The organism is Selenomonas oralis, from assembly GCF_051603425.1.
In the GTDB taxonomy this organism is placed as follows: domain Bacteria; phylum Bacillota; class Negativicutes; order Selenomonadales; family Selenomonadaceae; genus Selenomonas; species Selenomonas sputigena_A.
In genome coordinates, this window is sequence record NZ_CP194411.1 from 190,001 (window position 1) to 247,671 (window position 57,671).

46 protein-coding genes, 6 tRNA genes, 2 rRNA genes, 1 CRISPR repeat array and 1 other annotated feature (2 of these 56 running past the window's edge) are annotated in these 57,671 nt (G+C 55.0%); of the genes, 2 read left to right on the forward strand and 52 right to left on the reverse strand.

The window, feature by feature from the left end; genetic code table 11:
* The 9 genes from ACRTGH_RS00995 to ACRTGH_RS01035 all read right to left on the reverse strand — a co-directional run.
* Window positions 1-1,110, reverse strand: a 23S ribosomal RNA gene (locus tag ACRTGH_RS00995); it reaches 1,808 nt to the left of the window's first position.
* A gap of 155 nt (window positions 1,111-1,265) precedes the next feature.
* Window positions 1,266-1,342, reverse strand: a tRNA-Ile gene (locus ACRTGH_RS01000).
* Between the two features lie 10 nt (window positions 1,343-1,352).
* A tRNA-Ala gene (locus tag ACRTGH_RS01005) sits at window positions 1,353-1,428 on the reverse strand.
* A gap of 216 nt (window positions 1,429-1,644) precedes the next feature.
* Window positions 1,645-3,199: ribosomal RNA gene (locus ACRTGH_RS01010) — 16S ribosomal RNA — on the reverse strand.
* Together the 16S and 23S rRNA genes with 2 tRNA genes alongside form the textbook arrangement of a ribosomal RNA operon.
* A 616-nt stretch (window positions 3,200-3,815) precedes the next feature.
* Window positions 3,816-3,893, reverse strand: a tRNA-Arg gene (locus tag ACRTGH_RS01015).
* A gap of 63 nt (window positions 3,894-3,956) precedes the next feature.
* Window positions 3,957-4,033 (reverse strand) — tRNA-Ile (locus ACRTGH_RS01020).
* 96 nt (window positions 4,034-4,129) lie between these two features.
* Window positions 4,130-4,204, reverse strand: a tRNA-Gly gene (locus ACRTGH_RS01025).
* A 6-nt stretch (window positions 4,205-4,210) separates the two neighbouring features.
* A tRNA-Gly gene (locus ACRTGH_RS01030) sits at window positions 4,211-4,285 on the reverse strand.
* A gap of 79 nt (window positions 4,286-4,364) precedes the next feature.
* Window positions 4,365-4,931, reverse strand: coding sequence for a phosphoribosyltransferase family protein (locus ACRTGH_RS01035; protein WP_368847320.1), 567 nt, complete (start codon window positions 4,929-4,931; stop codon window positions 4,365-4,367).
* A 179-nt stretch (window positions 4,932-5,110) separates the two neighbouring features.
* Between ACRTGH_RS01035 and larA the strand changes: the two genes are divergently transcribed.
* Window positions 5,111-6,382, forward strand: coding sequence for a nickel-dependent lactate racemase (gene larA, locus ACRTGH_RS01040; RefSeq protein ID WP_368847319.1), 1,272 nt, complete (start codon window positions 5,111-5,113; stop codon window positions 6,380-6,382).
* A 457-nt stretch (window positions 6,383-6,839) separates the two neighbouring features.
* On the opposite strand, the gene ACRTGH_RS01045 is transcribed toward larA, so the two are convergent.
* The 27 genes from ACRTGH_RS01045 to ACRTGH_RS01175 all read right to left on the reverse strand — a co-directional run bounded on the left by ACRTGH_RS01045 (window position 6,840) and on the right by ACRTGH_RS01175 (window position 38,751).
* Window positions 6,840-8,714 carry an AbiA family abortive infection protein gene (locus ACRTGH_RS01045; protein WP_368847318.1) on the reverse strand — a complete coding sequence of 625 codons (1,875 nt, stop codon included), beginning with the start codon at window positions 8,712-8,714 and terminating at the stop codon, window positions 6,840-6,842.
* Window positions 8,715-8,744: 30 nt separating this feature from the next.
* Window positions 8,745-9,491: a TRM11 family SAM-dependent methyltransferase gene (locus ACRTGH_RS01050; RefSeq protein WP_368847317.1), complete on the reverse strand. Its 747-nt coding sequence runs from the start codon at window positions 9,489-9,491 to the stop codon at window positions 8,745-8,747.
* On the reverse strand, window positions 9,491-10,372 hold the full coding sequence (locus ACRTGH_RS01055) for a type II restriction endonuclease (RefSeq protein WP_368847316.1): 882 nt from the start codon (window positions 10,370-10,372) through the stop codon (window positions 9,491-9,493). Before ACRTGH_RS01055 ends, ACRTGH_RS01050 begins: the two co-directional genes overlap by 1 nt.
* Window positions 10,373-10,497: 125 nt before the next feature.
* On the reverse strand, window positions 10,498-11,646 hold the full coding sequence (locus ACRTGH_RS01060) for a DNA adenine methylase (protein ID WP_368847315.1): 1,149 nt from the start codon (window positions 11,644-11,646) through the stop codon (window positions 10,498-10,500).
* A 242-nt stretch (window positions 11,647-11,888) separates the two neighbouring features.
* Window positions 11,889-12,644: a CRISPR system precrRNA processing endoribonuclease RAMP protein Cas6 gene (gene cas6, locus ACRTGH_RS01065; protein WP_368847314.1), complete on the reverse strand. Its 756-nt coding sequence runs from the start codon at window positions 12,642-12,644 to the stop codon at window positions 11,889-11,891.
* A gap of 184 nt (window positions 12,645-12,828) precedes the next feature.
* Window positions 12,829-13,182 (reverse strand): hypothetical protein, encoded by a 354-nt coding sequence (locus ACRTGH_RS01070; RefSeq protein WP_368847313.1) that lies wholly within the window; start codon window positions 13,180-13,182, stop codon window positions 12,829-12,831.
* A 128-nt stretch (window positions 13,183-13,310) separates the two neighbouring features.
* A complete protein-coding gene (gene cas2 / locus ACRTGH_RS01075; RefSeq protein WP_368847312.1) occupies window positions 13,311-13,634 on the reverse strand; it encodes a CRISPR-associated endonuclease Cas2 in 324 nt (107 codons plus the stop codon).
* An 11-nt stretch (window positions 13,635-13,645) separates the two neighbouring features.
* Window positions 13,646-14,644: a CRISPR-associated endonuclease Cas1 gene (cas1, locus tag ACRTGH_RS01080; RefSeq protein WP_368847311.1), complete on the reverse strand. Its 999-nt coding sequence runs from the start codon at window positions 14,642-14,644 to the stop codon at window positions 13,646-13,648.
* A 73-nt stretch (window positions 14,645-14,717) separates the two neighbouring features.
* Window positions 14,718-15,859: a CRISPR direct-repeat array (repeat unit 35 nt; unit sequence GTTTCCGTCCCCTTACGGGGATGTTTGTTTGAAAT).
* Between the two features lie 237 nt (window positions 15,860-16,096).
* Window positions 16,097-16,486, reverse strand: a complete 390-nt coding sequence (locus ACRTGH_RS01085) for a biotin/lipoyl-containing protein (protein ID WP_368847310.1) — start codon at window positions 16,484-16,486, stop codon at window positions 16,097-16,099.
* A gap of 72 nt (window positions 16,487-16,558) precedes the next feature.
* A complete protein-coding gene (locus ACRTGH_RS01090; protein ID WP_368847309.1) occupies window positions 16,559-16,702 on the reverse strand; it encodes a hypothetical protein in 144 nt (47 codons plus the stop codon).
* 15 nt (window positions 16,703-16,717) lie between these two features.
* Window positions 16,718-18,247 carry a methylmalonyl-CoA decarboxylase subunit alpha gene (mmdA, locus tag ACRTGH_RS01095; RefSeq protein WP_368847308.1) on the reverse strand — a complete coding sequence of 510 codons (1,530 nt, stop codon included), beginning with the start codon at window positions 18,245-18,247 and terminating at the stop codon, window positions 16,718-16,720.
* Window positions 18,248-18,641: 394 nt separating this feature from the next.
* Window positions 18,642-19,064 (reverse strand): methylmalonyl-CoA epimerase, encoded by a 423-nt coding sequence (gene mce / locus ACRTGH_RS01100; protein WP_314618654.1) that lies wholly within the window; start codon window positions 19,062-19,064, stop codon window positions 18,642-18,644.
* Between the two features lie 33 nt (window positions 19,065-19,097).
* Entirely contained in the window at window positions 19,098-20,036 is a 939-nt protein-coding gene (meaB, locus tag ACRTGH_RS01105) for a methylmalonyl Co-A mutase-associated GTPase MeaB (protein ID WP_368847307.1), read from the reverse strand.
* A 131-nt stretch (window positions 20,037-20,167) separates the two neighbouring features.
* Window positions 20,168-20,560, reverse strand: a complete 393-nt coding sequence (locus ACRTGH_RS01110) for a cobalamin B12-binding domain-containing protein (RefSeq protein ID WP_368847306.1) — start codon at window positions 20,558-20,560, stop codon at window positions 20,168-20,170.
* A 94-nt stretch (window positions 20,561-20,654) separates the two neighbouring features.
* The gene (locus ACRTGH_RS01115) at window positions 20,655-22,304 is read right to left on the reverse strand and encodes an acyl-CoA mutase large subunit family protein (protein ID WP_368847305.1); all 1,650 of its coding nucleotides are present in this window, start codon (window positions 22,302-22,304) and stop codon (window positions 20,655-20,657) included.
* A 142-nt stretch (window positions 22,305-22,446) separates the two neighbouring features.
* Window positions 22,447-23,946: a succinyl-CoA:acetate CoA-transferase ScpC gene (gene scpC / locus ACRTGH_RS01120; RefSeq protein ID WP_368847304.1), complete on the reverse strand. Its 1,500-nt coding sequence runs from the start codon at window positions 23,944-23,946 to the stop codon at window positions 22,447-22,449.
* A 260-nt stretch (window positions 23,947-24,206) separates the two neighbouring features.
* Window positions 24,207-25,553 carry an O-antigen ligase family protein gene (locus ACRTGH_RS01125; protein ID WP_368847303.1) on the reverse strand — a complete coding sequence of 449 codons (1,347 nt, stop codon included), beginning with the start codon at window positions 25,551-25,553 and terminating at the stop codon, window positions 24,207-24,209.
* A 1-nt stretch (window position 25,554) separates the two neighbouring features.
* Window positions 25,555-26,859, reverse strand: coding sequence for a bifunctional folylpolyglutamate synthase/dihydrofolate synthase (locus ACRTGH_RS01130; RefSeq protein WP_368847302.1), 1,305 nt, complete (start codon window positions 26,857-26,859; stop codon window positions 25,555-25,557).
* A 13-nt stretch (window positions 26,860-26,872) separates the two neighbouring features.
* On the reverse strand, window positions 26,873-29,533 hold the full coding sequence (locus ACRTGH_RS01135) for a valine--tRNA ligase (protein WP_368847301.1): 2,661 nt from the start codon (window positions 29,531-29,533) through the stop codon (window positions 26,873-26,875).
* Window positions 29,534-29,638: 105 nt separating this feature from the next.
* Window positions 29,639-29,889, reverse strand: a binding site (T-box leader).
* Between the two features lie 148 nt (window positions 29,890-30,037).
* Window positions 30,038-31,411 carry a DUF1254 domain-containing protein gene (locus ACRTGH_RS01140; RefSeq protein WP_368847300.1) on the reverse strand — a complete coding sequence of 458 codons (1,374 nt, stop codon included), beginning with the start codon at window positions 31,409-31,411 and terminating at the stop codon, window positions 30,038-30,040.
* Between the two features lie 28 nt (window positions 31,412-31,439).
* Window positions 31,440-31,949, reverse strand: a complete 510-nt coding sequence (locus ACRTGH_RS01145; protein WP_368847299.1) for a hypothetical protein — start codon at window positions 31,947-31,949, stop codon at window positions 31,440-31,442.
* A gap of 166 nt (window positions 31,950-32,115) precedes the next feature.
* On the reverse strand, window positions 32,116-33,006 hold the full coding sequence (gene hslO / locus ACRTGH_RS01150; RefSeq protein WP_368847298.1) for an Hsp33 family molecular chaperone HslO: 891 nt from the start codon (window positions 33,004-33,006) through the stop codon (window positions 32,116-32,118).
* A 60-nt stretch (window positions 33,007-33,066) separates the two neighbouring features.
* Window positions 33,067-33,618 carry a hypothetical protein gene (locus ACRTGH_RS01155; protein ID WP_368847297.1) on the reverse strand — a complete coding sequence of 184 codons (552 nt, stop codon included), beginning with the start codon at window positions 33,616-33,618 and terminating at the stop codon, window positions 33,067-33,069.
* Between the two features lie 172 nt (window positions 33,619-33,790).
* Entirely contained in the window at window positions 33,791-35,101 is a 1,311-nt protein-coding gene (locus tag ACRTGH_RS01160) for a dicarboxylate/amino acid:cation symporter (RefSeq protein WP_368847296.1), read from the reverse strand.
* A gap of 245 nt (window positions 35,102-35,346) precedes the next feature.
* Complete coding sequence (locus tag ACRTGH_RS01165; protein ID WP_368847295.1) at window positions 35,347-36,102, reverse strand: DUF6339 family protein; 756 nt, start codon at window positions 36,100-36,102, stop codon at window positions 35,347-35,349.
* On the reverse strand, window positions 36,093-36,956 hold the full coding sequence (locus tag ACRTGH_RS01170; RefSeq protein ID WP_368847294.1) for a hypothetical protein: 864 nt from the start codon (window positions 36,954-36,956) through the stop codon (window positions 36,093-36,095). The genes ACRTGH_RS01165 and ACRTGH_RS01170 overlap by 10 nt, the downstream gene beginning before the upstream one ends.
* Window positions 36,904-38,751: a hypothetical protein gene (locus ACRTGH_RS01175; protein WP_368847293.1), complete on the reverse strand. Its 1,848-nt coding sequence runs from the start codon at window positions 38,749-38,751 to the stop codon at window positions 36,904-36,906. Before ACRTGH_RS01175 ends, ACRTGH_RS01170 begins: the two co-directional genes overlap by 53 nt.
* Window positions 38,752-39,557: 806 nt before the next feature.
* On the opposite strand from ACRTGH_RS01175, the gene ACRTGH_RS01180 reads away from it, so the two are divergent.
* Complete coding sequence (locus tag ACRTGH_RS01180) at window positions 39,558-39,905, forward strand: hypothetical protein (RefSeq protein ID WP_368847292.1); 348 nt, start codon at window positions 39,558-39,560, stop codon at window positions 39,903-39,905.
* Window positions 39,906-39,987: 82 nt separating this feature from the next.
* On the opposite strand, the gene ACRTGH_RS01185 is transcribed toward ACRTGH_RS01180, so the two are convergent.
* The 16 genes from ACRTGH_RS01185 to ACRTGH_RS01260 form a co-directional block, all read right to left on the reverse strand.
* Entirely contained in the window at window positions 39,988-40,668 is a 681-nt protein-coding gene (locus tag ACRTGH_RS01185) for a hypothetical protein (RefSeq protein WP_368847291.1), read from the reverse strand.
* Window positions 40,669-40,810: 142 nt separating this feature from the next.
* Window positions 40,811-41,191 (reverse strand): universal stress protein, encoded by a 381-nt coding sequence (locus ACRTGH_RS01190; RefSeq protein WP_368847290.1) that lies wholly within the window; start codon window positions 41,189-41,191, stop codon window positions 40,811-40,813.
* Between the two features lie 114 nt (window positions 41,192-41,305).
* Window positions 41,306-42,433, reverse strand: a complete 1,128-nt coding sequence (gene csaB / locus ACRTGH_RS01195; RefSeq protein WP_368847289.1) for a polysaccharide pyruvyl transferase CsaB — start codon at window positions 42,431-42,433, stop codon at window positions 41,306-41,308.
* Complete coding sequence (locus ACRTGH_RS01200; protein ID WP_368847288.1) at window positions 42,430-44,484, reverse strand: DUF5693 family protein; 2,055 nt, start codon at window positions 44,482-44,484, stop codon at window positions 42,430-42,432. Before ACRTGH_RS01200 ends, csaB begins: the two co-directional genes overlap by 4 nt.
* Before the next feature lie 62 nt (window positions 44,485-44,546).
* A complete protein-coding gene (locus tag ACRTGH_RS01205) occupies window positions 44,547-45,239 on the reverse strand; it encodes an LmeA family phospholipid-binding protein (protein ID WP_368847287.1) in 693 nt (230 codons plus the stop codon).
* A gap of 9 nt (window positions 45,240-45,248) precedes the next feature.
* Window positions 45,249-46,356 (reverse strand): peptide chain release factor 2 gene (gene prfB / locus ACRTGH_RS01210; protein WP_368847286.1). Its coding sequence is split into 2 segments (ribosomal slippage): window positions 45,249-46,286 and window positions 46,288-46,356, totalling 1,107 coding nucleotides; the frame shifts between segments, so codons are not numbered across the junction.
* A 14-nt stretch (window positions 46,357-46,370) separates the two neighbouring features.
* Window positions 46,371-48,899 carry a preprotein translocase subunit SecA gene (secA, locus tag ACRTGH_RS01215; protein ID WP_368847285.1) on the reverse strand — a complete coding sequence of 843 codons (2,529 nt, stop codon included), beginning with the start codon at window positions 48,897-48,899 and terminating at the stop codon, window positions 46,371-46,373.
* A 257-nt stretch (window positions 48,900-49,156) separates the two neighbouring features.
* Window positions 49,157-49,657, reverse strand: coding sequence for a YbjN domain-containing protein (locus ACRTGH_RS01220; protein WP_368847284.1), 501 nt, complete (start codon window positions 49,655-49,657; stop codon window positions 49,157-49,159).
* A 164-nt stretch (window positions 49,658-49,821) separates the two neighbouring features.
* On the reverse strand, window positions 49,822-50,382 hold the full coding sequence (locus tag ACRTGH_RS01225; RefSeq protein WP_368847283.1) for a 3'-5' exonuclease: 561 nt from the start codon (window positions 50,380-50,382) through the stop codon (window positions 49,822-49,824).
* Between the two features lie 103 nt (window positions 50,383-50,485).
* Window positions 50,486-51,892: an NADPH-dependent glutamate synthase gene (gene gltA, locus ACRTGH_RS01230; RefSeq protein ID WP_368847282.1), complete on the reverse strand. Its 1,407-nt coding sequence runs from the start codon at window positions 51,890-51,892 to the stop codon at window positions 50,486-50,488.
* Between the two features lies 1 nt (window position 51,893).
* Window positions 51,894-52,736 carry a sulfide/dihydroorotate dehydrogenase-like FAD/NAD-binding protein gene (locus ACRTGH_RS01235; RefSeq protein WP_368847281.1) on the reverse strand — a complete coding sequence of 281 codons (843 nt, stop codon included), beginning with the start codon at window positions 52,734-52,736 and terminating at the stop codon, window positions 51,894-51,896.
* 100 nt (window positions 52,737-52,836) lie between these two features.
* Entirely contained in the window at window positions 52,837-53,577 is a 741-nt protein-coding gene (locus ACRTGH_RS01240) for a methylenetetrahydrofolate reductase (protein WP_368847280.1), read from the reverse strand.
* A 67-nt stretch (window positions 53,578-53,644) separates the two neighbouring features.
* Window positions 53,645-55,312, reverse strand: coding sequence for a formate--tetrahydrofolate ligase (locus tag ACRTGH_RS01245; RefSeq protein WP_368847279.1), 1,668 nt, complete (start codon window positions 55,310-55,312; stop codon window positions 53,645-53,647).
* Window positions 55,313-55,357: 45 nt separating this feature from the next.
* Window positions 55,358-56,239 (reverse strand): bifunctional methylenetetrahydrofolate dehydrogenase/methenyltetrahydrofolate cyclohydrolase FolD, encoded by an 882-nt coding sequence (gene folD / locus ACRTGH_RS01250; protein ID WP_368847278.1) that lies wholly within the window; start codon window positions 56,237-56,239, stop codon window positions 55,358-55,360.
* Window positions 56,240-56,260: 21 nt separating this feature from the next.
* A complete protein-coding gene (locus ACRTGH_RS01255; RefSeq protein WP_368847277.1) occupies window positions 56,261-57,109 on the reverse strand; it encodes a 4-hydroxybenzoate octaprenyltransferase in 849 nt (282 codons plus the stop codon).
* Window positions 57,102-57,671: the final stretch of a menaquinone biosynthesis decarboxylase gene (locus ACRTGH_RS01260; protein WP_368847276.1), read on the reverse strand. Its footprint extends 891 nt past the window's final position; the window shows 570 of its 1,461 coding nt (coding positions 892-1,461); the start codon falls outside the window, past its right edge; its stop codon occupies window positions 57,102-57,104. Before ACRTGH_RS01260 ends, ACRTGH_RS01255 begins: the two co-directional genes overlap by 8 nt.

Below are 57,671 nucleotides of genomic sequence, written 5' to 3' on the forward strand. Positions count from 1 at the left end.
CGCACTCTTTAAATGGTGGCTGCTTCTGAGCCAACATCCTGGTTGTTTTCGAATTCCTACATCCTTTTCCACTTAGTACAGCATTGGGGACCTTAGCTGGCGGTCTGGGCTGTTTCCCTCTTGCGTACGGGTCTTATCACTCGCACGCTGACTCCCGGGCTTGCCATGCAGCCATTCGCAGTTTGACTGGGGTCGGTAGGCTTTACGCCCCCTTGCCCGATCAGTGCTCTACCGTCTGCATGCATCGCCCGAGGCTAGCCCTAAAGCTATTTCGGGGAGAACCAGCTATCTCCACGTTCGATTGGCATTTCACCCCTATGCACAGCTCATCCCAAAGTTTTTCAACACTCACGGGTTCGGCCCTCCGCCCAATTTTACCTGGGTTTCAGCCTGGCCATGCATAGATCACTGTGGTTTCGGGTCTGCCCCGTCGAACTCTTCGCCCTCTTAAGACTCGCTTTCGCTTCGGCTCCGCGTCTTCCGCTTAACCTTGCTCGACAGGACAACTCGCCGGTTCATTCTTCAATAGGCACGCCGTCGCGCATATAAAGCGCTTCGACTGCTTGTGGACATACGGTTTCAGGTTCTATTTCACTCCGCTCCCGCGGTTCTTTTCGCCTTTCCCTCACGGTACTTTCCTCTATCGGTCGTCAGGTAGTATTTTGCCTTGGATGGTGGTCCACCCGGCTTCCCACAGGGTTCCTCGTGTCCCGTGGTACTCTGGATTCCAGCCCGTTCTTCAGCCTTTCGTGTACGAGGGTTTCACTCTCTTCGCCCGGCCTTCCCATGCCGTTCCACTAGACTGCTTTCCCTTTCTGCTGGTCCTCAACCCCGAAAGCCCGAAAGCTTTCGGTTTGGGCTCTTCCCGCTTCGCTCGCCGCTACTGAGGGAATCTCGTTTGATTACTTTTCCTCCGGCTACTTAGATGTTTCAGTTCACCGGGTTTGTCTCCCTTTCGGGTAGTGCGACATGACTCGCACTGGGTTGCCCCATTCGGATATCCGTGGATCGAGGCCTATTTGCGGCTCCCCACGGCTTTTCGCAGCTGATCGCGTCCTTCTTCGACTCCTGACGCCAAGGCATCCACCGTATGCCTTTCGTAGCTTGACTTTTCCACGATTTTCATCGTGTGTTTCGCCTTCAAGGCATCATTTCTGATGTTCTTGGTTTGTGATCCTAAAATGTTCGGAAAATCTTTGCTGTATTGCTACAGCCTTCGATGATTTTCTTTCATTTTGTCTTCTGTGTAGTTTTCAAGGTACAAATGGTGGGCCTAAGTAGACTTGAACTACTGACCTCACGCTTATCAGGCGTGCGCTCTAACCAGCTGAGCTATAGGCCCATATGATGTATGGTGGAGACGAGGAGAATCGAACTCCTGACCCCCTGCTTGCAAGGCAGGTGCTCTCCCAGCTGAGCTACGCCCCCATAGAGGGGTATTCCCTCAAAACTAGACAATGCAGAAAGGCTTATGCCAGCCCTATGCCTCGACTTAAGATCAAGCTGCAACGGCTCGGCGCGGTCAACGTCTCCCAATCGCGCTTCGCCTTTCGGCTCGCGTTCTTGGGACGTTTTCGCGTACGAGCTGTTTCCGAATCCGCTGCGCCCTTCGGGCTTGCTTCTTCGACAGCTCTGTAACCTTAGAAAGGAGGTGATCCAGCCGCACCTTCCGATACGGCTACCTTGTTACGACTTCACCCCAGTCATCGCCCCCGCCTTAGACGGCTGCCTCCTTGCGGTTGGCCCGCCGGCTTCGGGCGTGAATGACTTCCGTGGTGTGACGGGCGGTGTGTACAAGGCCCGGGAACGTATTCACCGCAGTATGCTGACCTGCGATTACTAGCGATTCCGACTTCATGCAGGCGGGTTGCAGCCTGCAATCCGAACTGGGGGACGGTTTCTGGGATCCGCTCCGGCTCGCGCCCTCGCTTCCCTCTGTCCATCCCATTGTAGTACGTGTGTAGCCCAGGACATAAGGGGCATGATGACTTGACGTCATCCCCGCCTTCCTCCGCGTTCTCCACGGCAGTCTCCCTTGAGTTCCCACCTTTACGTGCTGGCAACAAGGAACAGGGGTTGCGCTCGTTGCGGGACTTAACCCAACATCTCACGACACGAGCTGACGACAGCCATGCACCACCTGTTTTCGTGTCCCCGAAGGGAGGCGTGTATCTCTACACGTTTCACTCAATGTCAAGCCCTGGTAAGGTTCTTCGCGTTGCGTCGAATTAAACCACATACTCCACCGCTTGTGCGGGCCCCCGTCAATTCCTTTGAGTTTCAGTCTTGCGACCGTACTCCCCAGGCGGAATGCTTATTGCGTTAACTCCGGCACAGGAGGGGTCGATACCTCCTACACCTAGCATTCATCGTTTACGGCCAGGACTACCGGGGTATCTAATCCCGTTCGCTCCCCTGGCTTTCGAGCCTCAGCGTCAGTTACAGTCCAGAAAGCCGCCTTCGCCACTGGTGTTCCTCCCAATATCTACGCATTTCACCGCTACACTGGGAATTCCGCTTTCCTCTCCTGCACTCAAGACTGCCAGTTTCCATCCCCTCACGGGGTTGAGCCCCGCACTTTTAAGATGGACTTGGCAGCCCGCCTGCGCTCCCTTTACGCCCAATAATTCCGGACAACGCTCGCCACCTACGTATTACCGCGGCTGCTGGCACGTAGTTAGCCGTGGCTTCCTCGCAAGGTACCGTCACCCAGGCTCAATGTTCTCAAACCCGGTTTTCGTCCCCTGCAACAGAGCTTTACGATCCGAAGACCTTCTTCACTCACGCGGCGTTGCTCCATCAGGCTTTCGCCCATTGTGGAAGATTCCCCACTGCTGCCTCCCGTAGGAGTCTGGGCCGTGTCTCAGTCCCAATGTGGCCGTTCATCCTCTCAGACCGGCTACTGATCGTCGCTTTGGTGGGCCGTTACCCCGCCAACTGGCTAATCAGACGCAGGCCCATCGACAGGTGATAGCATGTTCAGAGGCTATCTTTCATCGGAGGAAGATGCCTTCCCTCGACTTCATTCGGTATTAGCATTCCTTTCGGAATGTTGTCCCCATCCTGTCGGCAGGTTGCCTACGTGTTACTCACCCGTTTGCCACTCTCACCCTTACCGAAATAAAGGTTCCCGTTCGACTTGCATGTGTTAAGCACGCCGCCAGCGTTCGTCCTGAGCCAGGATCAAACTCTCCGAAAAAAACTTGATCTTTTTCCGCTATGCTTCGTTGCAGCTTCGCGCCGCGTCCTCAGCGTACACGAGTACGCTTGCGGGTCGTCGCTTCGCTGCGCCTTGCCTAGCGAAAAAATCTCTGCGTTTTTTTCTCCGCTTCGAACTGTAGGACAGTCGTGGTGGAGAAAATTACTTTTTTAGCAGAGAGCCATGATTGGCTCTTTTTTATCTTTGGATACGATTCTTTCGAACCGCATAAAGAAATTGTCGATTGCTTTTACAATTTGTAGTTCACAATCGATGTTTCATCAAGATCTCTCTTGATGGACATCTGGCTTGAATCATATAGATGATTCATTTCTGCATTGTTTAGTTTTCAAGGAACACCGCCGAATTGCTCCGGCTTCCCCAGCCAATCCTCTCGAATTAGCTTTGTCATTGTATCACATCGACTACCTTGCGTCAAGCACTTTTTATCTTCCCTCGCCTGTTCGCCAGAACATGGACTACCGACGGGAAATCCATCGCACCTGCGCAGCATCTCTGCGTGCCGCCTCTCAGCGACTTGTACAATGATACAAGATTTGCCCTTCCTTGTCAACACCCATTTGAAACTTTTTTGAAATTTTTAGGTGACGACAAATGGTGTCCCGGGAGGGACTCGAACCCCCGACCCTTTGATTCGTAGTCAAATACTCTAATCCAGCTGAGCTACCGAGACATATTGCAGACTGTCCTTCCCCGTACAAGCACACCGCCCGGCTCCTTGTCATCCACAGTAAACTGGTGGGCCCACCAGGACTCGAACCTGGGACCGGCCGGTTATGAGCCGGCTGCTCTAACCAACTGAGCTATAGGCCCAGTATGCCATTTCGACAAGCCGCACCCAAAAGAATGCGCCCTTTCAGGAAAGAAATTCTCGCAACCTGCAAAAGCGCTGCGAGAAATACAATCATATGGAGCGGAAAACGAGGCTCGAACTCGCGACCCCCACCTTGGCAAGGTGGTGCTCTACCACTGAGCTACTTCCGCATGATATGGAGCGGAAAACGAGGCTCGAACTCGCGACCCCCACCTTGGCAAGGTGGTGCTCTACCACTGAGCTACTTCCGCTTGATCTGTCCCCCAGCGCTGTACACGCTGGCTGACAGAGTATATTTTAACCGTTAAGAAAAGTCTTGTCAACCCTTTTTCATAAATCTCCTTGCCGCGCCGCCTCAAAAAGCGGCAAAGCCTCCAAAAAAATGATATCGCTGCGCTCTGCTGCCGCCCCTTCCGCCAGCACGCAGGCCTCGCCCACAACCCTTCCGCCGGCTTTTTCTGCCAGCTCCGTCAGAGCCTTCATCGAACCGCCCGTCGACACCACGTCATCCAACAAAAGCACATTTCTGCCGCGGATCCGCTCTATATCCACCCCATCGAGACAAAGCTGCTGCACGCCTTTCGTCGTGATCGAGCGATCCTCGACCCAGACGGCATTTTCCATATACGCCTTGACCGACTTCCGCGCCACAACGTAACGCTTCATGCCCAAACAGCGGGCAAGCTCTGCCGCGAGCGGGATCCCCTTCGTCTCCGCCGTCAAAATGATATCGGTTTCTTTCGGGACGCGCGCAGCAAGCGCCCTTGCGCAGGCATCCGTAAGCTCGACATCGCCGAGCATGATGAAGCCCGCAATCGCCAGTTTATCCGTAACATCAAGGATGGGGAGCTCCCTTTGGACGCCCGCCACCTTCAGCATATAAGTCCTCTCTGCCATTTCCCTCAGTCTCCTTCATCCAAACTCCAGGCATCGGCGCATATTCCAAACCGCCTACACTTCAATTATAGGAGAAATTCCCGTCAAAAGCAACGCAGTCGTTGCTTGAATAATTCTTACTATGATATAATAGATGCGATGTATTTTTAGCGATACCAACAATAAAGGAGCGTGGAATAATGCAGTTGAAAATTCCCTACAGCAAAGGCAAGATGGAAATCAACATTCCAGACGAAAACTTCCTTGGCATACTTGAGTCGCACCCCGAAGGCAAAGAGCAGCCGGGCACGCAGGAGGAAATCGTCGAACGCGCGCTTGACAACGCCATCGGCAGCCCCAAACTCGAAGAACTTGTCAAGGGCAAGAAGCGCATGGTCATCATCACGAGCGATCACACGCGCCCTGTGCCGAGCCGCGTAACAATGCCGATTCTTTTGCGCCGCATCCGCGAGGCGAACCCTTCGATCGACATCTCGATCCTCATCGCAACGGGCTTCCACCGCGCGACGACGCATGAAGAGCTCGTCGACCGCTTCGGCGAAGACATCGTCAAGAACGAGAAGATCATCATCCACGATTCACAGGACGACGCGGCCATGGCAGACCTCGGCCTGCTGCCGTCGGGCGGCAAGCTGCTCATCAACCGCGCTGCCATCGACACCGACCTCCTCATCGCCGAAGGCTTCATCGAGTCGCACTTCTTCGCCGGCTTCTCGGGCGGCCGCAAAGCGATCCTGCCCGGCATCGCTTCTGCCAAAACGGTCATGGCGAACCACTGCAGCAAATTCATCAAGAGCGACAAGGCCCGCACGGGCATCCTAGAAGGCAACCCGATTCATCGCGACATGCTCCACGCGGCGAAAGAAGCGAAGCTCGCCTTTATCCTGAACGTCGTCATCAATGCGGAAAAAGAAGTCATCGCCGCGTTTGCCGGCGACAGCCAGGAAGCCCACATCACGGGCTGCGACTATGTGCGCACACTCGCCGAAATCAAGCGCAACCCGTCCGACATCGTCGTCTCGACGAACGGCGGCTACCCGCTCGACCAGAACATATATCAAGCGGTCAAGGGCATGACGGCGGCCGAAGCCAACTGCAACGAAGGCGGCGTCATCATCATGGTCGCAGCCTGCAACGACGGCCACGGCGGCGAATCCTTCTACAAGACCCTGAAGGCAGCCAAAACGCCGCGCGAACTGCTCGACCAAATCGAAACAACGCCGCAGGAAGACACGCTGCCTGACCAGTGGGAGATGCAAATCCTCGCACGCATCCTCGACCGCTTCACAGTCATCATGGTTACGGATCTCTGCGACCCGCAGATGATCCGCGACATGCATATGGAACATGCCCTGACCTTCGACGAGGCCCTGAAGCGCGCCTTCGAAATCAAGGGCAAAGACGCAAAAGTCACCGTCATCCCCGACGGCGTTTCCGTCATCGTCCGCTAAGAAGAAAACCCATTCGTCTCACACAAGGAGGCCGCACATGGAACCAAACGGTTCCATGTGCGGCCTCCTTGTCTTATATCTCTGCAGTATGAAAGATCTTACCGGAACAAATGCTTGAAGAGCATCATAGCGCATGGATAAACCAGAAACGGCTTTATTGCATTGCACCAAAAAACTTAAACTTTTTATAGAAGTCTCCTACGTCTTTGTATACTGTGCGTCCAAATTCTCGCATCTGTATATTTCCGATACACAGCTGCCCGTTTTGGGCGCTTCACAGCATAATCGAATCATTCTCACTCGCTTCCATCAAACCTATTCTAAACAAGTTTGCTTATGGAATTAACCATGGAATTCAGCTCAGTTTATTTACAATGTTTTCATTATTCAGATAGTACGGTCTATCTGATTTTTTGTTGCCACAGAATGCTTACATCATTCCGTTTTTAAATTGAACTCAAGTTTGCTCTTTATGCTTAGATATATATCCATATATCAACTTTGAAAGAGCCTTCATGGATTTACACAAGTTTTCTGATGTGTTGTTGCTATCAAGCAATTCAGACGATGCATGTGATAACGGATTTGCATTTCTTAATTTATGGGCATCTTTGATAACAGTTTCGCTATTCTCAATACCAGCGTAGAAGTTTATAAGTTCACGCTCTTTATAAAAACCTTTGTAATTGGGCTTTTTGAGCCTTGAGTCATTACTGTATGCAAAATCCAAATCTGCTGTTACTCGATCAAAATAATTCTTGTAGTAAGCGAAAGCTACCATATAGTTTGCGCGTTTCTTCTCACATAAGTACATAAAGTAAAGATAGTGAGCTTTGCTATCTTGGGCAATAATTTCGACTAACCGATTTACCTCCCAAAGATTAACGCAGCAGATTGTACTATTTTTGCAATGATGAAAATAATAACTATAAAGAGCTGGATGCCGATTAGAAAGAATGTCTAACAAATCCCTATGCCTAAATTTTCTCTGTATTAAGTAAGAAATCGCTATGGTTGTATCATAGAAATTCCACTTACCTGAACGGTTTTTCCTGAAAAGTTGATTCAAAAAACCTTTAATAGCCGTATCACTTTTAGTTTTCACAATCATTACTGTAAGCCGCTTAGGATCAAGGCTAATAAATGATATGCTTTTCTCAACAAGTTCAACGATTTTTTTAGCCACCGGCTCTGACTGCAATTCATTCTCATCTTCATACACAAAATAATTAAAAACCTCACTCGGAGTAAATTCTATATCGTCCGAAGAAAATTGCTCATTGATCAGTTCATTGTATCTTTCTATATCAATACTGTCCGAAAGCAATTTGCTAGCCAAAGCATTCAAAAAACGGCACAGTGCACCAGAGAACAATTCCTCGATATCATGTCTTTTCCCGTTAAAGTATTCATCGTATAATGATTTTTTAAGTTCTTGATTGATTTCCCTAGACTCTTTCAAACAGCATTTTTTAGCGTTTAATGCTAAGCCGAATTTTTTGAGAATTGATGAATACTCGTTTCTTATTTCATTGTAAGCCTCATGCAAATATCCAACAGGTTTATCTGTTGAAATAAGTATGTACATATCATCAACATAACGAACCATATGGAAAGAAGAGAACGCCTTCATATTAGTCGAAATATATTCGTGAAGAGCCTTGTCTATAGCATCAAGATAGACAACTGTTGCAAGAAATGATGAGCCAACACTGTTTTCAATCAGTGGGAATCTACCATTACCACAATATATAAGCAGTTCTTTGAACAATTGCAACTGTGTTTGAGAGAACACTACGGCTCCAGCGTTACAAATTTTATCTACTTGTGCAATCAACTTATCAACACTTATATTTGCAAAGAAATTGGTAATGTCTGTTTTGATAAAATATTGATACTCATCAACAGAGGCATTTATCTCTTTGAAAAAATCATCATAGTCCTGTTTATATTTAGGGCGTAAATGCTCATAGTTGCCAGCATAATAAACGGATATATCGGACGGTCTGATGGGCGAATAGTGATTGTGTATTTCCAATCCTATCGCCTGCAAAAACAAAAACAGAACAGGTGCAATAAGCGATGAATCGCGAAAACTACCATCTCCTTTTTGCAAATAATTTTCTGACTGATGCATAGCAGAAGAAAAAAACATAAACGAAGCCATTTTGATATATCTGTTATAAAAATCTTCTCCAGAAATTGTTTCTTTCTCGGCAGAGGAAAGCTTTCCGAAAGGAAACCATTGCAGATACGCGTTTTGTGAGCCTGCATTTAATGAAAAATACATATCGCAGACACTTTTCCAAGTATCATACGAAATTTCAAACAAATACACCGCCTCCTCTCAAAATTCATGCCTTTACTTTCTAAACACGAACAGATACTCATGCGCTATCAACAGAAAGTTATATTTTACGCTGTTTGTTTTCCAATATCCTGTAGCCTTGCAGTTGTGCTGTTCCTTGATTATCAACTCTTTTAGCTTAAAACCAGCATCCTCAAAAACACGCATAACCTCAAAAGACATTGGGATCATATGCCCTTTTTGGCGCGTGTCACCCATTAAAACAGCGCAGAACTTGTCTCTCTTCAATACACGATAGCTTTCGGCAGCCACAGATTTCATCTCTTCCAGGAAATCTTTGACCTTCAAATGAGACAAATCTCCCTCGACATTTTCACTGTATTGAATAATATTAGCATACGGCGGATGTGTACAGATAAGGTCAATGCTGTTATCCAGCACAAAATCCAAATGACGGGCATCTCCTTTATGTATATAAACCTTGCCATCAGCACCCTCATGTTCAAAGTCCACCTTTTCTTTACAGCGCGCAAGCGCAACATCGTTGACATCAATGCCGATTATGTTGCGATTAAGCAATTTGGCTTCAACAAGCGTTGTGCCACCGCCTACGAACGAATCGAGAACCAAGTCTCCCTCTTGGGAATATCGGAGAAGAATATTTCGCGGAATATACGGCGACCAATTTCCACGCCATTTTGCATCATGGGTAGCCCAATCGCCGCGCTTGGGAAAAGACCAATGCGTTGTCATTTCCAACTCAAAATCTTCCGGTTCCCATTTTGTGATTTTTTTTGCCATTATCGGAAAACCTCCGTGATGACACCGCTCTCCAGATCTTTGATATTATAGATGTGATCCATCACATCAAAAGTTTCTTCAAGGTTGTTTCGGGCACTTGTCCATCCCTTGCCGTCTGTAAACCAAACGAAAGTAAAATCGTTCATCGTATCCGTTTCCAACGCAAGCACTTTATAGCTACGGGCAGTTTCATTGAGCTTGCTTCCGCCGCTGCCATAGAAATTCGTTTCAATGCCATAAATCATGGCAGACGTTTTCACAACGAAATCAAAACGCTTTTCCATCTTTCCTTGATTGGAGATCGCAGAAAGGTCAATGCCCCATTTTGCAGTAATCTGATGAATATACATTTCCTTGAAATAGGTTTTATCCTTTACAAAACCAGCTTTCTTGATGAACCCTTCAACCAGATTCTCCATCAAATGACCGCCGCGATTCTTACGACCGTTAGAATCAAGGCCAGTCTCAACGCCTGTTACATAGTCAACAAGATTGTTGATAATATGGTTTTCAAGCAAATCGAAAAGCCCCGTATGCTTCATAAAATATGCGTAGCGTTCATAGTGAACATAACTATTAAGCGGATATTTACCAAAGTCAAACCGATACAGATAACCGCCATTTTCGTCCTGGCAGTATATTTCATTGGCTCTGACGGCAATAAGAAGCGGAATACATTTCAGCGTCTCGGGATATTTCTTGACTAATGCTTTGAAATCCTCTTCGATTTTTTTAGAGCCGATAAGTGAATTGAGGATATTAAGCTCAATCTTGATGGCCTCCACATTGCGATGGACTTTTTCAAAATCTATGTAGTACCCATAATCCGCGATACTGTCACGAAAACCAGACAGCCACGCGCTAAAATTTCTCTTTGCCATATGAATCCTTTCTTGCTTCGAAGCCTGCTATTGACACAACTTTAGGAATCACTGACAAAACGAAGTCACCCAGATGTGTGAAGATGGGTGACTAAATTCATCCGCGATTCCTATATTCGTTCCCTTTAAAAGTTTGAAATAAGCAGTTCTTTTATTTTTCCTCTTGCTTCGCTGTTGCAATTAATCATACGGGTTGCTTCAACACGTTTGATTTTATGGGAGGAATAGATGCTATCAAAGAAATCGTCTTCCGCATTAGAGTTCTTGGGGTCGGAATTGCTAACAACAACCTTTGCCCCTCTTCTATGCAAATCATCAGCGAATTTTGCAAGCTTAATCTGTTCATCATCATCGAAAAGATTCTTCGTGTATGCAGTAAAATTTGCTGTGTCCGTAATGGGACGATACGGGGGATCGAAATAAACAAACGTACGGTCATCAATGAAATCAGCAGATTCTCTGTAATCTCCGCACACAATAGTTACATTTTGAAGTTTTTCAGAAACAGCTCGCAGATTCTCCTCATCACATATCATAGGATTCTTGTAAGAGCCCATAGGCACATTGAATAAGCCTTTTTTATTTACACGGAACAATCCATTAAAGCACGTCTTGTTAAGGAAAATCATAAGAGCCGCTTTTTCGATGTCACTGCTTTCCTTACCGTTTACCTTCAAATCATTGAAACGCTCTCTTTTTAGCAAATAGTATGTTTTCCGATTATCCGTGCCCATTGGCACAAATTCATCCCGTATAGCCATCAGCAGTTCAATCAATTCGTCAATATCATCTCGGATAGCGCCGTATGTATTGATGAGTTCAGCGTTAATATCGCTGATATATACGGCTTCAAGCTCATATTTGCTCAGTATATCAAAAAGCACCGCACCGCTGCCAACAAAAGGCTCGGCGTATTTCGTGATTTTTTTATTTTCAAACGGATAGTATTTTTCTATCTCAAAAAGCAACTGCCCTTTGCCGCCGGCCCACTTCAAAAAAGGTTTTACTTTTTTTTCATCGCTCTTTGTATAATGAGATCTCCTTGCATCAATGGGCTTTTCGGCAATCGTAGGAATAATCCACATATTGCCAACCATTGTTGCATTGTCAATCCTATTTTCAGAGCAGAGAACAGCGACTCGCCTTTGCGAAATCCCCCACTTATCAGCAGCTTCTCTGGCAGACATAAAATCCATAACAGCACCTCCATATTCAATGATAGCATTATATTCTAGAACGCGAATATTAGCAATACCACCTGCTTTCTTCTGCAAGATTTTTACTACATAGAAACATCGCCCACAGGAGCTTGTTTTCTCCTATGGGCGATTACGTGTTACAGACGGATATTCCTCGGCTTTTTCTAATATTTCCAGATACTCATCCATCTCCTGCATATGAAAAGGCTCGCTCGCTTCGGCTTATAATGACGGACAATATGCAGACAGGCGCCATCGTAACAGCCACGCACAGGATCTGCATCGCCCGCAGGCGAGAATAATATCCTTTCCACCCTTCAATCCTTCCGAATCCTTGCCTCCACCGCACCCATGCCGAGCGCCGTCTTGATGCCTACGCCGGCGAACGGTGCGAAGGTGAAGAGCATCCCAAGGATGCGCCGTACCGCATCCGTACCAAAAAAGCGCAGCCCCATCTCGCCCCGGAAGCCGCGGATCGTCTTCCCCTCCAAAGAAAACGGTGCAGAACGCAGCATATATTGCCAGAGCCGACAGGAAGAAGCAAGCTTCTGCACCAGCTCATCCTCCTCCAGGCGGATTTCCTCTGAAAAACGATTCCAACGCATGAGAAGGCTTTGGCAGATCAACCCGACTTCCGGCAGCATCACATACTGTCCGTCCCGCTTGAAACTTGCAGGCGAGCGAAAGGAAAGCTCCACGCCCTTAGGCGCCTCTTCCGCGAGAAAAAACTCGTCCGCGACATCCTCATAGGAACGCTCTTCCAAAAAACGAACCTTCCTCAGGACGACCTCGTAACCCTTCTGCCGCAGAAAAAATCCCTGCACCTGATCGAGCACCTCTGCAATTGCCAGTCCCGTGACCTCTTCCAGGACGCCGATCCGCCAGAGCGCAGCGCCCCGCTCCTTGTCCCAAACGATGCTCTGGCTGTAAGGGCGCATGTCCTGCTTATGCAGCGCCTCCACAAGCCAGTCGGGCAGAAATTCCATCAACGCCCCATGCAGGATAGAGCCCATAGAGTTTACCGTGCGCTCGCCCGCAGGCAGCACGAGTTCCGCTTCAAAAAGACGCAGCATTACCCAATCTCCTCCATGCGACAAAGGCCATGACAAACCACACGCACAAAAACATCCACGTCGCATACATTGTGCGTGCAGCTTGCACCAATCCGACAAACTTCATTTATCAACGATTCTTAAAACGGATAGCAATCATGGCGTGCAAATAAGGCATATATCCCTTCATTTTTTATCTCTTGTTTCAGCGATATTTGAACAAAAAGTTGAGGACAGCTTGTGCTGACGGAGAATCATCTACCGACACAGGATTGCCTCTTTCAGGCTTAACGTACCATATTCCGTTATCGTAAAAGAACTTTTCATAATGTATCTTAGTTTTGGCTGTATTATATACATTTCTTGATGCGGTCTTGATCTGGGCTTCACAATATAGACCATCTTCACGCCACCGGATTGTCTCATCCATCACAAACCAGTTTGTAGTTTCGTTGTTATACACCCAGCAATCAGCAGCATTTGCGTCCTTAACACTCGTCGCCTGCAGTCCTAGCGTGAGTGCAAATAGGATAAAAAGATATGCTAAAATACGTTTCATGTTTTGATCTCCTTAGAAATATTCTTTTCTCTAAGATACATCATACGATGTTTTATTGCAAGCAAAAACCGCCCTAAACTGCAAGTGCAAGTTGAACAAAATATTTAAGAAAATTTTCTGCCGGTTTCTTAAAAAATGATAACGTCTTCCACATGGCGATCTCCCACACCCCAGGAACGAACCGAAGTATGGTTTGCCAGCAAATAAATACGCAAGGAATCCGTCTCCACATCAATCAAGCGGCTCGTCTCCTCGACAAGCCGCTCGTACTTTTTCTCGTCTAAAAATGCCTCAAAAGCAGATTTCTGCACACGAACACCATAGCGCTCCACGCACTTGACCATACGGCTGCGCCTTTTGTCATCCGTGATGTCATAAATCACGAGCACGATATAGCGCCGCACATCCTCAGCAATAAACTCGCTCTCCTCATACTCCATCTCCCAGTTCATGTCAGACCACCTCACCGCAATGAAATCGGCTCATAGATCCCTTCGTTTTCTGCCATCAGAGCCTGTGCATATTGACCGGCCTGATAAGCAAGGCTGCGGCGATAGGAATGTTTTCCCTCAATATATTGATTCACTGTCTTGAGCTTCTTCTCATAAGCCCGCAGGAAAATCACACGCCCTTCTCGCGTCAGGAATATGCCTAGACGGCCATCCTTTGCCGCTGTAAAATGCTCCATTTTAATCTCATGATGATGCACGAGAGCAAGCACCATAGAATCCACAAGAACCGCCCTCCACTCCTCCATGAGGTCAGAAGCCAATGCGGGATGACGATTCTTCAAGGCATGAAGAAAACCAAAATAAGGATGCAGACCCTCATTGTTCAAAACGGTATAAATATCATACATAAGGAGCGTATAGCCAAAACTCAGCATCGAATTAAAAGCATCAAGAGGCGGCTGTTTGCTGCGCCGTGAAAAGGAAAACTCCTGCGGTACAAGCATACCCAACGCCTGAAAATAAATCCTGGCGATAATGCCTTCGTATCCCATAAGCTGTTCGCTCGTATCACATTGGAAGATATGCTTGCGCAAAGAAAGAATTTCCTCAATTCTCTTCCGAATCTCAGGCATTTCTGCCTGACGGTTCAGACGACGCAGCAAGGTCAGCTGGTTATGCACCTTTGCTGCAATGACCTTTCGCCCCAACGCGAGACAAAAAGGTGACCCTTTTAATAAAATCTGTTTTTCCTGTCGAAAAACATTGACATGACGCGTCGATTCCAGCCGCCCAAAAAAGGAGCCTGTACCGGAAAGCCAAGTAACAGGAACACCGAGGCGCAAAAGTTCCACCATCGCTTTCGAAGAAACCTGCACGCTGTCGATCAGCGTCAGCCCTTCCAAAACCTCCTCGGGAATCTCCATCACACACTCACGGTTGCGTCCCACAACAAAATTCCCGCCGCGCTTCTGAATATACGCGCCCTCTTCCGTGATATAAACAAAGCTCATTTCCCCACCTCCAAAAGCCATCGTCCCATGCAGATGTGTCTTTGAAATCATGGGAAAACCGTGCGCCTGTCGCATTTCCGTCCCCTTACGGGGATGTGTGTTTAAAATTTGAGCCGGAGGAGGCGGAGTCGATTGAAGAAGCCTTCAAGTTTCCGTCCCCTTACGGGGATGTTTGTTTGAAATCCGCAGGGCCCGACGATGTACGCCGCGCCTTGCCTTGGTTTCCGTCCCCTTACGGGGATGTTTGTTTGAAATAACCCGTTTTACCTCGACGAGAACGGCGTGGCCCATTTAGAGTTTCCGTCCCCTTACGGGGATGTTTGTTTGAAATTTGCCGCGGCTTCCGCGCTCTTGTTGGAGCGCAAGCAGACAGTTTCCGTCCCCTTACGGGGATGTTTGTTTGAAATTGTAGAAATTCGCGATTGGAGTATGGGTGTTTATTCGTTTCCGTCCCCTTACGGGGATGTTTGTTTGAAATATCCGTGCACATCGAGATTTATCGGCAGAAAGATGACGCAGTTTCCGTCCCCTTACGGGGATGTTTGTTTGAAATAAAATGAAAACAGTATTTGCTTCCAATGTTATTCTGTCGCAGTTTCCGTCCCCTTACGGGGATGTTTGTTTGAAATTCGGGGATGGTCTTGCCCTTTCAACAGGTTATGCTCCTTGTTTCCGTCCCCTTACGGGGATGTTTGTTTGAAATATCTCGTTGGTCTACTCGCTTAGTCGGTAGGGGAAAGGGCGGTTTCCGTCCCCTTACGGGGATGTTTGTTTGAAATCAATCTGAACTTTATGAGGAACATATTGTCTCTTGTCTCGTTTCCGTCCCCTTACGGGGATGTTTGTTTGAAATTTTATTCTTAGCTTTCTCTTTGTTTTCTTCTTTCTTCGTTTCCGTCCCCTTACGGGGATGTTTGTTTGAAATAGGATAAACAGAAAGAGTTTGAGATAGAGTTCCCTGTAGTTTCCGTCCCCTTACGGGGATGTTTGTTTGAAATATGAAAATGACACTCAACGATATGAGAGTATTTAATCAAGTTTCCGTCCCCTTACGGGGATGTTTGTTTGAAATTCAGAGTAGTCATTTGTTTGCATCTTCTTTATAAGTTTCCGTCCCCTTACGGGGATGTTTGTTTGAAATCGGAAGTACCGCTCAGGGCAAGTTAAAGACAGGAGGAACGTTTCCGTCCCCTTACGGGGATGTTTGTTTGAAATCCTGGCCTTGCAAACCCTTGCTGCGTCTGGGCGGAAAATGCATTTTGCGGCGGGGATGTGTTTTTTGCCTTCCTGCTGCTTCATTTTTTCTGCAAAACAGGCTTCAGCCCTTGTCCCTACTGGCGCGGCGGGGATTTCACGATTACAGTATATCATATCTTCTTGAAAAAGACAATATGCTGTCTCTAAGATAAAACTGCCGCACGGGATGCGTGCGGCAGTTCTTTGCTTATGTAATTAGCCGACGATAACGAGCGGATCGCCGACCTTGACGCTCTGACCGGCAGCGACGTTGATCGCCTTGACCGTACCGGACTGCGTGGCAGCAATTTCGTTCTGCATCTTCATGGCTTCGAGAATCAGGAGCACATCGCCGGAGTTGACAGCCTGGCCTTCGGAAACGAGAACCTTGACGATCTTGCCCGGCATCGGGGCGTTGACGGAAGTCTCGCCGGCGCCAGCGGAAACAGCTGCCTTGGCAGGAGCGGCAGGAGCAGCCGGAGCAGCGGCTTTCGGGGCAGCAGGAGCAGCGGCAGCCTTAGGAGCCGGAGCCGCACCAGCGACCTTCTCTTCCTCAACCTCGACTTCGTAGCTCGTGCCATTGACCTTGATGTTGAACTTTTTCATTGTAAATTCCTCCAAGTTTTCAATTTGTTTTCGCTTACGTTTTAAGAAAGCACTGATGCATTCAGCGATTCCTTAACGGATGCTCTGGCGACCTGCCATTGCCCATGCGTCGTTGCGCTTGATCTTGACGGCAACGACTTTATTGCCAACCATCATCTGGACGGCTGCGGCGATGACCGCAGCGACCTCAGGCTTGACATCTTTTGCGTTTTGCATAAAAGAACCTCCCGATTAAAGCGGAATATTGCCATGCTTCTTGGCCGGGCCGACCTCACGCTTCGAGGCGAGAGCGTTCAGGGCCGTGATGACATAGGGACGCGTCTCCTTCGGCTCGATGACCATGTCGGCATAGCCGCGCTCGGCTGCCTTGTACGGCGTGGCAAATTCCTCGACGTATTCGGCTGTTTTCTGCTCCTTGTCGGGATCCTTGCGGAAGATGATGTTCGCAGCGCCCGCAGGACCCATGACGGCGATTTCAGCGGAAGGCCAAGCCATGACCTGGTCTGCGCCGAGCTCACGGCAGCACATGGCGATGTAGGAACCGCCGTACGCTTTGCGCGTGATGACCGTGACCTTGGGCACCGTCGCCTCGCTGTAGGCATAGAGCATCTTCGCGCCGTGGCGGATGATGCCCGTGTGCTCCTGATCGACGCCCGGCAGGAAGCCCGGAACATCGACGAGGTTGACGAGCGGGATATTGAACGCATCGCAGAAACGAATGAAGCGTGCGGACTTGTCGGAGGCGTTGACGTCGAGGCAGCCTGCCATGACGTTCGGCTGGTTCGCGATGATGCCGACGGAGCGGCCGTCGAAGCGTGCGAAGCAGGTGATGATGTTCGTCGCAAAATGCTGATGCACTTCGTAGAACTCGCCGTTATCAACGATGCCGCGGATGACGTCCTTCATGTCGTACGGCGCATTCGGGTTGTCCGGAATGACCGTGTTCAGGGACTCTTCCATGCGGGACGGATCGTCGCCCGTGTCGACGATCGGCGCATCGTCCATGTTGTTGCTCGGCAGGAAGGAGAGCAGATAGCGGATCTGCTGGATGCAGTCGTCCTCGTTCTCCGCCGCAAAGTGCGCGACGCCCGAGACCGAGTTGTGCGTCATGGCGCCGCCGAGGGCTTCCGCCGTGACCTCTTCCGCCGTGACGGACTTGATGACGGCCGGACCCGTGATGAACATCTGGCTCGTGTTCTTGACCATGTAGATGAAGTCCGTGATGGCCGGGCTGTAGACAGCGCCGCCCGCGCACGGTCCCATGATGACGGAGATCTGCGGGACAACGCCCGAAGCCGCCGTGTTGCGATAGAAGATGCCCGCATAGCCCGAAAGCGCATCGACAGCTTCCTGGATGCGTGCGCCGCCCGAATCGTTGATGCCGATGCAAGGAGCGCCCATCTTCATCGAGAGGTCCATGACCTTCCAAATCTTATGTGCATGTTTCTCGCCCAAGGAGCCGCCTTCAACGGTGAAATCCTGTGCGAAAGCATAGACGAGACGGCCGTCAACCGTGCCGTAGCCTGTGACGACGCCCTCGCCCGGCAGATCTTTCTGATCCTGACCGAAGTTCGTGCAGCGGTGCTTCATGAACATGTCGAGTTCGACAAATGTATTCTCGTCAAAAAGCTTCTCAATGCGTTCGCGGGCTGTCATCTTGCCCTGCGAATGCTGCTTGTCGATGCGCTTTTGTCCGCCGCCCTGCTGGATATGCTCCTTCTTGGCGTGCATGAGGGCAATTTTTTCCTGAACTGTAGCCATACTCTTCCTCCTCAGTTTTCGAATCCTCTTTGACCATGCTTATATTTTACCATGAAACCCCAAGAGGTCAAGCCCGAAGGGCGCAGACCGATTGGCTAGGTTTCTGTAAGGGCGGCGCACAATGTCCACGAAGTGGATGTTTGTGCGTGTAGCTTACCATGAAACCCCAAGAGGTCAAGCCCGAAGGGCGCAGACCGATTGGTTAGGTTTCTGTAAGGGCGGCGCACAATGTCCACGAAGTGGATGTTTGTGCGCGTAGCTTACCATGAAACCCCAAGAGGTCAAGCCCGAAGGGCGCAGACCGATTGAAGCCTTCATTTCGCTTTACCCCTGCCGCCCCTTGCGGCTCGCCTGCTGCCGCAAGGGGCGGCAGGGAAGCGTCCAAGGATTCTTTTTAGCGGTCTTCGTGCTCACAGATTTCGAGGAGGACGCCGTGCGTGGCTTTCGGATGGAGGAAGGCGATTTTCGCGCCGCCCGCACCGTAGCGCGGCTTCTCGTCGATCATCTTGACGCCCTTCGCCATGAGGTCGGCGATGGCGTTCTCGATGTTGTCGACGCGCAGCGCGATGTGCTGGATGCCGCCGCGGCCGCCGTTCTTCTCGATGAACTTCGCGATCGGGCTCGTCGGATCCGTAGCTGCGAGGAGCTCGATCTCCGAGCCGTTCGGCGTCGGGTTGAAGCTCGTCTCGACCTTCTGCTCAGCGACGACTTCCTTGCCCGTGCAGGGAATGCCGATCTGCTCCGTCCAGAACTTGCCGACCTCGTCGAGATCGTTGACAGCAATGCCGATGTGGTCTACACCCAAAACTTTGAACATATGAACTACCTCCTAGAATAGAAAAATCTGCCGTCACTTGAGCATGTTTTTCATGATGTCCTGCGTGACGGTGTAAGGATCTGTCCTGCCTGCCTTGATGTCGGCGACGAACGTGTCGAGCTTGCCCGAGTCAACGACCTTGTTCTTGACGTAAGCGCCGATATTGCTTTCGAGGATGTCGATCATCTCGTCCTTCGTGCGCTTCATGCGCCGCTCGGCGAGAATCCCCTTTTCCTCGATGTAGGCGCGGTGCTTCTCGACAGATGCGACAAGCTCCTTGACGCCGATTTGCTGGTTTGCTATGACTTTGTCGATGGGCGGACGCCAATCTTTCATCACGCCGTCCAAGTCGAGCATCATGTTGATTTCCTTGACGAGCTTGTCCGCGCCGTCAAGATCCGCCTTGTTGATGGCGAAGACGTCGCCGATCTCCAAGACACCCGCCTTGATGGCCTGAATGTCGTCGCCCATGCCGGGGATCAATACGACCATCGTCGTATCGGCCGCCCGCACGATGTCGACTTCGGACTGGCCGACGCCGACGGTTTCGACAAAAATGATATCCTTGCCAAAAGCGTCCATCGCCTTGACGGCGTCCGCCGTCTTGTGCGAAAGGCCGCCCAGGCTGCCGCGTGTTCCCATGCTGCGGATGAATACACCCTCGTCCATCGCGAGACTTGCCATGCGGATGCGGTCGCCCAAGATGGCGCCGCCCGAAAACGGACTCGTCGGGTCGATGGCGATGATGCCGACCGTTTTGCCCTGCTTCCTGTATTCATTGGCAATCTTGTCCGTCAGCGTGCTCTTGCCGGCGCCAGGAGGACCCGTGATGCCGAGCACATAGGCGTGCCCCGTATGGGGGTAGAGCGTCTTCATGATGTCGATGGCATTTTCCGCTTCGTTCTCGATCGCCGTGATGGCTCTCGAAAGCGCTAAGCGATTTCCTTGCAGGAGTTCCTTGGCTATATCCATGGAATGCACCACCTATGCCATTGTTCCGGAAAATCCCGAGAAACACAGAGTTTCCCGAAATTTCGCGCATAATACGGATAGAAGCAGGGCTGGCGGCAGACGGTCTGCTGTCAGCCCTGCAGCTATCGTAATTACTTCTTCACATGCTCGTTGATGAAATCGACGATGTCGGTCGTCGGCGTACCCGGCGTAAAGACAGCGGCAACACCGGCCTCTTTGAGGGCGGGGATGTCCGTCTCGGGAATGACGCCGCCGCCGATGATCAGCGTGTCCGTCATGCCCTTCTCGCGCACGAGATTGACGACCTTGGGGAAAAGATGCGGATGCGCACCCGAGAGGATGCTCATCGCAATGACATCGACGTCTTCCTGCAGAGCTGCTTCCGTAATCTGCTCCGGCGTCTGGCGAAGACCTGTATAAATGACTTCAAAGCCTGCATCACGAAGAGCGCGTGCGACGACTTTCGCGCCGCGGTCATGACCGTCCAAGCCCGGTTTTGCTACCAATACCCTGATTTTTGCCATTTGAAATTACCTCCAAATCCAAGTAGAGAAAAGAAAAATCCCTGAGGCGCAGCCGCCCGAATGACGGGCGGCCCTGCCAAAGAAGTCCTGTTGATTACAGGGACGTATGAGCCTCGTATTCGCCGAAGACGCTGCGCATGACGCCGCAGATCTCTCCGAGCGTCGCATACGTCTTGACGGCTGCAAGGATGTGCGGCATGAGGTTTTCGTTCTCATCCTCGCACGCCTTCTTGAGGGTTTCGAGCGCGGACTTGACAGCGTCGTTGTCGCGCTTTGCCTTGACTTCGGCGAGCTGCTTCTTCTGCTTCTCGCCGACGGAGGCGTCGACCTTCAAGAGATCCTTCGGCGGCTCTTCATTTTCCTTCTGGTACTTGTTAACACCAACGATGACGCGAGCGCCGGACTCAACATCCATCTGCCAGGCGTAAGCACTGTCCTGGATTTCCTTCTGGATATAGCCCTTCTCGATGGCAGCGACAGCGCCGCCCATCTCGTCGATCTTCTTGATGTATTCCATCGCTTCCTTCTCGATCTTGTTCGTCATGGCCTCTACATAGTAGGAGCCTGCCAAGGGATCGATGACGTCGGCGAGGCCGCTCTCATGCGCAACGATGTGCTGCGTGTGCAGAGCGATGGAGACGGACTCTTCCGTCGGAAGCGCAAGCGCTTCGTCGCGGGAGTTCGTATGGAGGGACTGCGTGCCGCCCATGACGGCTGCCGCCGTCTGCAGCGCGACGCGGACGATGTTGTTGTCCGGCTGCTGCGCCGTGAGCATGGAGCCTGCAGTCTGCGTATGGAAGCGGAGCTTCATGGACTTGTCCTTCTTCGCATGGAAGCGGTCGCGCATGACCTTCGCCCAGATGCGGCGGGAGGCACGATACTTCGCGACTTCTTCGAGCACGTTGTTGTGTGCGTTCCAGAAGAAGGAGAGACGTCCTGCGAAGTCGTCGATATTGAGGCCTGCCTCGATGGCGGCGTTGACGTAGGCGATGCCGTCGGAGATCGTGAAGGCGATTTCCTGGGCAGCCGTAGCGCCGGCTTCGCGGATATGGTAGCCCGAGATGGAAATGGTGTTCCACTTCGGCACATTCTTCGAGCAGTAAGCAAAGATGTTGGTGATGAGGCGCATGGACGGACGCGGCGGGAAGATGTAAGTACCGCGAGCCGCATACTCCTTCAGGATATCGTTCTGGATCGTGCCCGTGAGCTGATCCGCAGGAACGCCCTGCTTCTCGGCAACAGCGATGTACATCGCCAAGAGCACGGAAGCCGGGGCATTGATCGTCATCGAAGTCGAGACCTTGCCGAGATCGATCTGGTCGAAGAGGGTCTCCATATCGGCGAGCGAGTCAATCGCAACGCCGACCTTGCCGACCTCACCTTCGGAAATCGAATCGTCGGAGTCATAGCCGATCTGCGTCGGCAAATCGAAGGCGCAGGAAAGACCCGACGCGCCCGTCTCGATCAACATGCGGTAGCGCTTGTTGGACTCTTCGGCTGTGGAGAAGCCGGCGTACATGCGCATCGTCCAAAAGCGGCCGCGATACATCGTAGGCTGCACACCACGCGTATAGGGGAACTGCCCCGGAATGCCGAGGTCGTCGACATAATTCCCGCCCTCAACATCGAGCGGCGTATAAAGCCCCTGCTCAGGAATGTTCTTGCGCAGAGGGAATTTCGCTGTGGTCTTTTTCAGGTCAGCCTCGTACTTTTCCAACTCGGCCTGGATTTTCTCATTGCTCATATCTTTGTCCTCCTGTCAGGGAAACCGGAAAGTGGCGCACCCGGCCGTCCGCCGCGTGTCCTGCCGCAGAGGTCCGAACGGTCTTTTGCCGCTTCTTTTTCCCTAAATTATTTCCGATCCGTTCAAAAATGTTTCCGGCGCCTTACTTCATGGACTTCGTTTCGATGAATTTCTCATGGAAGGAAAGCGCTTCCTTGATGATGTGCGGTGTGTGTGCATGCTTGGTGGCCTCTACGGCTCTGTTGTAATAGTCAAGCAGCACCGGCTTGTAGTCGGGATGCACGCAGTTGTTGATGATCTCCAAGGCGCGCGCCCTCGGTGCAAGACCGCGAAGATCCGCGACGCCCTGCTCCGTGATGATGACGTCGACATCGTGCTCCGTGTGGTCGATGTGCGAGCACATGGGAACGATGGACGAGATCGCGCCGTTCTTCGCAATCGAAGGCGTGTAGAAGATCGTCAGGAAAGCGTTTCTTGCGAAGTCGCCCGAGCCGCCGATGCCGTTCATCATCTTCGTGCCGGTGACGTGTGTGGAGTTCACGTTGCCGTAGATGTCGACTTCAAGCGCCGTGTTCATGGCGATGACGCCGAGACGATGGACGACTTCCGGGCTGTTGGAGATTTCCTGCGGACGCAGCAAGAGGTACTTCTTGTACTTCGCAACGTCCTTGTAGAAGCGCTCCATGCCTGCCGGCGAGGGCGAGAACGCCGTGCCCGAGGCGAAGTTCAGCTTGCCCGCATCGATGAGGTCGAGCATGCCGTCCTGGATGACCTCGGTGTAGACCGTGAGGTCTGTGAGGTCGGAATCGACGAACCCTGCCATGACGGCGTTCGCGACGTTGCCGACACCCGACTGCAGCGGCAGCAGGTTCTTCGGCATACGGCCCGCCTTGATTTCCTCGTTGAGGAACTCGAGCGTGAAGTGCGACATCTTCTTCGAGTTCTCGTCGATCGGTGCAAGGTTGCGCGTGCCGTCCTTGATGTCGCACGGGACGATGTACTTGATCTTGTCCGGCGTGCAGGGGATGAACGGCGTGCCGACGCGGTCGTCCGCCTTCACAATGGGGATGGGCAGACGGTTCGGCGGGTCGAGCGGCACATAGACGTCGTGCATGCCCTCGAGCTCCAGCGGCTGGGTCGTGTTGACTTCGACGATGACGACATCGGCCTGCTGCACATAGGAAGCAGCGTTGCCGAGCGATGTCGACGGGATGATGTTGCCTTCTTCTGTGATAGCGACAGCCTCAACAATGGCGAGGTCGAGGTTGCCGAGGTAGCCGACGCGTGCGAGCTGCGCGGATTCACTCAGATGGAGGTCGAGATAGTCAACAGAACCATCGTTGATCTCGCCCCTGAGGATGGCGTCCGTCTGATACGGCAGACGCCTCTTGATCCCATGGACAGCGGCAAGCGTGTCGTCAAGCTCCGGTCCTGTGGAAGCACCCGTCCAGAGATCGATCGTGAAAGGCTCTTTCTTCATGCGCTCGGCCAGGGCAAGCGGGATGGCTTTCGGGTACGACGAAGCCGTGAAGCCGCTCATGCCGATGCTCATACCCGGCTTGATAAAGGCTGCCACTTCCTCCGCACTCACGATCCTCGCCTGCAGGTCTTTGTTGCGTACGCGATCCGAGATGTCAATCATTCAATACATCCTCCCTCACAAGGCCGTCCGGCCCGTGTAATCTACGGAAACCGCCGCTTCCTGTACATTCGCTTCTGAATGTCCGGAAAGCCGGGCTTCCAGTGATGAATTGCCGCCGCATCCGATCTCGCCCGGCTGCCTGTTTGCGGACGATAGCTTCCTGCTATCGCCTGCAAACAGGATAACTGAGGCTTATCATACTACTATGCGACAATTATATCCTAAGCTAAAGAATACCACTTCAACGGTTTAGCGTCAAGTCAATTTTCTGTCTCTTCCCCTTTATTTTCCGATGTTTCGCCGCTCTTGCGCGCCTTTTCGCGAAGCTCGCGGAGCTTTTGCCTCTTCCTCGCCGCCAGTTCATCCATGGCGATGATTTCGTCCTCCTCGTTGCCCGCAAAATCGGTCACGGCAGCAAGCGCCGCCAAAAGCCAGAGCAGCATGGAAGACGGGATGTTGAAGAGCACGTCGTCCGTCAAGCCGTTCAAGGCGATGGAAAGGAACGCAAGGGCAAGCCCGAGCATGAATCCCTGACGGAAGCCTTCGCTGTCATGCACCTTCGAGAAGAACGCCAGCCCCATCGTGCCGAAGAAGAACCAAACGAAGGCCACGGCGCCGGCAATGCCGATTTCCGCCGCGTAATTCAGGTACATGTTGTGCGCGTGTACGATGAGGACAGGCGCACCCTGCAGGTAGAAATCATACGTCGGGTAGACCTTCCAGTAGGCGCCCCAGCCGATGCCGAAAAACGGATGGTCGCCGATCATGGCCAGCGTGCTTTCCCAGAGCGCAAAGCGCATTTCCGTCGAAGTGTCGACCTTCGTGAACACGGAAGCCAATCGTTCAAAAAGCGTGGAATCAATAAGAAGCAGGCCGCCCGCTACAATGGCCACCCCCAGAAGTATACGCCAGTCGCGGAACGTGCCGTAAAGCACGAAGATGACGGCGATGACGAGAAACGCCATGCGCGCATACGTCATGGCAAGGCAGGCGGCCAGGAGCACGAGCGCCGCACCGAAAAAGATGCGCCGCTTCCTGTCTTTCATTTTCAGCAGGAAGGCGAATGCGAAGCACATGGCGATGTCGAGATAGCCCGCGAGGATGTTGGGATTCTCCCACGTTGAGAAAACGCGCTTCTTGAGATCGGGAAAGGCTTCGCCGTCCACCCATTTCATATCGCTCGTATCTATGCCGAAGGCAAATTGATAAAAGCCATAGAGCACAACAATCACACAGGAAAGGCCCAGCGCGTAGACGATTTTCCGGATATCCTGCGGAGCTTGGACATTCTGCCCAATCAGAAGATATGTCAGAAGATAGACGCCCATGAGGTTGTAATAGTTATAGAAACTGAAGCCCCGATCCGGCGAAACGAAGATGGACACAGCGCCCAGGAGTGCAAAGAGCGCGGCCGGCACATCGTAAGGCAGCCGGCGGAAGTGCCGGCATTCCTTGTCGGCGATGAGCCGCGCCAGCCAGAAGATGACGCCGAGGAGAAGCGCCGCCGTCGCCAGAGGAGGCGAAAGGGCGATGAGGAAGGCTTCCAGCAGGATGGCATAATAAACGCCGCCCGCGAGATACGAGGATATGCTTTCGCGTGTCGTCACATCATGTCCCCCTTTTCAACAGCATTTGGCGAATTTCGCCGATGAGGTAGAGCGAGCCCGCAACGCAGAGGATGCGCCTTTCATCCGTCAGTGCCAAGGCGCGCGCCAGCGCTTCCCCCGCATCGGGCACTATTTCAACCCTTGCGGCCAATTCCCGCGCACAGGCGCCAAGGATTTCAGGATCTCCCGCACGCTCGGATTCAGGCTGCGTGATGACGACAATATCGCCCTTGTGCAGCAGCGTGGCCAGCATGGTCTTGTAATCCTTGTCCCTCAATATGCCGAGGAGGAACACCCGCCCCTCGTCGGGGTAATACGTGTCGAGGCTGTCCTTGAGAGCCGCCGCACCTGCGGGATTGTGCGCCCCGTCGACAAGCACCGTGCGCCCCGCCGCAGAAAAGCGTTCGAAGCGCCCCGGCCACCTCGTATCCGCCAGCCCCGCCGCAATCGTTTCCTGCACGATCGACGGGTTCGACGAACGCAGAAGCTCCGCCGCCATGACGGCGAGCGCTGCGTTCGCGATCTGACAGCTGCCGGCGAGAGAAAGCGAATAGCGAGCCTCGCGTATGCCGAGAAGCGCAGAGGAAAAATCCATGCGCTGTCCTTCTGCGTCATGTCCCGCAGCTTTCGCCGAAAAATCCTCGCCCAAAACGAAGATGTCGGCGCCCTTTTCCTCGGCTGTCCGCTGCAAGACGGCGAGCGGCGCCCCTGCCGCCGCCGTCACAACGGGCACGCCGTCCTTGATGATGCCCGCCTTGTGCTCGGCAACACCCTCAAGCGTGCCGCCGCAGCGGTCGGCATGCTCGAGCGCCACATTCGTGATGACAGAGACCTCGGGCGTGATGACATTCGTCGAATCCAAAAGACCGCCAAGACCGACCTCGATCACGGCATAATCCACCTTCTTCTCGGCAAAGTAGAGAAACGCCGCCGCCGTCATCACCTCGAACTCGGTCGGCTGCTCCTCCCCTTCGGCAAGCATCTTTTCCGCAGCTGCGGCAGCAGAAGAAATCACTGCCGCGAAATCCGCCTCGCTGATGGGCACGCCGTCGATTCCCATGCGTTCTGTATACGAGGTGAGATGCGGCGAGATGTAAAGCCCTGTCCTGCGATGCGCTTTGCTGAGGATCGAGGCCGTCATAGCCGCAACGGAGCCCTTGCCGTTTGTTCCCGTAACATGCACCGTCCCATAGCGGGATTCGGGATGGCCGAGAAGCGCGACGAGACGCTCGATGCGGGAAAGGCCGAGCTTCGAGCCGAAGACATTGAGCCCCTCCAGATATTGCAGGCTTTCCTTGTAATCCATTTCCCCACCTTCCTCAAATCTTCGCAAGGTAGGACAAGCGTTCTTCGACGGCCTTCTTCTTTTCCCGCGCCGCTTCGAGCTTCTCGCGCTCCTTTTCCACGACGGCAGGCGGCGCCTTCTTGACGAATCCTTCGTTCGCGAGTTTGCCGCCCAGACGCTTCTCCTCGCCGACAAGATTCGCCAGCTCCTTTTCGAGACGCGCCTTCTCCTTCTCGACATCGATGAGGCCCTTCAACGGCAGATAGACCTCGACCCCGGCGACAACGGAAACCATGGCATTCTCCGGCTTCGCCGCCCCGTCCGCAAGGATCGTCACCGGCTCCGCCGCAGCGAGCGCGGCGAGATACGCCGCATGTTTCCCGAAGACAGCGGAAAGCGCGGCATCGGCGAAGTGCAGGATGACCTCGCTCTTCTTGCCCGGCGCAGCGCCGACTTCAGCGCGCATATTGCGGATGCGCACGATCGTTTCCATGATGACCGCCATGCTCTTTTCCGCCGCCTCGTCGAAAAGGGCGGCGTCCGCTTCCGGCCACGGCGCGACCATGATGCTCCTGCCCTCATGTGGCACGCGCTGCCAGATTTCCTCCGTGAGGAACGGCATGAAGGGATGCAGCAGGCGCAGCGTGCGCTCCAGTACGTATGAGAGGACGTATTCTGCCGTCTTCTTCGAGCGCTCGCCCTTTGCGTCTTTGTCATAGAGCCGCGCTTTCACAAGCTCGATGTACCAGTCGCAGAACTCGCTCCAAATGAACTCATAGATCATACGCGCAGCCTCGCCCAGCTCGAACTTCTCAAGGTTCTGCGTCACACCCTCCGCCGTCTTTTGGCAGCGCGACAGGATCCAGCGGTCGGCCAGCGTATAGTCCGCCTCTTCCGGACGGAATCCGGCATCAAAGTCCTCGAGATTCATGAGCATGAAGCGCGAGGCATTCCAGAGCTTGTTCGCGAAATTGCGCGCCGCCTCGACGCGCTCCCAGTAGAAGCGCATGTCGTTGCCCGGCGTATTGCCCGTGATCAGCATGAAGCGCAGCGTGTCCGCGCCGTACTTGTCAATGACTTCGACGGGGTCGATGCCGTTGCCGAGCGACTTCGACATCTTGCGCCCCTCGCTGTCGCGCACGAGTCCGTGGATGAAGACGTGGCGGAACGGGATGTCCTTGCCGAACTCCAAGCCCATCATGACCATGCGCGCAACCCAGAAGAAGATGATGTCGTAACCCGTCACGAGCACGCTCGTCGGGTAGAACTTTTGAAGCTCGGGCGTCTCCTCGGGCCAGCCCATCGTCTCGAAAGGCCAAAGCCCCGAGCTGAACCAGGTATCGAGCACATCCTCGTCCTGATGAATGTGATGTCCGCCGCACTTGGGGCAAGCCTCGACATCCTCGCGCGAGACGATCGTCTCCTTGCAGTCCTCGCAGTACCAAGCCGGGATGCGATGCCCCCACCAAAGCTGGCGTGAGATGCACCAGTCGCGGATATTTTCGAGCCAGTTCACATAGATCTTCGTGAAGCGCTCGGGCACGAACTTGATCCTTCCATCCTGCACCGCCTCGATCGCAGGCTTCGCCAGGCTCTCCATCTTCACGAACCACTGCTTGGAAACGAGCGGCTCGACCGTCGTATGGCAGCGCGAACAATGACCGACGGCATGCTCATGCGCCTCGGTGCGAACGAGCACGCCCGTTTCTTCGAGATCCTTGACGAGCATCTTGCGGCACTCGTAGCGGTCAAGTCCCGCGTACTTGCCGAGGTCTTCCGACATCGTGCCGTCGTTCTCTATGACGCGCACCTGCGGCAGATCGTGGCGCAGGCCCATCTCGAAGTCGTTCGGGTCGTGCGCCGGCGTGACCTTGACCGCGCCCGTACCGAAGGCGGGATCGACGTATTCATCGGCAAAGATGGGAATGGGGCGGTTGACGATGGGCAGGATGACATTCTTGCCGACGAGATCCTTGTAGCGTACATCATCGGGATGCACGGCGATGCCCGTATCGCCGAACATCGTCTCGGGACGCGTCGTCGCGATCTCGACATAGCCTGTGCCGTCCTCGAACGCATAGCGCAGATGCCAGAGATGCCCCGCCTCCGTCTCGTGCTCGACCTCGATGTCCGAAAGCGCCGTATTGCACGAGGGGCACCAGTTCGTGATGCGCGTGCCCTGATAGATCAAGCCCTTCTCGTAGAGGCTCACGAAAACCTCGCGCACGGCGTGCGAACATCCCTCGTCCATCGTGAAGCGCTCGCGCGCCCAGTCGCACGAAGAGCCGAGCGTCCGGAGCTGGTACATGATGCGGCTGCCGTACTCTTCCTTCCACTGCCAGACACGCTCCGTGAACTTCTCACGCCCGAGTTCGTAGCGGTTCGTTCCCTCTTCGCGGAGCGCCGCCTCCACCTTCGCCTGCGTCGCAATGCCTGCATGGTCGCAGCCCGGCATCCAGAGCGTATTGTACCCCTGCATACGGCGCCAGCGAATCAGGATGTCCTGCAGAGTATTGTCGAGCGCATGTCCCATGTGCAGCTGCCCCGTCACATTCGGCGGCGGAATCACGATGGAAAACGGCTCTTTCTTCTCGTCCGGCTCGGCATGGAAAAGATCATTCTCCTCCCAATACTCATACCATTTCTTTTCAAAGGACTGCGGCTCATAAACCTTTGGGATATTATCATTTGCCATGAAATAGACCTCCTGGATGAAGCAGACAAAAACTCGTCTTTCAAAACCGGCGCAAAGCGCACAGCCATAAAGCCGTTGTCCGCAAACAAATAAAGCCCTCCCGTCCGAAAGGACGGAAGAGCCATCTTCCGTGATACCACCTATCTTCCCGCGAGGAGCAAAACGCCGCCCCACGGCTCAAAGGCATAACGCCGCCGCCGCGCCCGCGCCTACGCACACGATGACGCAAAACGCCATACAAGCTTCAGCACGAAAGCTCCGAAGCGACCTTCCGCTGCCCGGCACAGGGATTCTCAGCCGCCATCCCCTCTCTGAAGCGCCCCTTGCAGCGTACTCCTCTTCCTCATCGCCTTTGTCCGTCAAAAGGATACCATAAGAATGACGTTTTGGCAAGATGGAATGAAGCGCACGTATAGAGAGCATGTATCACCGTTTGTGCAGATGCCAATTTCGCTGCTTTGTCCCAAAAGGCGGCTTGCCCTATCACCAAGTTTTTCCGTTTTCTTATTCTTCGCGAATGACGGGCGGCTGCCACGTATCCAATGCAGCCATATCCGGCACATAGATTCGCATGAACAGATGAAACTCCCCATCAGAAACAGGCAACCAGTTGGCGATGTTCTCCGGCGCTTTCTTCGACAGGACAATATCCAGTGTGCCATCCTCGTTCAACTCGAACGCGGAGCGGTCGTTGATGCAGTAGCGCTTGATTGGATTGTCGATGAGAAAGTCATCCTCACCGTATGCCGTCACGGACCAGAAGCCGCCTTCCCGTGTGGGCGGCAAGGATGCAAAGTGGAGCGTATATGTCTTTTCTCCGCTCAGCGCCGCGCCTTTTTCGTCCACTGCGGTCTTGGGATAGATCGCTACATCCACCGTGTTGGCTCCCAATCCCACCAGCGCCACCATAGCGCGGTAGGTGTATTCTGTCCCAAAATCACCGATCGGCTTGCCGTAATATCTCCACTGGCCGAGCTTCTGTGCATACTTTCCGCTGTTGGCAGAAAGCGTGGCAGGAAGTTTTTGAAGCATCTGCCTCCAGCGCCCGGCAGCTTCCTCGCCCAAGAGTGCGGCATCGAATGTCATACCGGGTCCTACGTTGATGGCAGAAAGTTTTTTCAGCAGTTTCCCATCAGCATCAGCGGGCGGATTGAGCTGCATCAGAGTGTTTGCAGTATTGAAAAATTCGCCCGGCGTCATGGAAAGAACCTTGTTTACCGGAACAAAGTCATTTTCCTTCGCATACGTTCCTTCCGGCGCAGTATATGTCCCCTCCTGCCCATAGGCAGAGAGCGGAAGAAGCTGCATTTGGTCCTGAATGGCATAAACATGGGGGAGATCCTCGTCCCCGGACAGCACAACACGGGCGATCGACCACACCGTTGCGGTAGGCACGTTCACGCGCGTCACCCCTTCAGGCAGTTCGCCCTCCCAACTGGGAAGCGCAATCGCATATACGCCCGCCTTGTCCAGCACGGCAGCAGTGTTCGTCCATGCGTCCAGAATCTGCACGTTACAGAAACGATCCGTTTCCGGCAGAACGTAGATCATGGGTTCTGCACGGACGTCGAGCCATGCCTGTGAATAGACGGTATCGACGTTCGGCGTCACAACGGTGCGAAAAGACGCGTCCGCCAGCTTTTTTGCATGGTTGAACTGATTGACAGGCGCACGACTCGGCATGGTTCCGTCCGTATTCGTTGATAATGTTTTGGTTGCGTCGGTGAGTACCAGCGGAAACGCATAGATGTATGCCTCGCTGACCGTTTCCCAAACAGCCTCTGCATCCGACTGCGTTTTTTCAGCAGAACAGTTGGAAAAAAGTCCGCATGACAGCAGCGTGAGCACCGACAGAAGCATTCCAAATATCTTTTTCATTTTGTTTTCCTGCCTATCCTTTTTTATTTCAGCGGTAATAGCCGATGCCGATCCGCACGATCTTGCCGTCTTCCAGCACAAAGACGAGCTTCTGCCCGTTTTGGCTTTGATACCAATAGTACTTGTCGTCGTACCAGGCCGGGGCGCCGTACGTCTTCTCGACTGCTGCCGCTTCCATATCGACATGCAGTCCGTCAGGCGTATTGAAACCGTTATCCGCCGTAACGACAATGCGGTCGACCAGTCCGATGCCCTCAGAGCCCCCGCCCGCAAAGCAGATGCGCACCGTCTCGCCGTATTCCCATTCCGTAATAAAACTGCCGTCGCCCTTGTCGTAACGCTTCTGCTTGTCCGGCTTGCCATAGATGCCGCTCACGCGCCCGGGCAGGGCGCCGAGCTGAATGCCGCCGAGAGCGATGCGTTTCGCATCCAGCGGTTTTACGCCATCATTCGTCTTATAATTTGCCGCATGGCAAAACGACGTAAAGGCGATGCATACGGCGAAGAAAACGGCAAGGCTATGCAGAAAGTTTTTCATGGACATCCTCTCCTTGATGCGGCATAAATCCATCCTCTGGAACTTTTCCATTTTTAATCATATCATAGTATCGTTTTTTCCCGGCTCTTTCTTCAACGGTACAAAAAAGAGCCGCGGCTGCATCTTTTTCAGTAGTCCGCGTTCCTTCTCAGATGGCATCTCTGCCCTATCCTTCCTTTTTCGTCGCACTGTCCTTATGCGCCAAGAGTTCCTGCAGCTCCTCGCCCGTGAATTGATAAGCCTCCCCGCAGAAATGGCAGCAAACCTCCGCTTTTCCGTCCTCGACGAGCGAGGCGAGGTCATCGCGTCCCAGGGACAGAAGCATCCCCTCGACACGTTCCTTCGAGCACTGACAGCGGAACGCAAGATCGGTTTCAGCAAGGAACTCGACCTTGCCGCAGCCCGCCATAATACGCTCGATCATCTGCTGCGTCGTCATGCCGCCGTGCACCATATCGGATACGGCGGGGAGCACCGCCAGATTCTCTTCCACGTGTGCGATTGCTTCCTCCGACGCGCCCGGCAGGGGCTGCACGAAGAAGCCTCCCGCCGCCAACGCCGTGAGATCGGGCGCGACGAGCACGCCGAGGGCGATGGAAGACGGCGTTTGCTCTGAATCGTAGAGGTACTTCGTCAAATCCTCGGCAATCTCGCCCGTCAGGATTGCTGCAGAACCTGCAACAGGCTCCTTGAGGCCGGTAAAGCGCGTAACAGAGACGATGCCGGCTCCAATGCCGCCGCCCACATCGATCTTCCCCTTCGCATTCAGCGGCAAATCCACTTTGGGATGTTCCACATAACCGCGCACGAATCCTTCGGGAGACGCATCCGCGACAACAAGTCCCAAAGGTCCGTCGCCTGCAAACTTCAAAGTCAGCGCTTCCTCATTCTTGAGATTCACCGCGAGGAGGAGCGCCCCCGTCATCGTGCGTCCCAGAGCCGCAGCCGCCACGGGATGGCAGCCATGGCGGCGAATCGCCTCGTTGACAAGTCCCGTCGTGCATGCCGCGTAAATGCGAAAATCGCCCGCCACAGCCTTCGTCAATGTATCCTTCAAACTTATCTTCCTCCCGCACGCCCTGCAGCTCTTCCAGACAGATCTCACCGCAAAACAGCCTCATTCATCCCATGCATACAGGACAAGGACATCCGGCGCATGTACGGGATCGTGGAAAGACACGATCTTCCGCCCTGCCGCAGAGCACCAGGCCTGGTGCAGGACGCCGCCCCGTCCCTTTTCCCTTTCCTCCGTGGAAAAAAAGTGTCCGCACTCTTCTGCCGTGAGGCCGAGGCTCTCCAGAAAGAGCACAAACACACGCCGCATTTCCAGCGACTTCTTGCCGAGATCTCCCTCATTCTTGATAACAATGCTCGAAAGCGCCCCCGACCGGTTGACATGCAGGAATATGCGCTCTTTTTCATCCATCCCGATGAGTTTCGTCTCATATACGAGATAATTCTGCAGCTGTCTATGCCCCGACGCCAGCGGCGATGAAAGCCGCACGGGCGCCGCCGCCTGCTCGGCAAGCTCATTGTAGCGCCGGACAAAACCTGCCGCATCCAAATCCGAAACGCGCACGGCATGGTTCGCCAGACAAACGCCCGGTCCTGTCACCAAGAAAACTCCGGCGATCAGAATGCCGCGCAAAAATTTATGCCACAAAGTCAAATGACGCCTCCCCAAAGACTTTCCCCAAGTCACCATTTCAAAATACATGTTACATTATAGCACAAGAAGGCGGTGATACAAAGGGGATCCCGCTGCTTTCGTGCAGACAGGCACGAAAAGGAGCGGCAAATGAAAAAAGCAGGCCGTCGAGCCTGCTTTTTTTCATTTGCCGTCAAATTTCTGCCGGACGGGCTTCCTCTCTGTCGAGCGTTCCTTCGAGGTCGTGATCCGTCATGGCGCAGACGGCGGAATCGGACCAGACATTTTCCGCCGTCTCGATCATGTCGATGATCGTGTAAATGGGAAGAATCACGCCCATAAGACCCAGCGGTGCTCCAAGCGACGACATCAGGGAAAGCGTCAGGAAGTAGCAGCCCATGGGTACGCCGGCATTGCCGATGGCGGCGAGGACTGCGACGAAGAGCCAGGTGACCATCGTTCCGAGCGTAAGCTCAAAGCCCGCATTCTGCATGACGAAGAGCGAAGTCACGAGGATGAAGGCCGCACAGCCGTTCATGTTGATCGTCGTACAGATCGGCAGCACGAAGCGCGAAACCGTCGGATTCACCTTGAGGTTCTTTTCCGCCGAAGCCAAGGTCACGGGCAAGGTGCCCGCCGAGCTTTTCGTAAAGAGCGCCACGGCGACGGCCGGCGCCATCTTGCGGAAGACGCGGAGCGGATTGAGACCGCGCACCAGCAGGAAAAGCGGCAGGATGATGAAGAACTGAATCAGATTGCCGCCGATGACGACAGCCGTGTACTTGCCGAGCGCACCGACGATGACGCCGGCCTCGATCTGCGCCGAAAGCTGGGCGGCAAAAGCGAGGATGCCGACGGGCAGGATGAAGAGCAACGCGCGGATCAGCGTGAAGAGAAGCTCCTGTGCGCCATGGAGCGCCTTCAAAAGCGCCTCACGGTTCTCCGTCTTGGGCATGAAGGCGAGCGCAAGGCCGACAGACGCAGCAATGAGCATGACCGAGAGCACATTGCCCGAAAGGAAGGGCTGCAGCAGGTTGTTCGGGATGACCGAAAGGATGTGGTCGTAGTAGGAAAGCGTCCCCAGCTTCTGCGGCACATCGGCCATGCCCGCGCCGATGACCTCGGCAGGCAGATTGCCCGGCGCAATCCAGAGATAAAGGGCGAGGCCGACAGCCGCCGCCGAGATCGTTGTCAAGAGCGTATAGGTGACGGCATGGGCGAAGATGCGGCCCGTATCCTTCTTCGCTCCGAGCGCGGCAAGCGTCGTGATGACAGCGAGCGCGATGGTCGGCACGGCGATAAACTGGAACAGGCGCGTGAACACCGTCGCGATGAAGTTGAAGAGTTCATTCAAAGGACCGATGTTCAGCCAGCCTAGGCCGGCGCCGACGATGAGCGCGAGAAACCACAGGACGAACTGTTTTCCCTGCCCGTTTCGGCGGCTTTTTTCTATGGCCGCCTGCGCCGTCTCCTCGACGGCCGCATTGTTCTTTTCTTCCGGCATAATACCCCTTCTTTCTGCGCCTTGGAGAAAGACTCCGCCAGACGCCGTCAAATCATCCGCCGCTTTCCGAAGGAGCGGCGGATATAATTCATATAAATATAGTATGATTTATATTATACAAGCCTTTTCTTCCCTTGTCAACGGCTATCCTGCCAAAGCCCCGAAAACGCAGAAAGCATCGGCCAGCCCTCACAGCCGATGCTTCCGCATGACCCGGCAGCAGCAAAGATCCCGACGCCGAAATATCACATCGCCGTCCACAGCGATTTCTCTTTTTTCAGATAGGCTTCCAGGCGGGCTTCGATCTCCTCCTGCTCCAGCATGTCGACGAGCGTCAGGGAGGACATCGCGTTCAGATGACGCAGCAATGCTTGGAAATGCTCGCGCTTGAGCTTGTGTCCCGCTTTTTCGAAGCGCTGCAGCACCGAGAGGACAGCGAGACGCGTTTCCCTGCGGCTCATGAGGCTGCTGGAAGCAAACAGCACGATTTGCGAGGGGAACGCGGTCTGTGCGAGCACGGGCAGGAGGTCGAACGCATCCCGGCGGCTTTCATCACAGACCATGAAGCCGGCCCACCAAAGCCGCGCGAGCGGATGCACAAAGAGGGAGCGTCGCCGCCCCTGCGAGAAAAAGAACGCGCTGCGGATGCCCTGTATTTTGCCTTCCCGAAAATCGCTTTCCTTCCGATAGCGGATATAATGCCAAAACAGAGTATGGGCAAGTCCCGCCCAGAACCGCTCATCCGCCGCCACACAGGGAGAAAGGCCGCGCCATGCACCGTAGAGGCGGCGCACATTTTCGATATCCGTGACCGAAAAGCTGCCTTCTGCCAAAAGCTCCACAGGGGACAGTCCCGCGAGTTCCGCCTTCTCCAAATAGCCCATTTTCTCCAGATGCTCCAGCATGGCTCCGCTGTCCTCCTGGCAATAAAGCGCCCGATGCTCCTCCACATGCGTCTTCATATCATCGATGCCAGCCTGCCGCAAGAAGCTTATTTCCATTGTCCCGCCTCCTGTTCCGCCAAATCCTCAAGCTCCTGGAAGGAGCGGTTTACAGGATCCCGGAAGAGCTTCTGTGCAATCTCGAGAACATCGGCGCCATCATCCTCAATGGCAAGCTGCTGCTTCTCCAGAATTTCCAAAAGCACCCGCTCCCAGCGCTTTCCGAGCTCCACTCCCGCCCGCAGATCCCCGCGCAGCCGTTCCAAAGCAGCGACAAGCGCGGGCAGGATCGTACCTGCAAGAAACGTCGCCGCATAGGTGTTCTTCGCGTAGCGGCGGTATATATCGTAGAGGCCGCGCGGCAGGCGCACGACGATGTAATCCGAACTGCAGTCGATGCGCAGCGCTGCATATCCGGCTTCCCGCTCAAAAGGCTCAAGACGGATGATTGACGGCAAGGTCTCCGCTTCCTCCGGCGCTGCAAGAATGAATTCCGTCGTCTCGTCAAGCGCCAGGATATGACCGCGTGCAAAGGAGAAGCTCATCCCTTCATAGATTTCGTGGAAATCGTCGCTCGTATAGCCCCGGATTTCCGTCTTTGCCACGATAAACGGCGTGACTTGCAGCACGCCGCAGACCTCGTCTGCAGAAAGCTCCAGGCGAAAGCTCTCGTCGTTCAGCTCAAAGAGACGGCGATACGACGTGATCGGCGATTCAAGATGCAGGGCGTAGCCGACGAGCCCCGCCTGCAGGAGCTTCTTCAGCGCCGGGCAGCGCAGTACGGCACGAAACTCAAGGCGGAGCTTCCCTCCCTCCGCCTTGAGTTCGGCAATGCCGTCAAAGGATGCGGTCCGATAATTGTCATTCGTCTTCGCGAGCAGCGGGTACGGCGTGAGCCGCCCTCGAATCTTCAATATATTTCGCCTCCATCATGCAGTAATCGGTATAAGCCATCGTATATTCCACAATGATTTTCGCGCCCTTCGCGACGTTTTGCAGGACGATGGCGTTTCCCCCAAAGCTCTCGATTCTGGCGCGCGCCCGTCCCATGAGCTCGGCCTCCAGCAGGCGCACCGGCACATCGGCCTGCTCGCCCGCAAGAAAAAGCTCGAGCCTGGCCCGTTCTGTCCGACGCGGCGCCATGAAGCTCAGGCGCTGGCGCCCCTTTTCGCGGTCGAGGCAGAGGGTGCGCATATGCAGCGGCGTATCGCGCAGCCGTTTTCCCACGACAGGCAGATCCTTCTTCTTTCGCACCTTTGCGATCTTGTTGCCGAGCGTCTCCCTGTCTTTTTCCCCGCGCTTCGCCAGCATCCCGCGCACCGCCGCATTCTCCATGTCGGGCAGGAACGCTCCTGCGCCAAAGGCGTCGATGCCCAGTTCATCCTCGGACGCCAGGCAGCTTCGCACCTTTTCCTTGAGATACTTCCTGAGCCCCGCATACATTTCCTTCGCACGCTTTTCCTGCGCCGCATCCTGCAATATGCCGGGCTCCCATGCATCATGCGAAGGAACCTCGATCTGACGGAAAGCCCGTCCCATTTCGTTGTCATGAATCAGGAAGATCCCCGTGAAATCAATGCCGCTCGGGAAACCCTTTTGCTCAAAGAGCTTCATGCCGATATGGCGCGACATCAGGATCCTCCGGTTCAATCCATCCCCTTTGGTGAGAAAGAGCGTCGCCGCGCCGTCAGGAAAGCCATATTTCCCGCCATATTCCGAAGCCTTGAGCTCGATGCGCTGCGCCGCTTCGTCCTCAGCGAGGAGGATCCGCGCATAGCGCTGCATCATGCGGTTTTCCTCATAATATTCCTTATGATGCGGACTTCCCGGCAGCTTTTCCACCGGCAGGCTGTCCGCATAAAGACCGATATTGTTCCTGGCGATGCGCTGCTTGCCGATTTCCACCTCAAGATGTCCGAGCCAGATGGAGAGCAGGAAATTGTCGAGCACGGCACGGATCATCTCCTGCTGCATATCCTCCAGCGGCACGAGGCCCATGACAAAGATATCCGTGCCGCTCGTGCGCCGCCAGAAATCCGGGTCGAGCTCGAAGATGTCCAGAAGCGCCTTCTTGTTCTCATCGCTGTAATAGACCGTTCCCGTCGTCCAGCGATCTTCCTCGTCCTTATACGAAACAAGCTTGGCGACGCCGGTATACGACTTCACCCCATCCGCAGCAAGCGAAGCAAAAAAAGCCGTGCGCAGCTCCGAGCAGCTGTAGACCACAGCCTTGCCGATGCCGAAGCTGCCGCCCGCATTCGCCTCCTTCTGCACCGAAAATCCCTGCTCCTTGACGAGGCCGCTCCAAAGCGATCCCTTCTCTCCCGCCATTGCCCCCTCGAGGCCGCGCGTACGGAAATCGCTGATGCGCAGCACCGAAATCCGCTCCTCCTTCATCAGGTCGCGCGCCCGCTGAAAGACCTCGCGGCTCGTCCTGTCATCCTCATTGCTCTCCTGACAGCGTTTGAGAATCTCCCGGAACTGCTCGCGCCCCGGGAACTTCTCCTGCGGGATGTCAAAGGCATGGAAGGCCACGATGACCGGCCCCTCCGCATCCTCGCGCCTCGCATCGAGCGAATTCTGTACGGTCTCGCGAACGAGATAATGGATCGTCCGTATGCCGAAGGAAACGCGTGCCAGATCATTGATGCCGACAAGTTCCCCGCTGTCGTTTAGCGGCGCACGCCATTCGCCTTTTTTTCTGTCCATGAAAGAAAACATCGCTTCACCCCATTCTCATACCATGTTTCTTGGGAATTGCTGATAAAAGGAAGTCCGGATCTGCACGGATCCGCTGCATCTATCCGGGAACAAGCTGCACGCACAGACGTCCGGCTTTGGGACATTGTGCGCCGCCCTTACGTGAAAGCGACCGATCGGTCCCGCCTCCGGCCCGGCCTCTTGGGGTTTCAGGGCAAGCCGCAGGCGCAGCAGCGCTGCGTCGGGGATTTGTCAACGACGAGAGCAGCCGTGTGAAGATCGGCGGCTGAATTTATCAGTGCTTCCTTAGTATAGCAAACTAACTGCAAGGAAACAATGCCGACTTGCCCGCGGAACCTCCACGGCACCGCACGGAAAGCCGCACGGTGCAGCGCTGCAAAAACAATTCCGCGTGCCGGCGGAGCGGCTGCCGCTGTCCATCCGCTTCCTGAGCCACAGCATCCAAATATTAACAAAAGCTAAATATTGCAAATATTTTTGGTTTTCCCCTTGCATCCCCCTTTCAATATGGTATAATAAAAGTGCGGCAGGTGGACTAAGCGTCATCCCGCCTTAAGTGCCGTACCTTACTAACCACCAGAAGGAATCATCGCGTATGGTTCCTCCTGGTGGCAATATAAGCGAGTCTTCTGAGGCTCGCGGCTGCAAGGCCAAACGAAAAGGGCAGGCGTCGAAGCATTCGCTTTGACGCCTGTTTTTTGCGCCGACGAAGAAGTTGTGCTATAATAAGGCTCATGCGGCAAGCCCGCATGGACTTTATATTTTATTTATCCCGCAAGAAAGGAGTTCTTTTTATGCCAACAGCAACGAAATCATCTATCGCAGCAAAAGCCGCAGCGCCGAAGAAAAGCGCCGCGCCGCGCACACGGAAAGCGTCGAATGTCGCGTATATCTTCTTCAACTGCGATGCCGACAAATCCCGCGACTCAATGAACATCTTCTATAACCACGAGATTTATCGCGACACACAGGCCTCGCGCAAGGCATTGTGGAAGAAGGTGCAGACCGAGCAGGATGCCGAGCGCATCCAGATTGCCGAGAGCGACATGGAAGATGTCCGCACGGCCATTCTCGAGAGCAACCCGGCAGAGGCCAGCCAGTACATCCGCTTCGGCGCCATTGAGACAGTCGCCTGCCACTGACGGCAGAGCTGCACACCAAGATTCATTTTTTGCTTCATGAGATCGACCGCTTGCCCGAATCCTGACGATTCCAGGGCAGCGGTTATTTTTTTTCTTCCTGTTCGGGAAGGATCAGCTCCTCCGGCTTCGTCTGCGTCGTCGGCCGTCCCTCGGGGGTAAGGCTCGGCTTGTAGCGCCAGGTTTCCTTGATCCGCTCTTCCAGACGCTCCGCAAGCACCCGGCGCTGTTTTTCATCGGCCGGCTCCGGCTCAAAGCGCCAGGCTTGGATGCGCACCACGCGCCCTTCTTCTGAAATATCGACAAAGAAATGCGCCGTGCCGCGGTACGACGTTTCCTTCGCCCCCAGACCATGCTTCGTCTTTTCATCGAGCACGGCCGGCTTGTTCGGTTTGCGGATCGGCGGGTAATGGCGCGGTTTGTTCGGCTTGGGCTTGGGCGCGTCCTCCCTGCCGTTTTTCTCCTTCTCTGTTTTCTGCGGCGGAGGAGATTCCTGCTCGATAGGGGACGCAGGAATCTCCTCCGCCGCAGGAATCTCTTCCACGATCACAGGCGGCTCTTCCGGCGGCGGTTCCGCCGTCTTTTCCTGCTCCGATTTCGCGCCGGCCGATGCCTCTCCATCCTCAGCGGCAACATCGATCCAGGCGAGTTCTCCCGTCCCTTGCGGCATCTCCTCCGGCAAAAGCAGCCCCATGAGGCCGACCGCAGGTATATGGAGCGCCGCAGCCAAGGCCGCAGTAAGCCCCCAATGTTTCCTTACAACCATGCGAGCCCTCCTCCGCCGTCATGTTTTCCCCATTATAACATAGATTGCACAAAACGCATGCAAAAGAACGGGGCACGTCTTCGCCGCCCCATATAAAAAAGCAGCCCCGAAAGGCTGCCTTTTTATCACAAACCTTGATTCCCTACTTGACGACCATGACGGGAATCTTCGATTCCTCCACGACCTTCTGGCTGACGCTGCCGATCAGCGCGCCCTTGAAGAAGCCCAAGCCGCGGCTTCCCATGATGATCATGTCGCTTTTTTCCGAATCGGCAATCTTGAGGATAGCTTTCGGGATATTGCCCGTTTCCACATGCCTTACTGCCTTCATATCCTCCGGAAGCTTTTCCCAAATCCGGTCGAATACGACATGGCTTGGGACGTTCTTGTTGATGTCGTTCGCCACATAGACGAAATCGAGACTTGCATTGCACTTCCCCGCGAACGCGATTGCCTCATCCACAGCCTTGCAGCCATTGACCGAGCCATCGACCGGCACGAGAATCTTGTTGATGCTGCCCATATAAAACACCTCCAAGCGAATCGTTTTTTCCTCTATTTTTTATTTCTATGCCGAAGGCAGAATTCCTTTTCCTTCTTGCTATTTTTCTGAAAAAATTTTCTTTTCTCGCATCGATCAATCCGATGCCCCATCCGTCGAATTTCCGACAGGCTTCCGGCCGAGAATCTCCAACGCCAGCTCGGCATTTCGGAAAGCAAGCCGCCGAAGGTCCAGCAGCAGGACGGCATTTTTTTTGCGGAATTCCTCACGCGCCTGCCATTTGCGGCGCACCTCTTCCATCATGCGGGCGACCGTGATGTTCTCCAAGTCGGCTGCCGATGCCTCGCCGATGGAATCGAGGAAGCGGTCGATCTTCGGATCGTAGGAGACGCCGACCATCGGCACTCCCATGACGCCGGCAAAGATCAGGGCGTGCAGGCGTATGGCGATCAGGAGATCCATATTGCCGACGAGGGACAGAAGCTCCGCCGTGGAGAATTCGCCGTCGAGCACGACGGGATCGCCGTCGGTCATCGCCGCGATTTTTTCCGCCGTCTTCACGTCCTCGGGATACTGCATGGGCAGAAAGACGACGTGTGCGCCAAACTCTGCGGCAATGCGGCTCGCCGTTTCGGCAATCACGTCCTTATAACGTGTCCAGCCCTTCCATTCGCGCACGGAAATACCGACGAGCGGACGGTCGTCAACGATGCCGTTCCACTGCAGCACCTGCCGGCCCGTATCCTTTGCGACCGGATTGATGGCAAGCACGGGATCCGCCGTGGCAGCGATCCGAGGTTTTGAAATGCCGAGGCTCGCAAGCTCTTCCAGGGAGCCATGATCCCGCACGGTAATGAGTTTCACGCGGTTGCCGATCCAACGCATCAGGGTGCGCGCAGCAAAGCCCTCGATCGGTCCGATGCCCTGCGCATAAAGCATGACAGGACGCCCCGCGAGAAGCGCCATGACGATGATCGCCATGTAATAGTAAAGACTGCGGCGGCTCGTGACATTCTGCAGCAGGCTACCGCCGCCGGAAATCAGAAGATCAGAGGAGCGCATCGCCTTCCAGATTGCGGAAAAAGAGAGCCAGGAAACAGCCTCGACGCCATGGCGGCGCTTTGTATCCGGAGGGTTCGCCGAGATTACCGTGATATTCGTTTGCGGATCCAATTCGGATAGAACCTCGATCATCGCGGCGAGCATTGCCTCGTCACCAGCGTTTTTCGAGCCGTAATACCCTGATACTACGATCTTGCTCATTCCCTTGAGAAACGCTCCTTTGCCAAAGATAGTACCATTTGCCAGATGTGCACAAGCACCATGAGCGCGGCGCCGATGCCGCAGCCGAGCACGATGCCGCCGATGCCGCGCACAAAGGACATGTAGATTGGCGTACGCATATGCGCAAAAGTCTCCACCATCGATCCCTGGCCAATGGTCGCGACCAGCACGAGCGCGAAGAGAACCATGGTCGGCCACTTGCGCCACCAGGCAAAGGCAGCGAGCATGAAGGCCGGATGCCCGATCAAAAGCTCCTTCGAGCGCGGCCGCGCATAGAAGCTCTGTTCAAGAATAGCCCGAAATTTTAGCTCAAGGCCGGAAACGGGCATTCCCAAGGTATGGCCCGAACGCGCGACGAAAACGATGCCAGCCAACCCCACGAGGAAGAATATGAGCAGGGATTTCACGCGCACGGGCATATTGAGGATTTCCCGCAGCTGCCCCATGGCGCCCGCCGTGTTGTCCACCTTGCCGTCGAAGATGTCGTAGCGCGCCAGGAAGGCGACGGCGACGAGCACGATGGGCAGGACGAACGTAAGCTTGATGCCGCGGAAGATGCTGAATTCCAGGAAATACTCGACATCCGCCAAGGCACCGGAGAGATAGGCCGCGCCGATATAGGAGAGCGCCCCCGTCACGAAAAGGGCCACAGCCGCCGTGCTGATGATGCGCCAAAGCGACGCGCTGTCATCCGGCTTCATCTCCCGTATGCGGTCGAGCTGCCAGATCACGGCAAGCGCCGGGAAAATATTAGCGCTCAAAAACGCCGCGAGAAGGCGGACCTTTGCACCGCTGCCCATAAGGATGGGCACCGCGGCGCAGAATGCCGCAGCCGCAAAGATTGCGTAGAGATGCTTCGGCTTCAGGCGGTGCGTGAGCAAGGAGATGTAGAGCACAACGGCCGCTGCCACCCCGACCATGAGGACGGCGCGCAGAAAGCGCGGCGCGTACCAGCTCTCGAACGTCCCGGCAGGGCCGAGCGTGAAGCCATGCGCGCGCACGGCCTCGCTCGTCTCTGCGATATAGTGCATGTTCGTCTCGTAAAGCGTCATGCCCGGCGCAGGCTTTTCATAGGTGCGCAAAAGATTGATGCGGATGTTGCGCTCCATGTCGGTATTGGCCCAGCGCTCGACCGCCGTAGCGATCTTGAGTTTCGGCTGCTCATCTTTGGGAATCGCATAAAGCCGTGCAACATGGTCATAGCCTATGCCTTTGGGGATTTCCTCCATGCCGTCCTGCTTGTAAAACTGCAGCTGCGTCGTGTCCTCAATGAGCCCGAGCACGAAGTTGCGCTCCTTGAAGCGATCGATCGTCGTCTGCAGGGATTCGGGGGAGCCGAGCATCTGCGAGCCGGAGAACACGACCTCCGAAATGCGGAAGTTCTCAAGCCGGCGGAACACAGCGTCGACATCTTCCGGCGTGCAGTGCACATAGTTGGTCGGGCGTGCCAGCACGAAAAGCCCTGCATCGTTGACGGCCTGCATCTCATCCGTCGGCATGCCGAGATCCATCTTGAGGAAGGTTTCGTAATTCGCCTTGACGACGAGAATTTCCGACGCGCCAACGGTCACGGGCTTGACGCGCTCCGCGCCGAGGCGGCGCAGAAGGTCTTCCCGGACTTCCTTATAGGTTCGCGCATCATGGCCGACAACGCAGACATCGGTGCCTTTGATCGTGCCGTTCTCAATGAGCGCACGCCACGCAGGATCCGTCAATGCCCCCGAATGGTAATTTGCCAGCAATTCACTGCCCGCAATAGCCATCGCCTTGCCGTTGGCGTTGAGCTTTTTGAACGTCGTCTCGTAAACGGCGAGCGAGGTGATGCCCGCTTCCTTCGCGTCCTGCAAAACCTCGGGAACAGGCTTTCCTTCCTGTTCGGCAAGCTGCACGAGATCCTCGTAATTGATGGCCATATCGACCTGCTTGTTCGCCTCTTCTTCGCGCCAACGCGAAACATCGATGAGGATGGCGGCGAGCAGCCCCAAAAAGATGAAGGCAACGAGCACCTTATTGTATTGAAACAACTTCATTCATTTTGCCTCTTTTCCAGCGTCCGGCGGCGCACCATCTATGCCCCGAAAGCAACGTCTGTTCACCGGGGATTGCGGCAGCTCAGGCGCACGACGATCGCCCCGTCCCTGTGCTCCACGCTGTCGATTTGAGCTTTCAGCGGCAGGGCCGAGAGCTTCGTGATCAAGATGTCGCCGAAGAAATCACCGATATTGGCCTTGCCGAAAGCCGCGTTCTTGATGTCGAACCGTGTCATATGAAAGAAAAGCGCATCCGGTTCCTCGACGATCTTTCCCTCGAGCAGAATATCCGCTTTGCGTCCAAAAATCTTCGCCTGCGCCGTCGCGTGGACGCCCTCTTCATCGAGCGCGACTTCGATGTTGTCGAGCTTGTCGACACGCCGCGCCAAGAGGTCGCGCAGGCTCTCTGCCGAAACCGTGCCCGTAAGCTTCAATTCCTCGGCAGATTTCACATGGACCTTTCTGTCGAGGAAGAGCGCCGGCGCATCCAGCCGCACATCCGCGCCCCGAAGTTCTGCCCGGTCGAGCCGCAGCTGGCCGAGGCGCAGTCCCTTCGCACTGGCCGATATGTCGTCGATCTGCCCAAAGAGCAGCAGCACGCCCGGGCTCGTATGAAGCATCGTCTCCGCTTCCTCGGCGCCCGCTTCATGCAGAAGCGTTTCCGCCGTATCATGCGCCCAGCGCGGCAGGATCGTCTCGCCTGCGACGGCGATGACAACGGCCAAACCCGCCAGAAAAATCAAGAGCTTTCGCAAAGTATCACCTTAAATCTCATGATTTGCCTTGGCGGCAAGAAACGCTTCGATAAAGGGATCGAGATCGCCGTCCATGACGGCCTGCACATTGCCCGTTTCCATGCCGGTGCGCATATCCTTGACCATGGTATACGGCTGAAAGACATACGACCGAATCTGGCTGCCCCATTCGATCTTCTGCTGATCGCCCTCAAGCTTCTGGATCTCCGCTTCCTTCTTTTCCTGCTCAAGCTCAAAGAGCTTGGCGCGCAGCATCTTCAGGCACTGCTCACGGTTCTGGAGCTGGGAGCGCTCGTTCTGGCACTGCACGACAATGCCCGTCGGCATATGCGTCATGCGGACGGCGGATGACGTCTTATTGATATGCTGTCCGCCCGCTCCCGAGGCGCGGTACGTATCAACGCGCACATCGGCCATATTGATGTCGACTTCTACGGCATCGTCAATCTCCGGCATGATGTCGCAGGCGGAAAACGATGTATGACGGCGTGCATTCGCGTCAAAGGGCGAAATGCGCACGAGGCGGTGCACGCCCTTCTCCGATTTCAAATAGCCATAGGCGTTGTGCCCGTTGATAAAAAGCGTCGCGCTCTTCACACCGGCCTCATCGCCCGGCAGGAGGTCGGCCGTGACGACGCTGAAGCCGTGACGCTCCGCCCAGCGCCCGTACATGCGCAGAAGCATCTGCGTCCAGTCCTGCGCTTCCGTACCGCCCGCGCCCGCATGGAGCGTCAGGATGGCATTGTTCGCATCGTAAGGCCCCGAGAGAAGCACCTCCAGCTCAAGCCCGCGCACGGCGTCCTTGATGGCAGTGAACTCACTCTCAATTTCAGGCTCAAGGCTCGTGTCGTTTTCCTCCATGGCCATTTCAAGAAGCGCCTGCACATCATCCGTCCTGGAAACGATGGCCTTGTACTTGTCGACGCTTCCCTTGATATCGGCAAGCTCCTGGTTGAGCTTCTGCGCTTCTTCCGCATTGTCCCAAAAGGTCGGCTCGCCCATCTTGTATTCCAGTTCGGCTATTTTTTCTTCCTTCCCAGCGACGTCAAAGTGAATCCCCCATTTCCTTGAGCTTCGCTTGCATCGCCAGGATCTCCGGCTTCCAGTCTTCCAGCATCATTTCACATCCTTTTATTTGTTCCTGCCGCAGCAGTTCTTATACTTCTTGCCGCTGCCGCACGGGCACGGTTCATTGCGTCCGATATCGCTCTTCTTGCGCTGCGGCTGCCTTTTCGTCTCGGCGGCCTCCGACTCTTCGCCATGCGAGGCGCGGGCGTTCTGCAGGCGATCCTGGAGCTGCTGCTGCTCCTGCGTCACAATGCTCACGCGGTACATGAGCTTGGCGATGTCGTTCTGGATGGCCGCTTCCATGGCCTCGAACATGTCGAGCGCCTCGATCTTATATTCGACAAGCGGATTTCGCTGACCATAGGCGCGCAGGTTGATGCCCTCGCGAAGCATATCCATGCGGTCGAGATGCTCCATCCAATGATTGTCGACGACGCGCAGCATGACAACCTTCTCGAGCTCGCGCATATTCTCCTCACCAAAAAGCAGCTCGCGTGCTCCATAGGCATCGCGCGCCGTCTTCTTGAGCGTCTCTTCCAGCTCGTCACGGCTCATGGCCTCGAGCTCTTCCTTCTTGAGCTTGCCCTGCGGCGCATAAATCTTCTCAGCATCTTCGACAAGGCCGTCGAGGGTCCACTCTTCGGGATAGAGCTTCGCGTTTGCATACTGATCCATTTCGCTCTCGATGATCTTGTCGAGCATGAAGAAGATGTTCTCCTTGAGATCTTCGCCGCGCAGGATCTTGCGGCGTTCCTTGTAGATGACCTCGCGCTGCTGGTTCATGACGTCGTCATATTCGAGGACATGTTTTCTTATGTCGAAGTTCCTCGCCTCGACCTTCTTCTGGGCGCGCTCGATGGAGCGCGTGATCAGCTTGTGCTCGATCGGATCGTTTTCGTCCATGCCGAGCTTGTCCATGATGGCAGCGATATTGTCCGAAGCGAAGAGGCGCAGGAGGTCATCCTCCAGGGAAAGATAGAATTTCGAGCGGCCGGGATCGCCCTGGCGGCCTGCGCGTCCGCGCAGCTGGTTATCGATGCGCCGCGACTCGTGGCGCTCCGTGCCGAGGATATAAAGCCCGCCGAGCTCCTGCACGCCGTCGCCGAGCTGAATGTCCGTACCGCGGCCCGCCATGTTCGTGGCAATGGTCACGGCGCCCTTCTGCCCCGCGTCCTTGATGATCTCGGCTTCCTTCTCATGGAACTTCGCATTGAGTACATTGTGCTCTACGCCGTGCTTCTTCAAAATGGCGCTGAGTTCTTCCGACTGGGTGATGGATGTCGTACCGATGAGGATCGGCTGCCCCGTCTTGTGGATGTCCTCGACAGCCTGTCCGACGGCACGGTACTTCGCACGCTTGGTCTTGTAAATGGCGTCCGCTTCATCGACGCGCTGGACGGGCTTGTTCGTCGGAACAACGACGACAGGCAGCTTGTAGATCTTGAGGAATTCATCCTCTTCCGTCTTCGCCGTACCCGTCATGCCCGCGAGCTTGCCGTACATGCGGAAATAATTCTGGAAGGTGATCGACGCGAGCGTCTGGCTCTCGCGCTGGATCTTCACGCCCTCCTTCGCCTCGATGGCCTGATGCAGCCCATCCGAATAACGGCGGCCGACCATGAGACGTCCCGTGAACTCATCGACGATGATGATCTCGTCGTCGCGCACGACATAGTCACGATCGCGCTTCATCAAGGCCTTCGCGCGCAAAGCCGCCGTAAAGCAATGCGAAAGCTCGAGGTTTTCCGGCGCATAAAGGTTCTTGATGCCGACCATCTTTTCCACTTTCAGGACGGCCTCATCCGACGGCGCGACCGTCTTCTGCTTCTCGTCCAGCTTGTAGTCCTCGCCTTCTTTGAGCTTTGCCACAGCGCGCGCCATCACGGCATACATCTCCGTCGATTTCTGCCCCGGGCCTGAGATGATCAGAGGCGTCCTCGCCTCATCGACGAGAATCGAATCCACCTCGTCGACGATGGCATAGTGAAGATCGCGCTGCACCATCTGCTGCGGGTGTATGACCATGTTGTCTCTCAGATAGTCAAAGCCGAATTCATTATTCGTGCCGAAAGTGATATCCGAGGCATAGGCCATCTTTCTTTCCGGAAAATCCATATCGTGCGCAATCAGTCCGACCGAGAGGCCAAGGAAGCGATAGACGCGCCCCATCCACTCGCTGTCGCGCCGCGCCAGGTAATCATTCACCGTGATCATGTGCACGCCCTTGCCCTCGAGCGCATTGAGATAGACGGGCAGCGTCGCGACCAGCGTCTTGCCTTCACCCGTGCGCATCTCGGCGATTTTCCCCTCGTGGAGGCAGATGCCGCCAATCATCTGCACATCAAAATGGCGCATGCCAAGCACACGCCTGGACGCCTCGCGCACGACGGCAAAAGCCTCCGGCAGCATATCGTCAAGGCTCTCGCCGTTTGCAATGCGCTCCTTGAATTTTCCTGTATGGCCTGCAAGCGCGTCATCACTGAGATTTTCGAGCTCCTTTTCCCGCCCGTTGATCGTCTCAACGATGCCGCGCATACGCTTGATTTCCTGTTCGTTGTTATCTCCTAAGAATCGCTTGATGAAGCCGAGCAATCCATATCACTCCTTGTCCCCGCAAACGTCTTTTCAACGATGCGGACAAATGTAAATCCTATTTTGGCAATCTATCTTATGATTCTAGCAGACAATCGGCTATAAGTCAAAAAAACACGTGATTTCTCCGCGCCGAAAATCTACGCTTGCCCCAAGAAGCGGCAAAACAAAAAAGAGAGGCAAGCACATAGGCTTCTCTGCCTATGCGGCTGCCTCCCCTCTTCTGTCTGTCCGGGAAAATCCCCGACCCATGCGGCTTACGATTCGCTCTTTTCTTCTCCGCCGTCTTTCCACAATTTTTTCATGATGTCCGGATACACCGTATCCAAATGCGTCTGGATCTCATTCAGCAAATTGATGATCATGCCCGGATCGAACGTCTCCACGCCGGAAGTGATGACCAGCGTCATCAGCAGGTTGCCCGCCCCGTCGCAGTTATACTTCAGCATGCGGTACTCTGTGTTGAGGTCGTTCAGGTATTCCATAATGGAAGCCTTGTTCGCCTCCGTCACAATATTCTCCGCCAGCGCGATCTGGACAAGCGTATAGACCGTGCCGTCGACAAGGATCATGAACGGCAGCTTGTGGCCGCGCACCGGAAGATTGCTGCGGAACACCTTTGCCTCGCCGTTCTCCCCTGCCTCAAACATCTGGATTCCGCCGATCTCGGCCTTGTCGAGATATTCCTGGAACGCCTTCGCCTTATCCTCAGCTACGTGAGAAACCTCCTGGTTCTGATCCATATCATTGTTTTCCATATATTTTCTCCTCTCAATGCATTTGAGTTATATTATAGCACACTTCTCCGGCAGTGGCAAAAGCAAAAGAAATGTCCCCGTCCTCTTTTTTCACAACCGGCGATCATCCGGCAGCGGAAGGAGCATCCCCCCTCTGCCGGGCCGCGTCCTGATTTTATTTTCTCTCACATCTCGAAGGGACTGATCTTCACACCGATTTTCCGAGCGAGTTCCTCGATATCCTCGACGCCCATCTCCACGCCTGCGAAAAGAGGAATGGCAGCGCAGGTGCGGGCGTCATCCAAGGCGCGGTGGTGGCGGAAGTTGATCTTCAGATGTGCGCCGACCGTGTTCAGCTTGTGGTCGGCAAGGTCGGGCCAGATCTTCCGCGCAATGCGCACGGTGCAGCAGGCGGAAAAAGCCGGCGCTTCCAAACGGTTCGCGAGAAGCGACGCCTTCAGGACGCCCATATCGAACGGCGCGTTATGTGCGACAACAATTTTTCCCGCCAAATGCTCCCTGAGCTCCGGCCAGATTTCAGCAAACGTCGGCGCATCCTCCACATCTTCGGGGCGTATGCCATGAATACCGATATTGAAATCGTCAAAGGCAAGTCCAGGCGGCCGGATCAGTTTTGTCCAACCCGTTTTGAGCTGTCCGTCCCTCACCTCGACGGTTGCCACGCTGCAGGCGGAGTTCATGCTGCCCGTCGCCGTTTCAAAATCAATCGCGATATAATTCATCATAGCCATATACCTCGCAAAACACGCTCCGCGTCCGATCTTAGCCTCGCTTCCAGACGCAGTTTCTGCGTTTGGAAGCACCTGCCGGCACGATCCCGCGACGGGCTCAAGCGTCCCGTTTCTTCTTCAGATACTCGTCGATGGCGGCGGCCGCTTTCTTGCCTGCCCCCATGGCCAGAATGACAGTGGCCGCACCCGTCACGATGTCGCCGCCTGCAAACACGCCTTCTTTCGTCGTCGCACCTGTTTCCTCGTCGGCGACAATATTGCCGCGTTTCGTCGTATCCATGCCCGGCGTCGTCGTCGCAACGATGGGATTCGGACCCGTGCCGATGGACATGATGACCGTATCGACAGCAAGCTCGAATTCCGACCCCGCAACGGGCACGGGGCGCCGACGCCCTGAATCATCAGGCTCACCCAGCTCCATCTTAATGCAGCGAAGCCCGCAGACCCAGCCTTCCTCGTTCCCGAGGACTTCCACGGGATTGTTCAGCAAGCGGAAATCGATTCCCTCTTCCTTTGCGTGATGCACTTCCTCGCGCCTCGCGGGCAATTCCTTCTCGCTGCGGCGATAGACGATGTAGACATGCTCCGCGCCGAGCCGCAGCGCTGTCCGCGCCGCATCCATGGCGACATTGCCGCCGCCGACGACGGCGACATTCTTGCCGACGTGGATGGGCGTCGCAAAATCGGGAAAGCGATAGGCTTTCATCAGGTTGCAGCGGGTCAGGAATTCATTGGCGGAATAGACGCCGTTGAGATTTTCTCCCGGGATGTTCATGAAGTGCGGCAGTCCTGCGCCCGTGCCGACAAACACGGCGTCGAAGCCCTCTTCCTGCATGAGTTCATCGACGGTGTAGAGCCTGCCCACAACGGAATTGAGCTCGATCTTCACGCCGAGTTTCTCAAGGTTTTCGACTTCTTTTCGCACGACGCCGTCCTTCGGCAGACGAAATTCCGGGATGCCGTAGGAGAGCACGCCGCCCGCGACATGGAGCGCCTCAAAGATCGTCACACGGTAGCCTTTTTTCGCCAGGTCTCCCGCGCACGAGAGGCCGGCAGGACCGGCACCGATGACGGCGACTTTCTGTGCGTCAGGCGCAAACTCGATGGGGTTGATTTCCTCGCCCTGCGCGAGCTGCCAATCGGCCGCGAAGCGCTCCAGTCTGCCGATGCCGACGGCCTCTCCTTTCTTCGCCAAGATGCAGAGTTTTTCGCACTGGTTTTCCTGGGGGCAGACACGGCCGCAGACTGCGGGCAGAGCATTGTCGCTTTTGATGATTTCGATGGCCGCAGCAAAGTCACGCGCCTTGATTTTCTGGATGAATTCTGGGATGCGCACGGATACGGGACAGCCTTTGCGGCATTGCGGCACCTTGCAGTTCAGGCAGCGCTCGGCTTCAGCTATGGCCGTTTTCTCATCGTAGCCCAGCGCCACTTCCTCAAAATTGTGCGCCCGGATCTTGGGATCCTGCTCAGGCATTTTATGTTTTTCGAGTGAAAGCGCCATATCAATCCCTCCCCAAACCGATGTTGCAGATGTGGTCCTTCTCTGCCGCTTCCTGCCGGCGGTACATGCGGCCGCGCTCCATGAGACCCCGGAAGTCGACGAGATGCCCGTCGAATTCCGGGCCGTCGACGCAGGCGAATTTCGTTTCTTCGCCGACCTGCACGCGACAGCCGCCGCACATGCCGGTGCCGTCGACCATGATGGGGTTGAGGCTCACGATGGTCTTGATGCCATGCGGCCGCGTGGCTTCTGCGACGCTCTTCATCATGATGCCGGGGCCGATGGCCGTGACCTGGTCGATTTTCTCGCCGCGCTTGATGAGTTCTTCCATGGCGTTTGTGACAAAGCCTTTGATGCCATAGGAGCCGTCATCGGTCGTAACGAGGACTTCATCGGAGATCGCGCGCATCCGATCCTCGAAGATCAGGATATCCTTTGTCTTCGCACCGAGAATCGAAATGACCTTGTTGCCGAGTTCATGCACGGCACGGGCGATCGGATAGACCGGCGCAACGCCGATGCCGCCGCCGACAAAGACGACGGTGCCCATGTGCTCCGAGATTTCGGAGGGCTGCCCCAACGGGCCTACGAAGTCGAGGATGGCGTCCCCTTCCTCGAGAGAAGCGAGAAGTTCTGTCGAGGCGCCGACGACCTGGAAAAGAATGGTGACCGTCCCCTTTTCCCTGTCGAAGTCGGCAATGGTCAGCGGTACACGTTCTCCCTCATCGTTGACGCGCAGGACGATGAACTGCCCGGGCAGGGCTTTCTTCGCCACGCGCGGCGCTTCAATGTCAAGTTCAAGGATGCCGGGCGACAGCTCGACTTTCCTCAGGATTTTATACATTTCGGTTTCCCTCCTAAAACTGAGCCGAACCGGCCACCATTGAGAAAATGTCGGTTCATTCTGTATTTCCCCATCTGTCCCTGAAACGACGAAAGGGACGTCAGCAAAAGATTCCGCCAAGGTATTCCTCCAACCCGGCACGAATCGGCATGAGGTAGACATTGCCCCCATCTCCCTGCACCTCGTGCAGGACTTCGCGTGCGAAGCCGATGCTCCATTCCAATGTAGGCTCAAATCCCTTGGGGAACACCACCTGATTCTTCGTCTCCCAGTAGCTCTGCGAGCGCTGCGACAACACAGGGGAAAGGCCCCAGTAGATTTCAATGCCCGCGAGCATGTCGGCGTACATCCCCAAAAACCGCAGGTCGAAAAACGGCTGCGTGAAGAAACCGACAGCTCCCGCCTGGAGCTTGCGGCGGATGCGGTACTCTTCCTGGCGCATGCTTCCCCTGTACTGGTCGATGCCTGCGTACACTTTAATCTCGGGCAGTTCCTCGCGGAATTTCCTTATGATATCCGTGCTTTCCGTCGGATAGACCGTATGCGCCATATCCTGCGGCGCGTCGCCCTCGATAACGAGCACTTCCTTTATGTCGTGTCTGCGCAGATAATCCGCCATGGGCAGCGGTTTTGTGATGTCGATATCCATGGCTCGAATATGCGGCACAGCGGGAAAGCTTTCGCCGGCAATGGCTGCGCCTTCCCAGCTGCGCATGGGCAGACGCAGGAGATCGGGTATGTTGATACGCTCCAGTTTTCCCGCATATTTTCCGGCGACGGCCAACTCCTCACGCAGCTCGGCCGCCTCACGCGGCACGAGTTCAAGCGACACCTTGCCCATAAAGTTTTCCTCCCTTATGCCGCAGCTGCCTAGGGCAGTGCGGCGTACTAAAACATTTCCGGCCAAATCAGAACAGTCCCGTGATTTTTCCGTCCTCCGTGATATCCATCGCCATTGCCGCCGGCTGCTTCGGCAGCCCCGGCATGGTCAGGATGCTGCCCGTCAAGGCGACGATGAAGCCTGCGCCCGCCGAGAGGCGGAGCTCGCGCACGGTAATGCGGAAGCCCTCGGGCCTGCCCAGAAGCGCCGCATCATCCGAAAGCGAATACTGCGTCTTCGCCATGCAGATGGGCAATTTATCAAAGCCCAGTGCCTCAAGCTCCGCAAGCTGCTTTTCAGCTTCCTTCGTGAAATCCACGCCGTCCGCACCGTAAATCTCGCGTGCAATCGTATCGATCTTCTGCGGAATCGCGTCCTTTTCGTCGTAAAGACAGCGGAAATCCGCTTTTTCCGCCAGGGCTTCCTCCACCTTTTCGGCAAGTTCCAGTCCGCCCTCGCCGCCCTTCGCCCAGACCTCGGAAAGCGCCGCTTTGGCGCCGAGCGCCTCGCAGGCCTCACGGACAAAGGCGAGTTCCTCCTGCGTATCCGACGGAAAGGCATTGACGGCAACGACGGCGGGCAGACCGAATTTCTTCACGTTTTCGATATGCTTGACAAGGTTTTCCATGCCTTTCTTCAAGGCCGCCATATCGACCTTGTCCAGCTCCTTTTTCGAAAGCCCGCCGTGCATTTTCAAGGCGCGCACCGTCGCGACGATGACGACGGCATCGGGGGAAAGATTCGCGAAGCGGCACTTGATGTCGAGGAATTTCTCCGCGCCGAGATCGGCGCCGAAGCCCGCTTCCGTCACGACATAGTCTGCAAATTTCAGCGCGAATTTCGTTGCTATGACGCTGTTGCAGCCATGCGCGATATTGGCAAAGGGACCGCCGTGAATAAAGACGGGCGTCCCCTCCAGCGTCTGTACAAGGTTCGGTTTGACGGCATCCTTGAACAGCAGCGTCAGAGCTCCCGTTGCGCCGATCTCTTCGGCGCGCACAGCCCTGCCGTCCCGCGTATAGCCGATGACGATGCGGCCAAGATGCTCCTTCATGTCCATGAGATCACGCGAAAGACAGAGAATCGCCATCATCTCCGACGCCACCGTGATGTCAAAGCCCGTCTCGCGCGGCACGCCATGCGCCCTGCCCCCCATGCCGACAACGACATGGCGCAGGGCGCGGTCGTTGAGGTCGAGCACGCGTTTCCATGTGATGCGACGCACATCGAGGTCAAGCGCATTACCCTGCTGGATGTGGTTGTCGATGAGGGCGGCCAAGAGATTATGCGCCGTCGTGATGGCATGGAAATCGCCTGTGAAATGGAGGTTGATATCCTCCATCGGCACGACCTGTGCATAGCCGCCGCCGGCTGCACCGCCCTTCATGCCGAAGCACGGCCCCATCGAAGGCTCGCGAAGTGCGGCAGCCGTCTTGCGCCCGCGCCTTGAGAGCGCATCGGCAAGACCGACGCTCGTCGTCGTCTTGCCTTCGCCTGCCGGTGTCGGATTGATCGCCGTACAGAGGATGAGCTTGCCGTTCGCTTTATCCTTGACGCGCTGCCAGGCGTCGAGCGTGACCTTCGCCTTGTACTTGCCGTAAAGCTCGAGTTCATCATCTGCAATAGCGAGCTTTGCGGCAATCTCTCCAATCGGGTGCATTTCTGCCGCCTGCGCGATTTCCACATCGGATTTCATTTTCTGACCCCTTTCCTCTCTTCGGCCGTTTCCTGCGACTGCCGTTCATTTCGTTCTTTCCCGTTTTCCTTCCAGCTGCAGCCTTGCGGCTTCCACCGTATTCGCCATCAGCGTGGCGATGGTCAAAAGCCCGACGCCTCCCGGAACGGGCGTGATGGCTCCCGCAATTTCCCGGACAGCCTCGAAATCCACATCGCCGACGAGCTTTTTCGGCGCGATGCGGTTGATGCCGACATCAATGACCGTCGCACCGGGCTTCACCATATCAGCCGTCACGAAGTTCGGCCTGCCGACGGCAGCGACAAGGATATCCGCCTCACGCGCAATTGCGGGAAGATTTTCCGTGCGCGAATGGCAGATCGTCACGGTCGCGTTTTCCGCAAGCAGCAAATGGCTGATGGGCTTGCCCACGATATTGCTGCGTCCGATGACGACGGCACGTTTTCCTTCGACGGGAATGCCCGCAAGGGCGAGCATCTTCATGCAGCCTGCAGGCGTACAGGGCACAAGCGAGCGTTCGCCTGCGACGAGCCGCCCGATATTGACGGGGTGAAAACCGTCGACGTCCTTCCACGGATCGATGCGTTCGATGATTTCCGCCTCCGCCTCCGCAAGATGCCGCGGCAGCGGCAGCTGCACGAGGATGCCGTCAATGCGCCGGTTGGCATTGAGCCTGTCAATTTCGGCGAGAAGCTCCTCCTTGCACGTCTCTTTGGGCAGGGCGATCAAAGCGGAGAAGAAGCCGAGCTCCTCACAGGCGCGTTCCTTGTTGCGCACATAAACCTGCGAGGCGGGATCCTCGCCCACGATGACGACGGCAAGACCCGGCATACGTCCGAGAGAAGGCTTCAGCGCCTCCGCCGCCTGCTTCGCTTCATCCTTGATCATTCGGGCAAAGAGTTTGCCTTCGAGCAATCGGGCTGTCATACTTTCACTTCCTTGGCACAATCATAAATAAAGGCTTACAACGGTAAACAGCAGCATGGCGATCGAAACGATGCCGTTGCGCATGAAATAGACCTGTGTGACGCGGCTGTAATCATCCGCCCGGACAATGCTGTGCTGATAAACGAGCGTGCCCGCAGCGACGCCGACGCCGATATAGTAGATCCAATGCAGGGCGAGCAGATGCCCGAGCCAGAAGAAGCAGGCAATGCTCACAGCATGTACGAAACGACAGATGAGAAGCGCTCCCTTCGCCGTGAACTGCGTCGCCAGCGAATGAAGCCCCTGCGAGCGGTCGAACGCCTCATCCTGCGAGCCGTAGACAGCATCAAAGGCGCCAATCCAAAGCGCAACGGCAAGACAGAGGACAACGGTCGGCAGCGAGATCTCGCCCGTCACCGCCACCCAGCTGCCTGCCGGCGCCATGGAAATGGCAATCCCCAGCACGAGATGGCAGAGAAAGGTGAAGCGCTTTGTGTAGGGATAGATGAGAAACGGCACGACAGCCACGGGCAGCAGCATCAGACAGATCGGCCTAAGCTGCGCCACGGCCGCCAGACAGACGATGAGATAGATCACGATCGACAGCTTCGCCTCACGCGGCTTCAGATCGCCGCGCACCATGGCGCGCGAGGCCAGACGCGGCTGCTGTCTGTCGTACTTGAGGTCGGCGAGGTTGTCGAGCGCGAGCGCCGCACTCCGCGCGCCTGCAATAGCCACCGTGATCCAAAAAAGCTCGGCCAGCGGCGGCATGCCGCCTGCCGCAAGAAAAGCGCTCATATAGGCAAACGGCAGCGCAAACACCATGTGGTGCAAGGCAATATTGTTGATATGCGCGCCGATCTTAGCCAAGTCCGAGCTCCTCCCACTTCGCATCGACACGCGCCTTGATATCGTCCGACATCACGATCTCATCCGGCCATTCGCGCGTATGCCCTTCCTCCGGCCACGACTTCGTCGCGTCAATTCCAAGTTTCGTGCCCCACTTCGCCATCGGCGAGGAATGATCGAGCACATCCAGGGGCCCCTCCACCATCTCAAGGTCATACTTCGCATCGATGTTGTTGAAGACACGCCACCAGACTTCTTTCATGTCCTGCACGTTGACATGCGCATCGACGACGATGATCATCTTGCAGAACATCATCTGCCCCATGCCCCAAATGGCATGCATGACACGGCGCGCCTGCATCGGATACGTCTTCTTGATGGATACTACGCAGCAATCGTGGAAAACGCCCTCCAGCGGCATGTTGATATCGACGATTTCGGGCACCATCTGCTGCAGCAGCGGCAGGAAGATGCGCTCCGTCGCCTTCGCGAGGAAACAATCCTCCATCGGCGGCTTGCCCACCACCGTCGCGGGATAGATCGGATCCTTGCGGTGCGTGATGCAGGTGATATGGAAAACCGG

Bases quoted from the DNA above. Each gene is read 5' to 3' on its own strand.
- ACRTGH_RS01110 (WP_368847306.1), bottom strand. From the start codon at position 20,560: ATGGCAAAAATCAGGGTATTGGTAGCAAAACCGGGCTTGGACGGTCAT.
- mce (WP_314618654.1), bottom strand. From the start codon at position 19,064: ATGTTCAAAGTTTTGGGTGTAGACCACATCGGCATTGCTGTCAACGAT.
- ACRTGH_RS01165 (WP_368847295.1), bottom strand. From the start codon at position 36,102: ATGGAAATAAGCTTCTTGCGGCAGGCTGGCATCGATGATATGAAGACG.
- ACRTGH_RS01240 (WP_368847280.1), bottom strand. From the start codon at position 53,577: ATGGGCAAGGTGTCGCTTGAACTCGTGCCGCGTGAGGCGGCCGAGCTG.
- ACRTGH_RS01050 (WP_368847317.1), bottom strand. From the start codon at position 9,491: ATGGCAAAAAAAATCACAAAATGGGAACCGGAAGATTTTGAGTTGGAA.
- ACRTGH_RS01185 (WP_368847291.1), bottom strand. From the start codon at position 40,668: ATGGTTGTAAGGAAACATTGGGGGCTTACTGCGGCCTTGGCTGCGGCG.
- ACRTGH_RS01135 (WP_368847301.1), bottom strand. From the start codon at position 29,533: ATGGCAAATGATAATATCCCAAAGGTTTATGAGCCGCAGTCCTTTGAA.
- ACRTGH_RS01090 (WP_368847309.1), bottom strand. From the start codon at position 16,702: ATGCAAAACGCAAAAGATGTCAAGCCTGAGGTCGCTGCGGTCATCGCC.
- csaB (WP_368847289.1), bottom strand. From the start codon at position 42,433: ATGAGCAAGATCGTAGTATCAGGGTATTACGGCTCGAAAAACGCTGGT.
- ACRTGH_RS01055 (WP_368847316.1), bottom strand. From the start codon at position 10,372: ATGGCAAAGAGAAATTTTAGCGCGTGGCTGTCTGGTTTTCGTGACAGT.
- ACRTGH_RS01180 (WP_368847292.1), top strand. From the start codon at position 39,558: ATGCCAACAGCAACGAAATCATCTATCGCAGCAAAAGCCGCAGCGCCG.
- ACRTGH_RS01035 (WP_368847320.1), bottom strand. From the start codon at position 4,931: ATGGCAGAGAGGACTTATATGCTGAAGGTGGCGGGCGTCCAAAGGGAG.
- ACRTGH_RS01200 (WP_368847288.1), bottom strand. From the start codon at position 44,484: ATGAAGTTGTTTCAATACAATAAGGTGCTCGTTGCCTTCATCTTTTTG.
- ACRTGH_RS01070 (WP_368847313.1), bottom strand. From the start codon at position 13,182: ATGAAACGTATTTTAGCATATCTTTTTATCCTATTTGCACTCACGCTA.
- ACRTGH_RS01085 (WP_368847310.1), bottom strand. From the start codon at position 16,486: ATGAAAAAGTTCAACATCAAGGTCAATGGCACGAGCTACGAAGTCGAG.
- ACRTGH_RS01115 (WP_368847305.1), bottom strand. From the start codon at position 22,304: ATGAGCAATGAGAAAATCCAGGCCGAGTTGGAAAAGTACGAGGCTGAC.
- ACRTGH_RS01190 (WP_368847290.1), bottom strand. From the start codon at position 41,191: ATGGGCAGCATCAACAAGATTCTCGTGCCGGTCGATGGCTCGGTCAAT.
- meaB (WP_368847307.1), bottom strand. From the start codon at position 20,036: ATGGATATAGCCAAGGAACTCCTGCAAGGAAATCGCTTAGCGCTTTCG.
- ACRTGH_RS01175 (WP_368847293.1), bottom strand. From the start codon at position 38,751: ATGGACAGAAAAAAAGGCGAATGGCGTGCGCCGCTAAACGACAGCGGG.
- larA (WP_368847319.1), top strand. From the start codon at position 5,111: ATGCAGTTGAAAATTCCCTACAGCAAAGGCAAGATGGAAATCAACATT.
- mmdA (WP_368847308.1), bottom strand. From the start codon at position 18,247: ATGGCTACAGTTCAGGAAAAAATTGCCCTCATGCACGCCAAGAAGGAG.
- ACRTGH_RS01140 (WP_368847300.1), bottom strand. From the start codon at position 31,411: ATGAAAAAGATATTTGGAATGCTTCTGTCGGTGCTCACGCTGCTGTCA.
- cas6 (WP_368847314.1), bottom strand. From the start codon at position 12,644: ATGCTGCGTCTTTTTGAAGCGGAACTCGTGCTGCCTGCGGGCGAGCGC.
- ACRTGH_RS01245 (WP_368847279.1), bottom strand. From the start codon at position 55,312: ATGAAATCCGATGTGGAAATCGCGCAGGCGGCAGAAATGCACCCGATT.
- cas2 (WP_368847312.1), bottom strand. From the start codon at position 13,634: ATGAACTGGGAGATGGAGTATGAGGAGAGCGAGTTTATTGCTGAGGAT.
- ACRTGH_RS01220 (WP_368847284.1), bottom strand. From the start codon at position 49,657: ATGGAAAACAATGATATGGATCAGAACCAGGAGGTTTCTCACGTAGCT.
- ACRTGH_RS01235 (WP_368847281.1), bottom strand. From the start codon at position 52,736: ATGTATAAAATCCTGAGGAAAGTCGAGCTGTCGCCCGGCATCCTTGAA.
- ACRTGH_RS01145 (WP_368847299.1), bottom strand. From the start codon at position 31,949: ATGAAAAACTTTCTGCATAGCCTTGCCGTTTTCTTCGCCGTATGCATC.
- cas1 (WP_368847311.1), bottom strand. From the start codon at position 14,644: ATGAGCTTTGTTTATATCACGGAAGAGGGCGCGTATATTCAGAAGCGC.
- ACRTGH_RS01130 (WP_368847302.1), bottom strand. From the start codon at position 26,859: ATGGATTACAAGGAAAGCCTGCAATATCTGGAGGGGCTCAATGTCTTC.
- gltA (WP_368847282.1), bottom strand. From the start codon at position 51,892: ATGGCGCTTTCACTCGAAAAACATAAAATGCCTGAGCAGGATCCCAAG.
- ACRTGH_RS01225 (WP_368847283.1), bottom strand. From the start codon at position 50,382: ATGATGAATTATATCGCGATTGATTTTGAAACGGCGACGGGCAGCATG.
- ACRTGH_RS01160 (WP_368847296.1), bottom strand. From the start codon at position 35,101: ATGCCGGAAGAAAAGAACAATGCGGCCGTCGAGGAGACGGCGCAGGCG.
- folD (WP_368847278.1), bottom strand. From the start codon at position 56,239: ATGACAGCCCGATTGCTCGAAGGCAAACTCTTTGCCCGAATGATCAAG.
- scpC (WP_368847304.1), bottom strand. From the start codon at position 23,946: ATGATTGACATCTCGGATCGCGTACGCAACAAAGACCTGCAGGCGAGG.